This window comes from Peribacillus frigoritolerans, assembly GCF_030676415.1.
GTDB classification, from domain to species: domain Bacteria; phylum Bacillota; class Bacilli; order Bacillales; family DSM-1321; genus Peribacillus; species Peribacillus frigoritolerans_A.
Genome location: NZ_JAUUTW010000006.1, coordinates 1 through 57,671, shown reverse-complemented (window position 1 = coordinate 57,671; position 57,671 = coordinate 1). Strand labels below are relative to the sequence as shown.

The window sequence follows — 57,671 nt, the reverse complement described above, 5'->3', positions numbered from 1 at the left end:
GACCTGCTGTGCATATTTTTGTGTATCTGACAATATAGTTTCTAGAGAGTGGATCTTAGAAGCTGTCTTGAACGATTTCAAGGCTTTCTTCTTATCCACTTTCCTAGGATAGAGACTTAACCTTGTTTCACATCTTCTCACAGATTAGGAACAGGTATTATAAAAGGCCTATAAAGAAAATCAATAATTTCCTATAACAGAGGCTAATCAACAAAAAAAAGGACGATCAGCAATCATGGCTTTTCGTCCTTTTCATTGTGTAAATGTGGAGTATCTCCATAAGTGATTGGCCGTAGGATGCGCCATCATTTCGAGCCCTTTGTTTTCCGCTAGGTGCAGCGGTTCCCAGTTTTGGTCATCTGCCTCCTTTAGGTAGACTTCGTGATGGGGTGCCTGATCATGATAGCCGGCTATATTGATTTCGCCATTTCGGTAAAAGGTCCCGATCACTTTATAATCCACGGCAGGAGAAATGATGATGGGGTTGCCTACAGAGTGTGTCAGCTGAATTGTGGTTTTCTCATGATTGGATAATATGTGCTTCACTACAATGTCTTCATCCGAGGCCACTCCTTCCTCGAGGAAATCGCCATCATGGTTATAGGCTTCACTTTTCCCGACTGCTTTGGAAAATTCAATCTCAGCTTTTCTTTCCTTTTCGTGAATATACACATCTACCCTAGTCCGGTAACGGGGTGATTCAGGATCAAACCCGCGGTTGTCTCCTTTAAAATAGGGAACCTTTGATGCAAGATTTGGGTTTTTCAGCCACTCTTCCGGTAAAAAGGTGGTATAGCGCAGCTGCCAATTCCTTTTCCTTTTACCATCACAATCGTTTTCAACTGGCTGTAAAAGCTGTTTTACAGGTCCTATCTTTTTTGTATTCGTTATTTCCTCGATCGCTGCCTGTGCTTGGGATGAACCTTTTTTTACGGCTCCGACAATACTCGCTACAAGGGATTTCACGGCATAGGATTCCTGCTCTGAACGTGGAAGGGGCCGCTTAGCTTTAATGGTATATGTGTATTCCTGATCTTCACTGATACTCCGATCACTGAAGGAACACCCACCCACTTTCCCGATATCCACGCCGTTTCGGTAAACCGTATACTCTTTTATTCCTTTGATGGGCTCCCATTCCAGACTGGCTTGGCCTTTTGCGACAATCGTGGTGAATACCAAATCCAAAAGGATATTATCCTCTTTTTTATTCTCGGCGGTCGTCGATGTCTGTATCTTCATCCTGTTCACTGCCTGTTTTTTTTCATTCAAGCTATCTATCGTGTACGTGTAACTCGTACCTGGAGTCAGTCCGCGATCAGCAACACTTGGCACAGAGCCGCTATAAATCAGCTCTTGCCCCCTAAACACCCGATAGAAACCACCTTCATCAGGCCAAATAAGCTTAATGACATCTTCTTTCCGTTCAATCTTACACATCAATGAAGCCGTTTTGAATACCGCTTGATGCTTCCTCTTATTGGAAAGGAGATAAGCGATTCCCGCAAGTCCGAGAGCAAGCAATGAATGCCGTGCAGTGAATGTAACTCCGCCTACTTTTAAACGGGGGAATGAATAATGAGCGATCAACTTCTTCATCACCTCCTCCTTTTCTAGGTGTTATTTCTTTACCCATTTTAATCTCCAAGCACACTTAGGAATGTGCTGTGAAAGTTATTTCCATGGGACACTTGTTGATGGCAAAAAAAACCGAGGGAATGGTTACTCCCTCGGTCATTTATAAGTTTCACTGAATTATATTTTAACGGCGGCTTTTTTCCCCGCCCTTGCGTCCTGCTTCTTCCCGGCTCATTTTTCCATTACCGGAACCGTCAGAGCTGCCGTCGCCATCTCGTTGATTGGCCCGTGCCTCTCCGCCTTTTTCGCCGATTTCCTGATAGAATTCCTTGCCATGACTGTCGGATGTCGCTTCTCCGCCTTTTTTGCCAATCTCTTGATAGAATTCCTTATCATGATTTTCGGATGTCGCTTCTCCGCCCTTTTGGCCAATCTCTTGATAGAATTCCTTATCATGATTTTCGGATGTCGCTTCTCCGCCTTTTTGACCAATCTCTTGATAGAATTCCTTATCATGATTTTCGGATGTTGCTTCTCCGCCTTTTTGGCCAATCTCTTGATAGAATTCCTTATCATGATTTTTTGCTGTTGTTTCTCCACCTTTACGGCCTGCTTCTTCACGACTCATTTTATCATTGTTGTTAGTCATTAAAAATTCCTCCTTATTATTTGAATTTTCCATGAACTAGCTACATATATCATGTACCCGCTTGAACAGCTATAAAACTAGATTCAGCTAAATCTTCAGGTGCTTATTCTATTCGGCGACTTTTTTTGCGTCCTGCTTCTTCCCTGCTCATTTTTCAATCATCGGACCCATCACGCTGATTGGCTCGAGCTTCTCCGCCTTTTTTGCCAATTTCCTGATAGAATTCCTTATCATGATTTTCGGAAGTGGCCTCTCCGCCTTTTTGACCAATCTCTTGGAAAAATTCCTTATCATGATTTTTTGCTGTCGCTTCCCCGCCTTTGCGGCCAGCTTCTTCCCTGCTCATTTTTTCATTGTTGTTAGTCATTAAAACTCCTCCTTATTATTTGGATTTTTGATGAACTAGCTACAGTTTTATGTATACCCGATAGTTTTGATATAAAACTAGAATCTATTAAAACTTTTCCATTTCAAAAGGAAAAGCATCATGAATGATATCACTCATGATGCTCCCCGCCTATCCTTAACCTGACTTGGGAATCCCTTCTCGCAGGCGATCTGGCAGCTCCACAAGGGTTTCATTCAAAGTATCCAATTTCGTTTCAATCCTATGAAGCAAATAAAGGGTAACAATGATTGGGAACCCAATATCACTGACAAATGGCAGGATTTGATCCACTATTCATTCACCTCACTTCCAGGGTGTCCTACAAAGATGAACTTCCCATTCGTTAGATAAGTTCCACTTCCTCGACATTCCGCTCGACAAGGCGCGCCGCTTTCAAATCGACGAAATCCCCGGAAGATGTAACGAACACGTTCCCCGCAATCATTTGTTCCATTGCCAGTTTAACCGTATTTACTTCGACCGGCTCCTTCGGATTATCAACGGAAATCGTCGCTGACTTTCCTTCCTCCGTAACGAAAATCAGTTCCAGTACTTTTGCCATATCAAATCACCTCCCCCTCTTTCCGGCATCTTTCCAAAAACCGTTTAACCAATCAATGAATACGTATCCACTCGGGTCACTTCACCCATTGGATAATTCTGCACACTTGTAATTGCAACAGCTGTCGAAAACAACTGATCCGCCGTCGCCTCGACCTTGATGTTCGAAAATGACCTCCGCTTGAAAACGAGAGCCCCTTTTTCATTTAACCCAGTCTCAAAGTCAATCCGCAGCGTACTTGATACTGGAATCTGATTTGCCATATCACTCACCCCCTTTCACACTCTATATAAACTTTTACGGTATGAAAGTAGCATGGTCTTGAAATTTCTTCAGGGAAACAGAATAAAAAGCCGCCCATCATTTGGGCAGAAAATTCTTAAATGGGCAACTGGAATCTTGTGGTTTTTGTCTTATTAGAGCAATTTATTTGTCATTCTCTTCAAACATGCTACAAGAAGAAAAATGACGAACAAAGTCGAAGTACTAGACAGCGATAAATAAGATTTAATGAAATTTATATAAGCTTAGGTCCTTGTTGTATATAGTATGATTTTCACATGATTCCTCACCTCCTTAAAAAGGTTGAATAGTTTTAACCCGTTTTTTGAAAAATTTTTTATAAACAAGCTTTGGTTGCATATTTTTGATTTTTAAACAAATAAAAAAGACCACATATTATGGTCTCCATTCATTCTTCAAACAAATGCACCTGTTATAAAGAAGTCACTAGGCAAAGTTTTGATTTCGGAATCCATATCTAAATAAACCTAGAAAGAGAAGATACGCTAGAGTTATCGTAAAAACTGTAACAAGAATTATTTCTCCTACTCCAAGTTCTAGATCATTAAACACATCCCAAATTGTATATGCAGGCACCACAACTACAGTTGATAAATACGAACTTCCAGAATGACTTTGATAATATCTGGATATCACCTTCAATTTTTTGCAATAATCACTGACGCGGTTCTACACGTGTTTGATTGGTTTTGAGCCTTTGCCTTGACGTAATATTAAAACACTTTTTTCTAATTAGAATACCATTTTTGCTTTTCATCTTATTTTTCCTTTACATTACTTTTTTATAACTGACAATTTTCATTTTTTGTTAAGCATTTGGCTTTAAATGGCACGTCATGTTCTCCTTTTCTGGGAAATAATAATCACGAAAGGAAGTGGATGTTGATGTCATTAGAATGGTTTGACAGAGTAAGCGGGGAATTGCAGGATCATCTTCAATCAATTTGTGAGAAATACGACCGCAATGGCAGTATGATCGTGGAGCGCGGGTCGAAGCATCCACGCATCGAGTTTTATACAGAGCTGGATGACAATGAGAGGGATTATTTTTCCACGCTGTTTTTTGATCCATATAATGAAGAATTTTATATGGAATCATTCGATCCGGACCTAGGGCAGATCAGCAAGGTCATCCTTTCAGACATTGAGGATATCGTCGATGCTGTCCACGAGAACTTCCATGACTATCTGGAAGATGATGAGGATGATGCCGATTACGAATATGATATGGATATGGATGATGATAATGATGATTTGTATGATCCAGACGGCGAAGATTCCGATATATACGAAATCGATGTAGATTGGGAAACGCCTGAAGTGACCGCCTATATCCAGGATAATGAAGTGGAGGTCACCTATCAATTCGGTATCGTGCAGGAAACAGGTGATGGTGTGCTGAAACGGATCAATCGGATTCGGACAGCGGATGATGACTTGATAAAGGATGAAACGAATTTCATTTTCAGCAAGGAAGAAGCAAGCACGATCATCGCCATGATAGCCAGTCATATGGATTCACTTAGTGAAATGGAATAAAAAAACAATAAAACCTTGTCCATGATCATCATGGACAAGGTTTTATTATATAATAATCAGTTCATATACCTCTGATAATTGCTTGACCCGTTCCGTATCACTCGCTTCCTTTGCATGCTTAATTTCCTGAGGAAGAATATGGTTAAGGAGACTGGCTTCTTTACCGGATAACTTATTGACGAGTTCTTCTTCAGAATGAAAATGTCCGCTTTTGATTTTATTATAAATTTCCTGCGCTTCAGGATATTGGTCCGTATAGTTAGACAATATCTCACGTAAGTAACCAAGCGTACGATCCATCAAACCATCCCTCTCGAATGTTAGATTTTTGCTTACATGCTATACCTTCCCCCATTTTTTGATGATAAATTCCTAAAAAAAAGATATCCAAGTCAATGGATACCCTAATCAGTCTTCTTCCCAAAACAAATCATCCAATGTACGGGATAATGCTTTACAAATACCGACACACAAACTTAATGAGGGATTATACTTTCCGGATTCAATCAATCCTATCGTTTGCCTGGATACGCCGACAATCTTGGCCAGTTCATCTTGTGACAAGTCCTTTTCCACTCTCGCAAGCTTCAGTTTTATATTTTTCAAGGGAAGGCACCTACAATTTCTTATTATCTTCGCTATTTTTCATTCCGATTTTCTTCGCTAGCAAGTATATACCACCAAAAAACAGAAGTAAAATCGGCAAATAGATCATAACGGAAATAAATGATACCAATACAAAATACCATACGCCCTGGGAACTGCTATCCGCATAGGATACAGCACTATTCACCCCCATGAATATAGCGATGATCAGTGCTAAAGCAACCGTACCAAGAATCGTCTTCCTGCTCATCGGTGTTTTGCTGGTGCTGTCATGCATTTCCACTTCATCCCAGAATACACCTAAGAAAATGGAACGGGCTAAGTAATACAGCCCTCCAGCAACAAGGATTGCGAATTCCAGATATAACTCTCCGCTGCCTGCACCATATTTATATAGTTTGAAAAGTGCACTCACCAGGCAAATAGCCAAGATGACGTAATACATTTCTTTATAAATTTTATTTCTTACATTCTCAACCCGCTCATCCGTGATCTTTTTCGGACGTTTAAATACATTCATCATCGATCGACCTCCATTTAATTCCATCTCTCACCCTTATTATATGATTTATTTAACTTTTCGCAACATATATATTACATTTAATAAAATATATATTGCAATGCACATAATAAAAGGTACCCATACATCAAGTATGGATACCTCACTAGCCTTATTTAGGGTTTTACTCGTAAGTTTTGGGGATTTACTCGTGAATTCTAGGCTTTTACTCGTGAGTTTTGGCGTTTTACTCGTGAATTCTAGGCTTTTACTCGTGAATTCATGATTTTTAAAAAACTCCATTTTGAAAATCAAATGGAGTTACTCTTTTTATCTAAATGATCATTATTCCGCAAACTCCCCCATTAGTTGAAGAATAAATTTATTTTCACCTTTGATTAAGCATATCACTATGCTTATCGATTACTCTTCATTAAGGTGATAGCAAAGTTGAACAACGCCAGAGGAAAATCTTTTTGTATCAACCAGTCTTAGATTCAATCTCTCCTTTATGTCAATAAACAAAGGTTTTCCTTCCCCTAAAATAACAGGGTGAACAGATAACCTAAATTCATCAACCAGCCCAAATCTTATAAAAGATGTAATAAGACTTGACCCGCCATAAAGCCAGATGTCTTTACCAGGGTTTTTCTTTAATTCATTTACTTTTTCAACAATATTATCCTTTATGATTGTCACTTTATTATCCGTACTTTTTTTAGTTTTAGAAAACATACATTTTTCTTTGCCATGAATTAATTTCCAAATTTCTTTTTCAGTATCAGAAACCTCATTTTCCGGAGTATATTGTCCCCATAAATCATAGCTTTTTCTCCCAAAGAAAATAGTATCAATATCATTTAAGAAATCAATGAACCCCATTTCAGGGTCCATAATGCACCAGTCAACTTCTCCTTTCGGCCCTTCAATAAATCCATCTAAAGTAACTGCTAAATCTAAAATTATTCTTCTTGGTCTTTCGTTAATGGCCATACTTTTATCTCCTTTTGTCTTATTGAATTTCCCTTGTTGGAAAAAATCATAAGGCTTCGAACGCTCAACACTTGCGTCTGGCCTAAGCCGGACAAATCGTGTACCAGCAAAGCCGCAGCCTTCGCGGCATTATCCGAATTGAACGTACTCCTACTGCTTTTAAGCATTCATTCAAAAGTTTCTTCCGTTTCGCAAACATGTAGTTTTATATTACAGCTTCTATCATAGTATTAAAAGATTGTATCAAAAACAAAGGAGACTCGCGATGAAAGCAATGGTATGCACAAAATACGGTTCACCCGATGTACTGGAACTCAAAGAGGTAGCAAAACCAACGCCCAAGGACAACGAAGTTCTGGTAAAGGTTCATGCAGCAACAGTGGCTTCAGGGGACATAAGAGTCCGGAGTTTCAAGAGCCCTTTCTTGTTATGGCTGCCGATGCGGATCTTCTTGGGTCTAAGAAAACCGCGAAAACCGATACTCGGGGTGGAGTTGGCCGGGGAAATAGAGGAAACAGGGAAGAATGTGAAAAAATTCAAAAAAGGTGACCAGATTTTTGCCATGACTGGAATGAATTTTGGAGCCCATGCCGAATACACCTGTTTACCTGAAGACGGGCCCATGGCAATGAAGCCTGCCAATATGACCTATGAGGAAGCCGCCGCCGTTTCTTTTGGGGGAACGACAGCCCTGCATTTTTTCAGAAAAGGCAATATCAAGGAGGGACAAAAAGTCCTCATTTACGGTGCATCCGGTTCGGTAGGCACTTCAGCCGTACAGCTTGCCAAATACTTTGGAACAGAAGTTACCGCAGTATGCAGTGCCGCTAATTTTGAATTGGTGAAATCATTGGGAGCCGATAAGGTAATTGATTATACGGAAGAGGATTTCACGGAAAGACAAGAGCGATATGATATCATCTTTGATGCAGTCGGGAAAAGCTCGAAAGCCGCTTGCAAGAAAGCACTGACCCCAAATGGGCGATACGTGTCCGTTGAAGGACAAGGGATAGCAAAGGAACGTACGGAAGATTTACTACTCCTCAAAGAGCTAATCGAAACAGAAAAGTTAAAATCGGTCATTGATAAACGCTACCCGCTGGAACAGATTCCCGAGGCTCATAGATATGTAGAACTAGGACATAAAAAGGGAAATGTCGTCATAACTGTTCATCATGATAAACCCTGACAAAACCTTGCACATGTTTTAACTACCCTTTTGGACATGGAAATACCCCTTAGACAATCGGATCTGAAGGGGTATGACGTCATAATTCTTATATAATTGGGGTCCACTTTCATCACAGACATTCCTCCTTGCAAAATGTTAAGCTGAGGCTATTCAAAGTGTAAAGTCTAGCGGTAAAAATGAATAAATCGCTGTAGTTATTTTCTACGTACTCTTCAATGATGCCCATCCCTTTTCTGAATCTATCGACTAATAAATGCGTGTAGTTTTCATCCCAGGTAAACCGATTGATTCGTTTAAGTTCATCTGCCAAAACTTGAAACTTAAACTCCTCAACAAGAAGTTTCAATTGATACAATTTATCTCTATTTAAACAAAAGCAATTGTTTTCATTTTCATGATTTTCCCGGACGAATGTAATGAAACCATTTATATTATCAGCCAACATATTCGCCATTTGCATCTCGAAGTTCATTTCTAACATCTCCTCAATGTCCAAATCCAATATATGAAGAGTGTATGATTTGAAATGATATTTTAACACCAGCAATTCTTTTTAGAGATAGATTTCCCTATTTCGCAGCGCATTTCCTTCTATGATAGATTTATAAAATGCACCCGTGATTAACTATCCAAACAAAAAAATTGCCCCCTTTTCTTCCAAGGGGACAATCTCACTTTTCGTAATCACATTGAATCCAGGACCAAAGAGATAAGCAGGCCGGCTGCAGTGAATATCCCCGTGATCGGTCCTCCGTCTTCATATGCTTCTGGCATCATCGTTGAGGCAATCATGGCGATGATGCCACCGCCTGCAAAGGCTGCCATCGCTGCCAGGACATAGTCCGGGGCATGATCGAGGAATAGATAGCCCGACATCGAAGATAATGCTGAAATGAGCAGGACGGAAAACCACAGCAGCATGATTTTCTTCTTCGAATAATCGCTTTTGAGCAGACCGCTTGTACTTGAGAGCCCCTCCGGAATATTACTGATGAAGATGGCAATGACCAATAACCAGCTTACCGAGCCACCGCTTATTAAGCTTGCGCCAATCATGATCGACTCCGGTATGGCATCCATCACCGTCCCGATGAAAATGGCTAAGCCCGCTTCCTTCGAAGAGCTATTATTGGACAGTTTCCTCTTATCCGCCCCTTTTTTGGAAATAAGAAAATCCAAGGCGGTAAATACGGCGGCCCCTGCGATGAATCCGATCCCTGTCGCCCAAATTCCTCCATCACTCACCGAATCAGCAAGCAGCTCATATGCCGCGGCACCAATCAATACACCCGTACCAAAAGCCATAATATAGCCAATGATGTTTTTCTTTATCGGTATGAAGATGGCGGCAAGTGCACCAAGCAGGACGGCAGAACCCGAAACCCCTCCCCAAAAGACCGCATTCCACATAGAATCCCCCCATTTCCTTTTTATAGGATAGTGTACCCGGGTTGATGTTGGGGTAAACAAGGGGCCGCTTTTTGCTATTCCAGCAAAAAAAAGCAGTTCTATTCGCTGCCATGGTTTTTGTGTATAGAATAGTAGAGAGTTCTGAGTATCCTATTCTTCGCCGCCTTATATGACTGATATTTGCGGTTTTCCTTCTTCTCTTTCACTAACCTTTTCGATTTTATCGACAAACATTTGAAAAACCTTTCTCTTTTCTTCCAGCTCTTTTATCGATTCTTTCAATTCATTCAATTTTTGTTCAAAAGGTTTATGATAGAGCTCGCGGATGTTTCGAATAATTTCATCATTTATAGTGGATTGTACAACCTGTTTGGTAATATTGAATTTATAGGAATAAACCTGAAGTTCACGCTTTACTTCTTCATACTCTTTTTCTATCCCATTTAACACATCACTGATTTCTTCATTCCATTCTACTAAAGCCTTTTTCACATGTTCCTCCACCCTTATTTCCCCCTCTTTAACTAACAAAAATCCATCTCGATAAAAACTTATTGTATCAAAAGTTCATTTCGGTTTCTTTTCGGCTTAGTTACTTAACATATAAGTTTTATTAAAAACAGATAACAGCTTACAACAAGTTATGAAACACTTTTGAAAAATCACATAGAATGAAACATGACAACTATAACCTATGGAGGTGTTCAGACTGATTCATACAGTTAAACCAGGTGAAACACTGACACAGATATCCAGGGACTATCGTACACCGCTATCTGAAATCATCACTGCTAACCCGACCATAAACCCAAATGTCATTTTTATTGGTCAGCCCATTGTTATCCCTGGTTTTCCTCCTCCTGATACCATTCCGTTTCAGATCGATGTGTCCGTTAACAATCGCAGGCTTAGGCTGCTAAAAAATGGAGTACTGCAAAAGCAATATCCAATTGCCGTTGGAAGAATGCTGTCCGGTACACCAGTAGGACAGTTCATCATTATCAATAAAGCCCCCAACCCCGGAGGCCCATTCGGGACAATGTGGATGAGTTTATCCAAGGAGCACTACGGCATTCATGGAACGAATGACCCCAGCTCGATTGGTAAAGCTGTCTCAAAAGGCTGTATTCGCATGCATAATCGGGACGTGGAGGAATTATCAAGGACTGTTCCAATCGGGACATTGGTTACGATTCATCCTTAATTTTCTTAAGTGTGTAGGGAAACCTGTACACTTTTTTAACCTCTATTTTTTCATATTCATAAGAAAGACCAGTCCCTAAAATTTAGAGTACTGGTCTTTCTTACTTTGTTTTCTTTACATTATTAAGGTTTTACCAATAAACTGCCAAACATCAAATGATCATCCGTTTTTATATCAAATGATTTGATCAACTCAAAATTATTTATATTATATACATATACTTTATCATCACTGCTTAATACCATAGTATCTTTATCTATTACGACGTCTCGTATTGTATGTTTAAAAGTAACTACATCTTCTATTTGATGATCATCCATTCCCATTATGGCAATGGAATGATGATCGGATTCTAAATCTTGTTCTACAATATATAATTTATTATCCACTTCCTTTAAATATCTTGGATCGTTAAAGGGCAATTCAAGCAATTCCTTGCTCCCATTCAGTAAATCATTTACGATTACTTTATCTGTCGAAGAATCATTTTCATCGCTATTGGGGATCATATACAATTTATCACCCTTTAGTACAGCATCATATGAAACTGAGTAATCCTCTATCCTATATTCCTTTTCTATATTAAACGTATCGTCATCTAAAATTCGTATTTTCATACCTTGTTTTCCCGCCTTATCAGATATAAGTACGAGTTTTTCTCCATAAGGGATCAAATGGAGCAATACACTATCGTCTTCTATTACGATTTGTTTGATCTTTTTATGATCAGATAAACTTGATTTGATTATAGGTGATTCACCTGGTGCTGAATAAAATGTATATAGCCTATTTTTCTGAATTAAAAATCCAGTATAACTATACATTTCACCAATATTTGATGGGATCTTTTTCACTTCCAACGTTTCACTATCTATCTCTAAAATAAAATCTTGAGCTTTTAAATCTGAACAAGCGCCAATATACCATTTTCCATTAACATAGTAGGGTCCAGTTAAAGCTGAGGCACCATTTTCATCTATACCACTTGCCTTTAGTTTTTTACTGCCAAGAAACTTACCTTCCTCATCATATAATTGAAGTTTACCATTCAGTTGTTGGTTTGATAAAATGACCCCATACTTATAATTTTCAATCGAGGTATCACTCGCTTGAGAACTGCAGCTTGCCGTTAATAATAACCCTATCATGGTACATATAAGACACATGATTTTTTTCATAAATTAGCATCCTTTAAAATTTTTTTTGATGCTTACACCGTTTTTAAAATTAAATAGACATATTATGAAGCTGAACATTTTTGACAATTATATATACACATTGTTTATATATGACAATAAAACTATTTAGTAAACTTATAAATTGTATACGTTTTAGTGGTATTTACTATATCAGCAGGTGTTACAATTCCACCTAACCAGTTTACATTGACTCCCGTTTTCGTTTTATACGCTTTATATACTAATTGAGAGCAATAGAACTTATTTGTATTTTCAATATCAAAGAAGTTCATATTATATGGCTTTCCTTTTTTGGAAACAGCCCAATCGGCTGCCGCTGCATCCTGAGAAGCAGAGGTACCAGAAGTAGTAACTCCCCAAACTTTTTTGTATCTTGTAGTCCATTTAGCAGAGTTATATTGAACTCCACCATCCGGAAAGCTTTCGATCGCTTGCCCCTTCTTAGTAACTATTCCTGCATGACCAACAAGGCTATCCACTCTAAGACCATCGGTTACTAAAATAACTCCCTTTCTAGTCGGATAGGTTCCTGATGTAGCCAATGTTTCAGGAGCACTTTTCAAGCTTGCATCCACTTCTTTATCATTGTATATTTTGGTATCACCATTATTTATACTTTCCTCAAACTCCTGAAAATCATGAAGTTGTTCTTCTATGGATGGCATTTTTGTATTAGGTTCCTTCTCACTTGCAAATGTTGGTGTCGAAAATATTCCAAGAATAACAAGGGATGAAAATATGGATATGCTTCTTTTCAGTTTCATAAAAACAACTCCCTTAAGATATTTTGGTTAAGTTCAACTTCATAATATGGCTATTTGGCTTAATTTAAGTTTTCAAAGTATCTTCCCTCCTTATTAAATAACCATGATTTTCATCCTAGTTCCATAGTACCACTAAATACTTTCTATTATTTTCAAAATTATGATAATTCTGTGTATATGTGCTTTTTAGTGCGAACTAAAAGTAATGGGTTGATGGTAGGGTAAACGGAGATTAGGAAAAGGTAGCATGATGGGGGAAGTTTTTTTACTATCACAAATTCCCGCACAAAAAGGCAGGGATTTCCCCTGCCAGTACAATAGTTTCGTTCTATCACTCAATTCATATTGATGGGCCAATAATAAAACACTAGCGTAACCATGATGATCATGACGCCGCTGATCATTAAATAGGCTGGGTATCTGCGGGTGATGTTCATTTCTTTTTGCTCGTTTATTTCAATGGGGACTTGAAGGATATTTGCATGAAACTCCTTTTCTTCGATGGTGATCGTTCCATACTTGGAGCCAAGTATCAGTGCACCTATGCTTAGGATTAAACCGATGATTACAGGATTAAAGTAGACAGGAAGGCTTATTCCGAACATACCGAGGCTTTCTCCGAGTATCACACCAAAGAAGCCGAATACGATACTCCAAAAGGCTCCTTCTTTCGTTACCTTCTTTGAAAATACACTTGATATGGCAATCGGCCCCCATGATGCCGCAAATAATGTAGCCGCAAAGTAGCCAATCCACATGACGGCAGGCGGCTGGAATAATCCAATCAATAAGATGATCAAGCTGATCACAACCATGGAAATGCGGCTGGCCCTTAATAGATGGTGATCTGTATATTCTTTTTTTCGTGATTGTTCCATGATATCCCGTGTAATGCTGCTTCCTATTATCTGAAGGAAACTTGAACAGGAAGATAATGCCGCAGCCATGATGCCGCTAACGATTATGACTCCAAGCCATGTCGGGACAATATTCATCGCTGCCCAAATGAATACCTTTTCCGTCGGTGCGATGTCCGCTTTGATGGTGGTGATTGTCGATATGCTGATATGGAGGAACAAATAGACGGTCAAAATGGATATGGTGGCCCAAACGCCAGCCCTGATGGCTACGTGTTCATTTCTTGCCATTAAATATCGGCTGCTTTGCCATGGACTCACTGCTATAACAATGCCCCAGACTAAGCCCATGATGACGGCCCAGGCCAACGCTTCCCAAGGTGTGCCCATCGTTGCGGCAGGTCCGGTAATGCCATGCCAGCTTAATAAATCAGGCCGTTCAGCAAGATTTGCCGCTTTCGTAACGGCATCAGGAAACCCGCCTGCGGATTTGATGATATAAGGAAAACTAAGATACGTTGCGATTGAGAATAAAAAGAACATCACCGTATCATTGACCATGACCCCCTTCGCTCCTGAGAGAATGGTGAAGGATGAATACACGACCCACATGATCACCAGGGCCATTGGATAGGAAACACCAGAAACCTCGGCCAATAAAACGGCTGCCCCTTGAGTAACGGCAACCAAGTATGCAGCGATACCGAGAATCGTCGTGATCGCAGCCGCCAGCCTTACCTTCTTTGAATGAAAGCGGTTACCAAAAAATTCAGGAACGGTCAATGATTTGCTTCTTCTTAAATACCTGCCAAACAGAAACACTCCGAATATATAGCCGCTTGCATTAAAAATTACGAGGATAAGCAGCAGGATTGGATACCCTTCATAGGAAAATCCCGCTTCACCCATGAAGGATACGGTGCTTAGGAAAGAGGCAACAAGCGTACCGGTTATCATCAATGTGTTTCCGCTTCGACCAGAAACATAGTACTCCTCTGAGCTTTTCACTTTCCTGAATAAAAAGATGCCGATCGAGACATAAACACAAAAGGATACGATAATGCCAAGTAGAAAGGCCACTTACATCCCCACCTTTTCAATCGGATCTTTTGCTTTTATCTCTTCTTGATTCTTTTTCATTTTTACTAGGAAAACCTTCGTGATCCACCCCATGACAATTAAGGAACCCCCATAACTTAAAGAGAAAATTAACTCACCCATTTCTTGACCCCCTTATCAAAATAGAAATAATCAATAGTTCAATATGCAATAACCATACCAAGTTTTGAATATTCAGATTTTAATTGAAGATAATTTTTATTTATCATCATCATAAATAAATTGGTATTTACCAAGTTTGCGCATGATCGTCGTTTGGCTAACCTCCAGGGCTTTGGCCATTTTCCGGGTTGATTTATATGTAGAAAGGGCCTGGGACAATAATTGCTTTTCCGTTTCCTCTAACGCTTTTTTCAAGGGAATGATTCCTGTTAAATTGACTAGCGCCGTATCTTTGTAGGTTAAATCGGAAGGCAAATCCTCTATCGTTACGATAGGTTTCCTGGCCGTCACAACAATTTGTTCAATTACATTTTCCAATTCCCGAACATTACCCGGGTAATCCTGCAGCTGCAGAATTAACTTGGAATGATCATCTATAGTGATGGATTGACCGTATTTTTCATTGAATTTCTTCAGAAAATAATCGGTTAATAATAGAATATCTTCCTTTCGCTCACGCAGCTGCGGTATTTCCATTGGAACGACATGCAACCGATAATATAGATCTTCACGAAACTGATTATTCTTGATCATTTGCTTCAAGTCTTTATTCGTAGCGGAGATAATACGAATATTCACCTTTTTCTCCTTGGTTCCCCCCACCTTCATGAACGTTCTGTCCTGGACCAGATGCAGGATTTTCACTTGAATATCGAGTGGCATTTCCCCGATTTCATCAAGAAACAGCGTGCCGCCATCAGCACTCTCAACAAGACCTTGTTTCCCGTGCTTATTGGCTCCCGTAAAGGCACCGCTTTCGTAGCCAAACAGCTCGGACTCAATTAAAGCGGATGGAATCGCACCGCAATTCACTTGAATGAATTTCTTATCCTTTCTTTTGCTAAGATCATGAATGATCCTTGCTAAAACCCCTTTCCCGACCCCGGTTTCTCCATGAATGAAGATCGATGAATCCATCGGGGCCACTTTTTCAGCTAACTCCAAAACCTTTATCATCTTAGCGGAATTTGTAATGAAGTTATTGAACGAAACGGTTCTTGAATTTTCATGCTGGGCCCGCTGGCTCCTAAGGTTCACCCTGTTCAATTGACTCTTCATCTCAACCAATTCCGTAATATCCCTGGAATTCGAAACGATTCTATATAAGTTCCCCTCTTCATCAAAAATCGGCTTCGCTGTGCAGAATACAGTCAAGCCATGCGGATAGGTTTGCTCCGCTGAATGGATCGCTTTCGTTTTCATCGTTTTTAATGTAACCGAATTGACGATCAAACCCTTTTCAACTAACTCATTAATGTTCTTATTAATAAAGGCCTCCGGCGGTAGCCCTGTAAGCTTCTTACACGCTTCACTTACGAATAACGTGTTCCCGTTGGCATCCGTCACGAAAATCTCATCATAGCTGGAATGCAGGATTTGTGTGAGCTCCTTTACCTTCTTTCTTGTCACCTCCAGCTCTTTCTGCAGTGATTCATTTAGACTTATTAAGCTCTTCATCTGCTTTTTAAGCAGCATTTCCCTGACTTCAGAGATCGGATAGCATCTATATTGGTTATCGCCATGTTGAATCACAAAATCATAGATGCTCTTATCCTCTTCACTTAGCTTATCTAGATTCTCCACGATGACAAATGATGAATTAAGATAAGCCGTGATTTCCTGATTTTGACCCTCACTATCCAACTGCTTCAAAAAGAAACCTTCCTCCAATATGCCGAGGATTTCCAAGTGATTTTTCATGACAATAAAAGGAGAGGAATGTATTTTCAGTAATGCTTTTACATCCAAAATAGAAATATCGGAAAATACAATCAGTGATTCTTTTTTTAATACCGTATCCACCTAATCACCCCATATTTTGATTTCGAACCGTTTTTGTTACACTCTTTGATACGTTTAAAAATAAGTGATCCTCTCATAAGCAAAGAATGTCCATATATCAACCGATTCGAACCTGAACCTATAATGAATCACCAGTTTCCAAAAAAGGTTCAGTTATTATATATAAAATACTCGTTTCATGGGCCATACCCTCTTTATGAAAGTAAAAAAACTATTTTCATCACCATTCCCTGAACGGCATGGTTATTGCATATTGAACCTGTATAGGGATAGGTAGAGGGCGAATGGATGCCCTCTATACTCTCATTCTATCTAACATTAGGGAGTGGTCATGATCATGGCACAATTCAAGAATCTGTTTACCCATTTAACGATCGGTTCTACCGAATTAAAAAACCGGATCTTAAGTACAGCCCATCAAACAAACCATGTCACGGACGGCATCCCCACCTCGGATATGGTGGCCTATCATGAAGCCCGCGCGAAAGGGGGCGTCGGATTGATCATTCTTGAAGCAGCATCCGTACATCCATCCGGCATGCTTACGTCCAAAACGATCGCAGGATATGATCAAAGGATTGTCCCATCCTACAAAGAACTTTCCGAAACGCTCCATAAGTATGGAACGAAGGTTTTCTCCCAGCTATTTCATGGCGGAAGGGAAGTCGTTTCGAGCGACTACCGAAATGCAGCATGGGCGCCATCAGCCGTTCCCAGTCTGCGCTTCGGCGTCATGCCAAAACCAATGAGCTTAGAGGATATTGAAGGAGTGATTGAAGGGTTCGCCCATTCAGCACGGCTGGCAAAGGAAGGCGGACTTGATGGAGTGGAAATTTGCTGTTCACACGGATATCTTCCTGCCCAGTTTTGGTCACTAAATACAAATAAGCGCACCGATCTCTACGGCGGTTCATTCGAAAATCGGATGCGATTCATCATGGAAATATTGGAGAAAGTATGGGAAAGAGTCGGGGAAGACTTTACCGTCGGCATTCGCATGAGTTCAGACGAACTGACGATGGACGGGACAACGATGAAGGATTCCGTGCAAATCGTCGAGTATCTCGCAGAAAAGGTCCGATTGGATTTCATCAATGTCACAGCCGGAGATTCCAGCACCTTCGAGGGATCAACACATATCGTGCCGCCATCACCCATAAAGCACGCTTACCTATCACCACATGGATTCAAAATCAGGATGGCAGGAGCCGTACCAGTCTTTGTCGGCAATCGAATCGTCGACCCCGTTGAAGCTGAGCAGATCGTATCAACCGGAAAAGCCGATGTAGTGGGAATGACCAGGGCCTTAATCGTCGATCCTGACATGCCCAACAAAGCAAAAAACGGCGACCTGCAAGCAATCGATGCATGCATAGGCTGTTTACAAGCCTGTATCGGTCACTATCATAAAGGACTGCCGATTGGCTGTGTCCAAAACCCGACAACAGGTAAAGAAGCATGGATCTTACCAGAATTAAAGAAAAAGAGAAACAAACAGAATGTCCTGGTGATCGGCGCCGGACCCGGCGGATTACAGGCAGCGATAACAGCGGACTCACTCGGTCATTCCGTTACACTGATCGATCAAAGCAAATCAATCGGCGGCCTGCTCCGCACCATGCGCAAAGCTCCCATGAGGCATGAACTCGCAGAATCGATGCTCGATAACTACTCCCGGAAATTAATGAGAAGCAACATAAATGTGCAATTAGGTAAAACGGCAACCACCCAAGAAATATCCGAATCGAACCCGGACGCCATAATCTGTGCAACAGGATCACGTCCCTATACACCAGCCATCGAAGGAATCGATGACCCACGGATCATCATGAGTGATGACCTTTTCAGCTCAACTAAAAAAGTTGGGGACAACGTACTGGTATTCGATTTTGGCGGTGACTGGCCTGGCATGGAAGCAGCCATCTATCTAGCTGAAAAAGGCCACCAAGTAACACTCATATCATCACGACTGCACATCGGTGAAACCGTCCACCAATATCTCAGGAATGAATACCTAAAAAAACTATACAACCTAAACGTCACACTCCTACCCCATTACGATATCGGGGCAATCAAAGATGATCACGTCATCATCCGGAATCTATTCACCCAACAAAAAGAAGAACGAACCAATTGGGACTCCATCGTCCTCTCCCTTGGCCGCATTCCCAATACAGAACTATTCGAAGAAATGAAAGGCCATGCTCCCATCGTGAAACAAATAGGAGACTGCCTTGGCCCGCGTACGATAGAGGAAGCGACGCATGAAGGGATGATGAGTGTGATTAGTTTATAGAGGGTAGAGACATTCCTTGGTGGAATGTCTTTTTTTGAGGTTGAGTCTTTTCCTAAAAGAAAAATCCTACTGAAGTATGTATTTGACAAGTAATTTATGTATGAAATGGCAGTTATTTTTTGCATAAAAAGAAAGCCCTGATATACAAGTATTACTCATTCAGAGCCTTGGATATTAGGGCATTTTAAGTTTAATGAGTTACCCTTACTCAGTTCGCAGAACCTTGCTTGATCTCCATTTCCTTTTCTTGAGGAACGGACCGCTTTATAAATAATGAAGCTATCCATGCGATGGCTACTAGCCCGAATGCAAGCAAGAACGCACTTTTCATTCCAGCAATCATCGCTAGAATTTCTAATGTAGACTCATCTTTCGTAATCAACGTATTTTCCATAAAACGCTTAGAACTACTTGTCATAATTGATACAAGCAGTGCTGTCCCGACAGCGCCCGCCACCTGCTGAAGTGTGCTGATAATGGCCGTACCGTGCGGATATAACGGAGGTGGCAGTTCGTTCAAAGCGTTGGTCATGACGGGCATCATGACCATCGAAATACCCAACATCAATAGCGTATTGAAAATCATAATCGTACTGTAAGAGGTTGACAATGTGATAAAGGCAAATTGCCACAGCGTATTTGCCATCAACCCTAATCCGATTAGCGCAAGCCACTTGGGGCCGAATTTATCAAATAATCGGCCTGTAATCGGCGACATGATCCCCATGACGGCACCGCCTGGCAACATAACCAAACCTGCCTCCAATGGACTGTAACCTAACGCATTCTGGAGAAAAATCGGCAACAACATCATCGCAGAGAACATCGCCATCATGACGATCATCATAATCAGCGTCGATACCCTAAAAATGTTGTATTTAAATGTTCTTAGATCTAGCAACGGTTGTGACATCGTCAATTGCCTCCAGGTAAACAGTACTAAAGAAACTACGCCGATTGCAATTGGAATAAGGACTTCATTGCTCGACCAACCCCCATTGCCTTCACCAGAACTGCTGAATCCGTACACAATCCCCCCGAAACCAAAGGTTGAAAGAAGAATCGACATCGAATCAATCTTCGGATTAGTTGTCTCCGTCACATTTTTAAGCTTCAAATATGCAAAGATAATAACAAACAGCGCAATTGGCAGAACACCGAAAAAGAGAACCCGCCAACTGAAATGCTCAACAATGATTCCTGAAAGAGTGGGTCCAATCGCGGGAGCAAATGTAATTACAATTCCAATCGTCCCCATTGCCGAACCCCTTTTTTCAATAGAAACAATGGCGAATACCACATTGGTCAGTAAAGGAAAGAGCAGCCCGGTCCCCGCCGCTTGAAGCACCCTTCCGATTAAAAGCACCCCGAACCCTGGTGCGATTGCCGATACAAATGTCCCCACCGTAAACAAGCCCATAGCCACAAGGAACAATCTTCTTGTCGTGAACCGCTGAATTAAATAAGCGGTGACAGGTATAAGTACACCTATAACCAGCAGATATCCAGTTGTCAACCATTGCGCGGTACTTGGCGCGATTCCGATGTCATCCATAATTTTAGACAAGGCTACGTTAAGCAGCGTTTCATTCAAAATGGCTACAAACACACCTAGAATCATTATCATGACTAATAAAAAGTTGCCTTTGTTCCCAAATGTCCCTCCGCTTTGATTTGATTCGTTGTGATTTTTCAAATTCTTTCCCCTTTCATTGCCAAATGCCTACCAACTGTGTTGTTGCATCAATGGTTAGGAAGGTATCATCGATTCAATCGCCAGTACAGATCATTTGGTGTTATTGTGCATTTCTTTCTCGTGCAAATCCTTGGTAATGATGTTTATGATTATAGCAATTGCCTCATCTATTTAAATTATGCACAGTCAACATTCCTACACCTTCTTTCCATCCATGTTCCTTTATATACTTGCCAACTATACAGAACAAATATTCGCTTTAATGCTACCACATATTTCAATTGTATAAAATGACCTATTTCAACTATTCTACCCAATTCCGTATATCACGCGGAGTACTTTATGGGCCCGAAAACCTACATGGCTAAAAATTTGTCTGAAGATAATCGATAAATTCTTAATTACAGTTACGGGGTTATCCAATTAGAGTAAGTAACCAACTCTATAATTTATTACACCCCTTAATCATGATATTATTTAATCGTAGCAAACCTATAGGAGGACAACATGAAAAAGCAAGTTAAAGTAGTTGCAGCCATCATTGAAAATGAAAAAGATGAAATACTATGTGCGTTACGCTCTCCAGATATGAGCATCCCGAATATGTGGGAGTTTCCAGGTGGAAAAGTAGAAAAAGGCGAAGATATTTTTACTGCTTTAAAAAGAGAAATTAATGAAGAATTGCAATGTAAAGTTGAAACGGAAACTTCAACATTTAATGATAATACGCATGAGTATGAAACCTTTATCATTAATTTGTTGTCTATAAAATGTAAGATCATTGAAGGTACCCCAACTGCCAATGAGCATTCTAAACTGATATGGTTAAAGCGAGAGAATTTAAACTCTTTAAAATGGGCTCCTGCTGACATTCCAGCTGTGGAACAATTAATCAATGAAAAAAATAGTCTTCTCAAATGAGAAGACTATACTCTTTTAGTGAACTCCGTATATAAACTAGCTGGCACTTCATTCTCTAATTCCATTGTAACGGTAATTGGCTTTTCCCCTTCATATTCTACCGTGTTACCCTTCCCGATATAAATATAAGGTTCTGTCTTTCCATCTATTTCTTTAAACTTTCTAATAAATAAATGTAAATGTATCCCTCTATCCTGGTTGCAATATTCTTCCCTCTCTCAGAACTTGGGGCTGTACTATTTGGAGTCTGCCATTGAAAAATGCGTTCATTTATAAATTCATCGTGGTAATTAATGCTCTCTTTAATATCTTCTTCTCTGTGTAAATCAATAAATAGAAAATTCCAGAAACTACCACAGTTCCCTAATACATTTTATCTTCTCAATTAATTTATACATAAACCTAAAAGCCAAATCCCATTAGATGCATCGCCTACAGATACTTGGTGGACGAGTTTCTTCTATAATAACTAATTTCTATATTCTTTCTCTTATTCTACAAAAAACGTTCGTAAATGTTATCACTCACATAGTAGAAGAACGTTCATAAATGTTTTTTGAGCTTTTCCGAACGTAAATATCGCTTATTTAATGAAAGATTCTGTAATAGCGTGTCCTATCCCTTGTGCTGCCCCTGTTATGATGATTACTGTCTGTCTGTCTGTCCGTTCGTTTGTCATCATTCTTTCCACCAAAAGATAAAATTGCGCTGATTGCACAAATGGCCATTAATATGGAAAATGGTTTTTCTGTCCCAGTAATGGACTGTACGATAAGCGTTTATTTACTTTTATATAACTTTATTGATATTCCTCACAATTTTATTAGAATGAACAAACTTAATATAAACCATTACAACAACTCATTTTTAACAATTTAAAATTAGGTAACATAAATTAATTACCTAAATATATATTCAAAATGCTTTTTCTCCAATAATTCCTTTTTTCGCCTTAAATGTATTTTTTTCAATCCATTTTGTATATTATACTATACATAAGAGGTGAAAAATTTGAAAAGAGGAAAAGTAAAAAACAACGTGCGATATTTTCGAAGATTACATGATTTTACTCAAGAAGAACTTTCGGATCGAATAGGTGTACATAGACAAACCATTGTTGCTTTGGAAAAACAAAAATACGAACCCTCAATAGGAATTGTCTTGATGCTCTCAGCTGTATTAAATGAACCAATCGATAAATTATTCTTTTTAGAAGAAAAAACAGATTAAATTCAGGAGGGATCTTTATGCGATTGAAAAAATGGATGATTTTAGTTGGTTATATGTACTTATTCTTTTCCTTTGGATATTCATGTTATTTAAATTTTACAAATGATGGTAACTTATGGTTTTTGTGGGGCATAGCTTCTCTTGTTATCGGTTATCAAATAATTAATTTCTTAGTCGAGAAAAAAAATGATAAGTGGAACAGTAGTTACGTTGTTGCAGATCAACGTATTTTTCGTAAAATTCTAGTTTCTCTCTCTATATCATATGTTTTTATCCTGATTTTTTTATTGATTGGAACTATTGGGTTCTACAATGATTTCACATCAGGCTATAATATTTTGGTCGGAGCTATTATTCTAAGTTTGTTAGTTTTTATGATTTCCCAAATTGTGCAAGGTTTTGTAAACTAATCTAAATAAAACTTCAGATAGGTTGTAAAAAAGTTAGTAAATCCTCCCTTATAGAATTGTAAGGTAAAAAATTATAAGGAGGATTTTAAATGACAATCATTAAAATCATTATCTTTAAATGCGCTAGAAAAACAATCGTTTAAAGAGAAAATCCAGGAAAAAGTAACAGGGGTGGTTCTTTTACTTAGCCTTGCGCTCAAAGTGATAATGAAGTCTATATTCACAAATATCTTTGGTCATATCAAACAAAAACCTTTGGTCTTCTGGTCTTACATCAAAGTTTAGCTTGAAAATGTCATCTTCGTAAGAAATTAACCCTTTAGAGCTTCCACTCCACTTAGACATAGGCATAGTCGAAATCAACTTACTAACTCCTGCTTCATCGTAATGCCATAGCTTTCTAGAAGATTTATCTGCAAAGTCGATTTGTTTTCGATACTCTGTTTCTGTTAAGTAGCTATGAAAGAATGGTGCTGCATCCTCTGAGGTGATTGGCTTAAACCAACCATCCTCTCCACGCTCTAACATCGCCAGCAGAACGACCATTTTATAACTCTTCGCCATACCTGTTTTCTCTACTTCCACTAGCCATTGTTCATATCTATGATAGATTTCGGATTCCGTTTCTGAAAGCTCTTTAGCATATTCCAAGAAACCATAATATGAAGAGAATTCCTGACGATATTGCGGGGAATCAGAGGCACCTTTTAGATGTAACTCTAAATAAGAAGGCCTTCTACCTAATTCCTGTTTTAATATGAGATAATCATTTACTAATTTATCTCGTCTAGGTTGCTTCTTTTTCGCCATTTCCTTTAAGAGATTAATTACCTGAATATCTAATTCTATTTCACATAACACAGGAACAACCGGCTCAATAGTTTTCGTCTTCTGCTTGCTCAAATCCGTATCAAACAAACTTAATTTAACATCTGCATTTCGATAATTACCAATCAAATCTATAATAACGCAATGATTCTTGGAGTCATGTAGCCTCAGTCCTCTGCCAATCTGCTGGGTAAAGACCGTTAAAGATTCTGTTGGCCTAACAAATAAAAGCGTATCAACAGCGGGGATATCGACTCCCTCATTGAATAGATTTACCGTAAAGATAATATCGAGAGATCCATCTGCAAGCTGGCTTATTGCATCATCTCTATACATGTCTTTTTGCTTTGAATGCAGACTAATTGCTCTAAATCCGTTTCTATTAAAAAAGTCAGAAAGAAAATCTGCTTGCCTAATAGAAGAACAGAAACCTATTGTACGAGTTTGTCTTTTTTTCTTCCAGACATCCAATACCTTTTCAGCCATCTCATCCCGTAATTGTAGCTGTAGTAACTCCTTTTCATCATACCGATTTCCTAACCAAGTAATCTGACTATAATCTGTATCATCATACACACCAAAATATTTAAATGGCGCTAACCAGTTCCGTTGAATTGCCTCAAGGAAATCCATCCGGAATGCTACATTTCCACCGCAGATAGCATAAACATCCTTGTTATCATTTCGATCCGGTGTAGCCGTGATTCCAAGCAAAAATTTTGGTTTGAAGTAATCTAGTACTCGTTGATAAGAATCAGCCGCTGCATGATGAAACTCATCGACGATAATTAAATCAAATTCTTCAGGATCAAAAACTTGAAGATGCCGCTGCATGCTTAACGTGTAAATAGAAGCAAAAATGGTATGTCCATGCCGCTCCTTCACCTTGCCATTATAAATAGAAAAGCTCTCTTCCGGCATAACCGTTTGGAATGACTTCTTAGCCTGATATAAAATTTCTTCAAGATGGGCAATAAACAGCACCCGTTTAAAATTGCGGGCAAAGAACCCAGCTAAATATGTCTTTCCTAATCCGGTGGCCATCACAACTAACGCCTTATCATAATCTTCTTCCATTGTTTTATTTAATTCCTCTAATGCCTCAATTTGTGCAAAGCGAGGATAAATTTCCCCATACGGTGCAGATGATTCATGAATGACCTCCGCTGTTGGAATAGACTCATCAACTTCACTTGGAAGCATTAAATCCATTTCCTCTGTTTCTGTCCACTTTTGAGGAAGATTTGGATTAGCTATATGAAACTTCTCATAGCTTTCTTCATAATTCTTCAACGTTTCTTGATTTAAAGAAATCGTATGATCACTATAAAACGTTTCTAAAAATAGATGTAGCCCTTGAGAAAATACTTCTTCATCATCACTAATAGAAAGACTCCATTCCACTCCATTACTTAAAGCCGAACGTGAAAGATTGGACGAGCCAACAAACAGGCTATCTTGGCTTTCTTTTTGAAATAGATAAGCTTTAGGATGAAAGGACACCCCATTACTCTTCCATAACCTGACCTCAATTCTTGAATCAATCTCTAACAATATCCTTAATGCTTCTGGCTGGGTCACAAACAAATAATCGCCAGTACACACTTTAATTTCCGCTCCACGTTCAGCAGCTGCTTTTAATGCTTCTCTCAAATATTGAACACCAGATTTCATCACAAAAGAGGTCAAAATACAAATAGAAGAAGCAGAATCAATCTGCTTCAATAGGTGTGACCCTAATTGACTGGTAATTAATTGGACCTTACTCATCTTCAACCTCAATCAGATAAATCTTCTCCTTAAATCCCCCGCGTTTAGCCGCTTTGATCTTCCTTACTTTCTCAACTTCCTCGATTGAAGCCCCATGATACTCAGCCAGAGCATGAAGGATTTCTAACATATCGGCCAACTCTTCAATCGCATCCTCTTTACTTTCAGTCTCTACATATTCCTGTAACTCTTCAAAGCTCTTCTTTTTCAATTCTTCTAAGTATTCCTTCTCATCTAACACTCTCGTGGTAAACTTCTTACCTGTAGCTTCAATCACTTCAGGAATCCGATCACGGACTAATTTATTGTGGACTGGCATAAATGGGCCTCCTTCAAAGTTTATATTACAATTACAATTATATCACTTACCCAAATTTTGTATTTATAACAAACCTCTCTTAATCATGATATTATTTAATCATAGAAAACCTATAGGAGGATAACATGAAAAAGCAAGTTAAAGTAGTTGCAGCCATCATTGAAAATGAAAAAGATGAAATACTATGTGCGTTACGCTCTCCAGATATGAGCATTCCGAACATGTGGGAATTCCCAGGTGGAAAAGTAGAAATGGGTGAAGATATTTTTACTGCTTTAAAAAGAGAGATAGATGAAGAATTACAATGCAAGGTTGAAACAGAGACTTCAATCTTTAATGATAATACGCATGAATATGAAACCTTCATCATTAACCTACTGTCTATAAAATGTAGAATCATTGGAGGTACCCCAACAGCCAATGAGCATTCTAAACTTATATGGTTAAAGCGAGAAAATTTAAGTTCCCTAAAATGGGCTCCTGCTGACATTCCAGCTGTGGAACAATTGATAAATGAAAAAAATAGTCTTCTCAAATGAGAAGACTATACTCTTTTAGTGAACTCAGTATATAAACTAGCTGGGACTTCATTCTCTAATTCCATTGTAACAGTAATTGGCTTTTCCCCTTCATATTCCACTGTGTTGCCCTTCCCGATATAAATATACGGCTCTGTCTTTCCATCTATTTCTTTGTACTTTCTAATAAATAAATGTAAATGTATCCCTCTATCCTGGTTGAATACAATATTCTTTCCTCTCTCAGAACTTGGAGCTGTACTATTTGGAGTCTGCCATTGAAAAATGCGCTCGTTTATAAATTCATCGTGGTAATTAATACTCTCTTTAATATCTTCTTCCTTGTGCAAATCAATAAATAAGAAGTAGTCATTTCCATTTGAAAGTAGACCAGAACCCCTAAAAGCACTGTGGCTTTTACGATAATTTGATAGTAATGCAGCATCAGCCATTTGATATTGTTCATACAGCTTCAAATGTGGCACACCATAGTAGTCTTCTTTAAATTCCTTTTCATATCTAAAGATTCCATAAATGATCAGATCTTCGATATACGTTCTATACTCTTCATTGTGTAGAACCTTTTGATAAGAAGTTGTCTTAGTTAAATGACCATTTTCAAGTGCAAATAACTTAAAGTTCCTCTTTTTCTGACCAGGATCATAAAAATCCTGATTTAGACACTGCAAGGCATGTAATACGCTATCTTCATCTACCTCTTTAACCAACTTCAATATCTCATGTTTTGCGGTTTCTAAAGAAATATCATCATGGTCCAATAGATATTTAGCAATAGCAAATTCATACACTCGCTTTAAAGGTAGCTTACTCGATAATTCCCTTAATACTCCTTCAAAAGCTTCGTCTAGTAATAGCCTTTTCAAGGAATCTTCTTTTTCTACTTTTGCTACAAATTGCAAATATGTTTTTTCGCGATTAATAAACTTAATCGGATCTGGAGCTCCATCAAATTTCATATAATCCATTAATAATAAAGGAATTTTACCTTGATTCATTTTCTTAAATTCAAAGTACTCTTCCTTCAAATACTTCAAAGAATTAAAGTTTTCCCTATCAATCTGCGCCAATATCCGTTCTTCCGAGATTTTATCCATTTGAATATGCGTACAACCTGGAATATTTGCAAAGCCAGTCGCAATCGCAACCTTCAAGCTTTCTTTATCATAATAACGGCTTCCATTTAATGCGATAGCAATTAAGAACGTTTTACTATGATTCCCGATAAAATCAAGGACAGTTAAGAAACTCTTGTCTTTATGTTTACGGAGCCCTCGTCCTAGCTGTTGAATAAAAACAATCGGAGAATTAGTAGGTCTTAACATTAATACGGTATTTACAGAAGGAATATCGACACCCTCATTAAAAATATCAACGGTGAAAATAAATTCTAAGTCATCATGATCATCTTCTAATCTTTTTATATAATACGATCTCAGCTCGACTGAGTCATTTCCAGATAAACAGATACTTTGAATACCTCTACTATTAAATTCTTGTGCCATATATTGTGCATGTTCAACGGTTACACAAAACCCTAGACCTTTTCTTTTTTCACCGTCATGGCCATAGAAATTCATATTCTTAATAATAAAGTCGACTCTCTCGTTAACCTTTAGTCTCTTCGTTATCTCTGCTACATCGTCAATATCTACATCACTTAAATCAATTCCCTCAATGTCGGTAATACCAAAATAATGAAAGGGAATAACCAGTTCATCCTCTAAAGCCTCATGTAAACGAACTTCCAAAGCAACATTATTATCAAATAGGTCAAAAACATTTTGTTGATCGCTTCTCTCTGGAGTAGCTGTCATACCTAATTTGAATAGTGGGTCGAAATATTCTAGCACTGCTTGATAACTAGGGCTTGTTGCATGATGGGCCTCGTCAAAAATAATATAATCAAATTCGTCTCGTTTAAATTCCTGGTAACATTTAGACAAAGTTTGAATGGTAGAAAAAATATAATCAGCATTTTTTTGCTTTTGATTCCCAGTCAGTAAACCAAATGTCAGTTTTTCATTAGGAAGGAGCTTTTCAAACGTCTCTTTTGCTTTTTTTAATATTTCTTCTCTATGTACAATGAACAGTAATCTCTTAGGCTTGAATCCCTTTACGTCAAAAGCAGACATATATGTTTTACCCGTCCCTGTTGCTGCTATAACTAAGGCCTTCTTTTCCCCAAACGATCTAATTCTTTCAAGGTTTTCAACCGCACGTTTCTGCATGTTATTAGGAATGATATATTCAGAGCTTTCATAAATAAATTGCTGTGTATTCGTATAGCCCTTTAATTTACTCAAAAACTCTTCATACTTACTAATGAAATTGTCATCCGCTACGACACTACTATTCCATAAGCCATCATATTCCTTTAATACATCTTTAAGAAATTGAGCATCCCCTTTAGCAATAATCTCAATATTCCACTCAATATTACTCTTAAGGGCACTTTGAGTAATATTAGAAGAACCAATAATCACCTTATAACTATCCCTAAATTCAAAAATATATGCTTTCGTATGAAACCCAATCGCCTTATCTGTTTCAAAAATCTTCAAATGAATATTACTAAACTCATTTATTTTCTTTAAAGCCTTCGCTTCAGTAAAATTCAGATAAGTAGAAGTAATAATCTTCCCCTTTACTCCCCTTTTTTCCGCGTTCTTGAAAGTATCCAACAACAGCTGAAGACCACTATAATTAATAAATGCTACGCTGAAATAAAACTTTTCACACTCATTTATCGAAGAGATTAATTCATTTAATAAATTACCCTTGTCTGAATTGACTATTAGCTTTTTCTCGATGATCATGACTGGCCCCTGACTGTAAATTTTTAGATGTAATTTTCAATAACTCGTAGAATAATAATACATTACTCTGGCTTGTTACTAAAAGCGATGGTTTCTCTTCAACTTTTTTATCAGATAGGAAAACTTATTCTATTCTTACTTCATCAAGTAGTTCTGGTAAGTCTTTAACTTTTTCTATATTACATATTTCTGAAAATACCATTTTTTCTGTTATATTATTAAATATTTATTTTTATCGTAATTATCCTTAATTGTTACTATTCCATAACACCAAGAGACGTAAAAAACTCCTACAATAGACCATCTATTGTCTGTTTTAATTCTTCATATGTACTTGGGTGAGTTATTTTCTTTAGTGAATTTAAAGATATTGTTTTTTGATTGGGAAAATGTATATCTAAGTCTTTAGTTAATGCAACGTAAAATTCCCATTGTGTCATATTTAAAGGTTCAATTAATTCAAAATTTTTTTCTTTTAGTAAACAAAAGACATATATATCTGCATGCCGTTTTACGGTCGGGCTATATTTATTTGTTTCATAATTATATTCTTTTTTTGCCCCAATACTAAAACTGATGTTTGAATATTTTTCTTTATGCCATGCTTGGATATACGCAGAAGATTTCACCTCAATTTTCATGTCTTTATAAACTAAATCAAATGCGTCCCATTCAACTCGTAATTGATTTAAACAGCCAAGAGCAGTTCCAATTAAAAACTCAGCAAAAATTCCCCTTAGGTTGTTTGTTAATATTTTTGAAAATCCCCATTGCCAGAAATCTAAAATAGTATGGTCTGTTCCTAATATTGGGGTTTCTGATTTAAGCGGTATATCATTATTCATTTATAACCACATCCTTTTATTTCAGACGACTACCAACGTTTCCCAATATATTTTATCTTCCCAATTAAGTTTCACATAAACCTAAAAAACATATCCCATTGGATGACGAAATCATTTATAAATTGCTTCTATTTATCTATTTTAAAAATCTTCTTCCCATGCTTCTTTTGCATCCAATAGCCTTTGTGATAAAAACTCATAAAAGTTCTTGGCTGTATTGTAGTCATCAAGTCCACCTTGTCTATTCCACGCTATTACCGGGCACTCATTATTCTCCATTTTGCTTGTATATAAACAATAGACATATTCTCCAGCATTTTCAATAACCACTAAATCCTTATCCAATCCTAAATCTCTATAACTCTTCGTGTTAACAACAACAGGAGTTCTATTTGACTTAGCCACTCCTAAAATATCAACACCAAATGCCCCACCAGAACCATAGGTCGTTAAAAACCATTTATAACTTTCAGGTAATCCCACCCCTAGCTCTTTTTGGACAACATTGATTTGACTTTCATCTGCTCCACCGGTAAAGTCATCTGATTCCTTATGTTCATTAATAAAATTTGTTAATTCCTGTTTATTCATTCAAGATTCCTCCTTTTACCATTCGCTTTTATCTATTTGTTTAGCTCTCATATGACTCATGAAAACTGTTTGGAATTTCCACCATTGATCCTGGCTGATTAAATGATGAAGCTCTACAACAGTGCCCTCTTTCCAAAAGGGAGCTCTTCCTTTCTTATTCCACATTCTTATAGTTTTTATATTCTTTACTCGTACCCTATAACGTTTTTAAGCCACTTTCTTCCCTCTTACTATCGACAATTTATAAGCTGTTTTGTGCTTCATCATACCGTAGTGCATGATTTTTAATTTATTGTCTATAACACATTAGGTATCTGTATTTGAAATAAACACGTACACGAGGAGTAAATTCTTAGCTTGCGTTTTAATGTTTCACTTTCGATTTTAGGACGTTCTAATGTGTAAGGATTCGGTTATATAGGTCAAAAAGAAAACCTTGACTGAGTGACGAACACTCAATCAAGGTTTTTAGCTAATTGGTTTGGTCTTTTTATATTAATTATTTTCATTCTTGATTTGCTCAAACCATATCCTAGCAATAGAACTTGCAGTTTTATTAGAATCATTTGTATGTACAAGATCATATTTATAATCTGCCGCAAGTTTATTCGCTTGTACATCATAAACAATCTTAATTTCTGTTGGCATTTCACGATCATATTTTCTGCATAATTTAATCAATTCTTTAATATTTTCATTTATTATTTTCACAACTGCTTTTTGTCGATCTACTGATATATCATAAGAAAAGTTTGCATTACCCTCTTCATTGACTAATGCATCATTTCTCGCCTAAACTCGTATGTCTTTTTTTATCGTGTCAAGAGATGGTAGGACAAACAAGTGCTTATGATGGTAAACCATCATAAAGTCAATTCTTCAAAATGACCTTTTCTTTTTCTGTCCACTTCTCATATGCTTTGCTTTTCAATTATCTGCACATGCTTTACTTTACTATTGAACTGGTCCCATAAATTCAGTAATAATGAGGATATGTTCTTTTAATTTAACCTTTTTTAAGTTCTCAACTTTTTCTGCTCCACCCAGACCTAATAGCGGTGTATAACCAAAACATTCATCATACTCCAACTTATTATATTGTTTTATTGCTTCTGGATAAGGATGCCAAGATAAATCTTCATCTCTGAATTCTAAGTCAGCAATATTTTGGAAGAAAAACTCAAATGTAAACATAATAGTCTTTACCTTACCGTACCTGTAATTAAGTAATCTAACATATCCATCTGACCAAATAACCAAATCCCCCATGCCAGTAGCAAACAATACTATTGAATTTTTATACCTTTCACTACTATCTTCTAAAACTTCTTGAAATTCTTCTGGATTTACACTTTTAAAATATCCTTGCATAAACGTTCCAAACCCATAGTCTTTCCATAAATCCACCATTTCTTCTGGAACTACATGTTTATATTTTTCGATAATTTCATTCGGAACTTTATTATGTAACTTAAAATCCGTTAAATACTTATCCATTAAAACTCCTCCTCTAGTTTGTTAACTTTACATTTAAATACGTATTTTTCCGTTGTTCTTGTGTCATGTTCTTTGCTAATCCATTAATTTGTTCATCTACAATATCAATTCTATATCGCCATTGACTACCTATAGAAGAATTAATTTTCTTATCTCCCATTCCCCCAATTACCTCTGCTTTTCCACCCGCTATCTGGTCAGGATTATGCAGTGCAGCCTGAGTATCTAACCATCCCTTGGCTTCTTTCTTAGCCTGAGATAAAGTTAGTCCTTCTCTTTGTAGTTCATTTATCTTTTGTACATAAGCTTCTTCCCTAGCAGCTTGTTGAGCTGCATTACTCTCTATTGCTCTACCTTCATCAATAAACCGCTTTCGATTTTGTTGGTATTCATATACAGTTAGTTCGTTCATACCCTTTTCTTGGTCTTTTAACTGCCTTGCAAATTCCTCTGAATCAAATTTAGTTTTATAGTTAAAGTTTACCTCAATTTCACTAATTCTTGGTACAGTATCTATATCTTTAACTTCCTTACTATCCTTACCCGTACCCATACCCCTACCACTAACCTCAGACTCCACTCTCGCCATCGAAATTAACTGTTCTTTCAACCCCGCACCATTAACCACATTATAAGGTACTCCACCTGCCAACGACAGTTGGTTTTTTGGATTGTATGGCAATAGGTTAGGGATGGAGACTAGTTCTTTTGCCTTTGTTGCACCTTTTACTGCAGCCGCTTTTGTAGTCGCCACCCCAGTCTTCGTTATGGCTCCTGCGCCTTTTGTTCCCACTATTGATGTGACGACTGTTCCAAGGGCATAGGATACCCAGTGAGCCCGCGAGTAGGCATCTCCATTTACCATATCCCGTTCATATGAGTCGGAGATGGGTTTGGATATATATTTATAGGTTTGTATCGGGTGCATGATCGAATTGGCTACGCCTTCAACCGTTTCCCCTGGATCTGTGACAAAGTCCCAAACTCCTGTCACAAAGTCTTTACCTACATCATACAGGCCTACGCCTATTCCCTTTGCAATGTCTGCGGTTTGCTTGGATGCTTCTAGCTGCATGACATATTGCTGCTGGGTGGGCGCTAAGTTTTCATACCCGATCTGCTTGGCGATTTTGAGGAACTCATCTGGATCTGTTACATGATCGAGTTTTGCCTTCAATTCCTTGATCCTTCGATTCTCTGCTTCCTCTTGCTTAACCTTCAGATATTCTGCGGTCTCTTTTTTCCTTACTTCTAGGTTTTTATAGGCTTCACTATTTTTGTAAGCTGTTGCATTAAAATAGAGCGGGGATACTACTCCTCCCCTTGTACTGGATACTTTCAATTGCTCCATGAGTGCCGTCACTGCCGCTTGGTCCTCTTCGGATTTAGCATATTCAGTTGTCCACTTATGATCAATTTCGTTTACTTTGTCTATCGTTTCGGTCCGTTTTGTTTCAGCTTTCTCGATATTTTCAAAGAACGCATCGTCGGAAAAGGGCTCTAACTGAATGATATCATCAATTCCAGCAAATATTTTTTTCAGATCATTTTTCTGGGCTGTGACCATCTCCTTGGAATTTCGACTGGCATTTGTCAGCTCTTCCTCTAAAAATGGGACCGTAACCACCGTTTCACTCAGGTTAGCTTCGATTGTATCTCCTTGAATTCCACTTAAAAAGGCAATATGCCGATTGATCAGACGCAGCCAAGAATCCACGACATCGATTTGTGCTTTGTAAAACCCTTTGATTGCCTCTGCGCCTTGCCCCTGCAGCTCATCATCCAAATGAACGATACTCTCAAATCCTTTTTTTAATTCCGTGAGCTGTTCCTTTAGATCCTTATATTGTCCGACACGCATTTGCATGGCAGAAACTAGTGTTTGAGATTCGTAAATCATAGACATTATGGAAAGTCCTTTCAACTTCTTTTCTTATAAAATCTTAGAGATTCCCAGATTTCCTTTTTATGTACTATTTTTATGTACTGTAAAATTATGACTACATATATTTTAGAAGAGTTTCTATATTTATTCAAGAAATGAAGGGGTTTTTTTGAGACGCTGTAATGATGTCCAGCGATACTGACCTCAATGCGAGTTCTTCAGTTGTACAGATTTAGGAAGTGGCTTTACTCGTGATTAAAGTCGATGAAGATATCGAAGCAAAACATTTTAGAAATATGAGTTATGACGCAAGTTAACGGGCAAGCATTACGCTAGCCCGTCTTTTTTATGTGGTACCCAATCTTTAGTTTACATCCCTCCTAACACTTATTTCTTCAACTGTAATGTGGCTGCACCCTCTGAAGTTAAGAATACAGCTGTTCCACCACTTTTGTATGGTTCGAGTTTCACTAGGATGATGTGGTGGTTTGTTCCTTCTTCTACTGTTGTTCTATCTTATTCTGCTAGTACTGGAAGTTGTTTTCGATTAATTCTGTACGTACTGGTCCAAGTCAGATTTTAATGAATCTAGCGAAGCTATCTTCTACAAATTAAATACTATTCTCCAAGTAAGTTAATATGCCCCCCACCCTATTAATGAGTATATATAATTATTAATCGGAATACATATATAATTCTTTTTTCCTAATTAACAATATATTAAATGTGACTCTTGGAGTATAATCTATTAGTAATGATTGGGATAGGAGGAAATATTTTGTTAAAATTCAGAAAGTACATGGCATCAATTTTGATTTTGACTTTGTTATGCAGCATGTTGCCAACCTACACAGGTGCTTCAAGTGAAAATACAAGTCAGACTACAAAAATTGAAAAGGAATCAATCAACACGGACAATTTGGATGAAGTGGTGAAAGAAAGAACGAAAAGTTCAAAAACATTCACGGATGGAGAAGGAAACTTTGTTAAAGAGATTTATCCAGAAGAAATACATAACAAAGTAGACGGAAAATACAAGACCATTTCCGAAGAGTTAGTGGAAAAAGATAATAAGGGCTACATAGAGACAGAAACTACAAACTTAGCATCTATGTTTCCTGAAAAATTAGGGGAAGGTAAGCCTTTAATTTATCAATCTTGTGAACACAAGTTATCATTTGAGTTAACCTATGCCTCAAATGGAGAGAAGCAGACTGAACCAACTTATACATCGGGGTCAGTAAAGGAAGAAAATTCAATAACTCATAAATCTTTATACCCGAATATTGATTTACGGCATGTTGCCTTAAATAATGAGGTAAAAGAAGATTGGATCATGAATGAATATAATGGAATCAATGAATTTCACTATACCATTCAAACGGATTTATACGGTCAAGTTGAAAAGAACGGATCAATAGGGTTCTATGAAAGCGAATCTAAAGAGAAATCAATTTTCACCTTACCAAAGCCTGTAATGGTGGATTCAAAATATAACGACACGTTCGGTGATGGTGTTCGATCGACAGATATCCATTATGAGTTAAATAAAAAATCAGATAATGGATATGAGTTAGTTTTAAATGCCAGTAAAGAATGGCTATCTTCGCCTAAGCGAGTCTTCCCTATTTATATTGACCCTTCTGTATCAATAGATGCATTGGGAGATACATTTGTGATGAGCGCCTACCCAAACAACAATTACAATAAAGAATGGGATCCAACACAAGGGGAATAAGTATTAAAAACAGGATATTATGATAGCACAACAGGAACCAATTACCCGTTTATTAAATTTAGTGTTATTGGGGATTTAAAGGGTGCAACCATTGATTCTGCTGAATTAGCCGCCTATGTTACCCATTCTTATTATGTCGATACAAAAACGGATATATGGGTAGATGAGGTAAAAGCACAATGGTATGTAGATCAATTAACTTGGAACAATAAGCCATCATCCACCAAAATAACAAGTACGTCTGTTGCTAGGGATCAGTGGGCTTATTTTGATGTTAAGAATACCATCCAGGCTTGGGTTAACGGTACAAGAGAAAATTATGGATTTAAATTCCATACGAACGGAAATGGCAAAACACATTGGAAAAAAATCACGGCTGCAGAAAGTGCGAAAAAAGCTAAATTGGTCATTAGTTACCACTATGAAAAGATGAAGAATCCTACAGTCAGTTCTTACTCCTATGGTGAGGGGAAGGCTGATGGATATATTGATGTTAAGTGGGGTTCCGTTCATGGAGCAAAGTCTTATGATTTGCAAATGTATGATGGTAAGGGTTATCAGACTATTTATTCTGGTACATCTACAAGTTGGTCATCAAAGGGCAAAAAGATCTTCCCTAAAGCTCCTTATTCAACAAGTACCACGTATAAAACGGATAGCACGGGTGTTGAATTACCGGTAGACCCAAGTGCTTTTTATAGTGCGAAAAGTGGAGCGACAACTACGAAAAAAGATTACGGATTTCGTGTAGTAGCAAAATTTGCTAATGGAAATAGCCCGGCTTCAACAGTTATTTACAAAAGCATACCAGTTGTACAAGTGGGAATTCCGGATATTCCAACCGTAAAATCATATGCGTACCCGGAAACAGATACAGTAAATAAAGGGCGTGGTTGGCTTGATATTTCCTGGAAACCAGTAACTAATGCAACGGGTTATAAAGTTCTTATTTGGAATGGTACAAAATATAAAGAGTTTTCGGTAGGTAAAGTAACCAGTGTTAGTACAAAGGGGAAAAAGATCTGGCCTACGGATGCGGATTTGAAAATTGGGATTAAAGAACTTTATCCAGTTGAATTAGATAAATCGACAAGTATAGGTAAAGGAACAGAATTACCAATTGACCCTAGCATTACTTATGGAAATGGTTCAAATCGTTATAGTATTCGAGTCAAAGCAATTTCTGAAGCAGGAGATTCAGCTTCATCAGATGTTAACTATGGATACATACCACTATATGCACCTAAAAATGCAAAGCTAACTAGTAACTTAGAGGATATGGTGAATAACAAAAGTAGTTTGACAGTGAAGTGGGATGCGACTCCTTCAGCAAAATATTACGAGGTACAGATTTCAGATGATAAAACAACTAAAACATATCAAGTAAAAGGCAAAACGTCTTTCACAACAGAACCCATTTATGGTGTTTCATCAAATTATTCCGCAACGGTTAAAGCCTATTATGTGGACGACGACAATGCTCCAGAAACAGAGCAGGGTAAAATGACTGGAAATCGTGGCTTGAGCCCTGCTTCGAGTAAAGCTACTGTATCAATTGATCCGAGAGAAGATTTAAATGGGTTAGAAGATCATTTCACTTATGAAGACCACCATTCATTTGGAAATGCAACTGCTTCCGTCAATGTAACCACGGGAAATATGGTCATGGAGTTCACAGATCAATCCCTATTCACTCAAGGACTCTTGGGGTTTGATTTTACCCGTTACTATAATTCACGGTCCACTCGTACATCTGTGCTTGGGCAAGGTTGGACATTTGCAGGAAATGAAAATCTTGTAGAAGTAGATGCTACGAGCACAGAACCAGCAAAAGTCATTTATTATGATGAAGATGGAACCAAACATGAATTCAGCTATGATTCTAGCAATAAAAAATATATCTCTCCAAAAGGGAAATATTTAACCTTAACAAAGGAAACGGCTAATGGTGCACAAGGATTTACCCTGAAAGAAAAAGATGGATTTTCAAAAATCTTCGAGGGGAATTCAAGTAAAACTAAAGAGTTTCGCTTATATGCCTACAAGGATATCAATCAAAATACCATCCGTTTTTTTTACAATCAAGATAAGTTATCCGAAATCTCTGAAGTAAATCAACAAGGCGAAAAAATTCGGAGTAGTATTCAATTAACCTATAACAATGATGGATTAATCAATAAAGTAGGATACGGAAGCAATTGGAAGGAAATTGGATATCAGAATAAGCAGTTGGCATCCATTGTAACAAAAGATTCTCGCACAACAGATAGCATCATAGAAAAGCTTTCCTATAATGCACTTGGCCAACTAGCATCTTATATAGATGGCAAGGGAAATGAAACCAAATATCTTTATGATGAAAATGAATTGAAGATATTTGACAAACAAGAAATAGATGCATCCATATCCGTCTCTACTACGTACCGTTATGATCAGGCAAAAAATGAATTTACGGTGACAGATACAGACGACAATGAGACGGTTTATAAACGGGATACGAAAAATGGAACTTTTGCTGTTAGCGAGATCATGAACAGTGATGAGACAACTTCTACCCTCAAATATGATGAGCAATACAATGTATTACAATCTGTTGATGAAGAAGGAATAACCAGTTCTAACAGCTATGATTCTCACGGGAATTTGAAAACCAACACAGATTCTAACGGAACGACTTCGTATGAATATGATGATAAAAACCAGGTAACTAAAGTCACCGATCCAAAGGGCACTCTGACGATTAACACCTATGAAGGAGAGAGTCTGTCTAGCACGAAGATTGGTGAGGAAACAACAAAGTACGAGTATGATTCGTTTGGTAGGGAAACAAAAGTGATTTATCCGAATCAAACCTATTTGGAAACAATTTATGATGATCTAAAAGAAAGGATAACCATAAAAGATACTAAAGGGCAGTCCACAAGTACTTCTTATGATCAGTTTGGCAACATAAAGAGTAAAACAGATGCTGGAGAAAGAATTGTTTCTTACGAATATCATCCACTACAGCCTAACGTGGTTTCTGCTGTAACAGACGGGAAAGGAAAAACGACTCAATATAAATACGATGGAAATGGGAATTTAACGACTCTTACAGATGCTTTAGGGCGAAACAAAACTTACGAATATAATGATAATGATCAAAGCACAAAAGCAACTTTACCTGGAATGGTGTTTACTTATCATTATAATTTGAATGGAAATATGGATGAGGAAGTTAAACCGTCTGGAAATAAACTAACTTATTCCTATGATGATATGGATCAAGTAGAAAGTGTAACAGCTTCTACCCCATCGAATGTAGAAGTATTAAAGTGGATTCAAACGTATACTGATGGTGGACAAGTATCCAGTGTAACCTATAAAGACTTAGGATCTGATCAAACACTCCTTCAAAAGGATTTTGCCTATAATAATCAGGCTCAACTGGAGTCTTATACGCAAGGGAAATACAGAATTGGATATACGTATGATGAGAATGAATATCCACAAAGTTCAACTATTCATTACAATCAAGATACAGATGCATGGAAGATTGAACAAACGCTTAAGTATACAGCTGAAGGGAAAACCGATGTACAAACAGTTGGAGTAGGCGAACAAAAATGGCTGGTGTTTGATTACGATGATGATCTCGCTAATAATAAACGGAAAGTCACGGTCAATGAAAATCTATATCAAAAAACCAATACATTTAATCAAAGTAATCTTTTAGAAAGTATTGTATATACTCAAGAAAATGATACGAGTATAAAATATGCTTATAAGTATGATGGTTCAGATAATATTTTAGAAGAAGTGAGCCCACAAGGAGCAACAAGTTTTACCTATGATAAGAATAGCCAACTGATTCAAGAAGTATTACCAGATGGTACGATCAATAAATATGACTATGATGATGTTGGAAATCGCAAAGAGAGCACTCGTGATGGTAAAACCGATATCTTTTCGTATAATGAAGCTAATCAAATTGCTACTAAAAATGACATAGTATACAAATATGATAAGGACGGAAATTTAATTCAAGATGAACATTATAAATATGAGTACAATGCCCTTGGTTATCAAACAAGAGTCACCGCTTTACAAGGCAAAGAAGTAGCTCGTTATGAGTATGATGAAGCTGGATTACGCACCAAGAAAATCATTGGTTCCCAAACACATGAGTACTATTACGATGGAGATCAATTATCTCTTGAAGTCATACGGATTGGCGATTCTATCGAGCAATATCGAAATTACCAATGGGAAGGATACACTCCTCTAGGGATGGTCATTCGTGAAAAAGATGTAAGTGGTAACTGGAAGGAACAAGCGTATCACTATTGGACAAATCATCGTGGTGATGTGGTATCGATTCGAGATAATGAAGGTAAAGAAGTAGGTTCCTATACGTATGATGCCTATGGAAATGTTTTAACAAAAGTCGGCAAAGTAGCTCAAGCTAATCCAATTCGGTATGCAGGATACTTTTTTGATGAAGAAACAAAGAACTATTACTTGCAAGCCCGTTACTATAATCCAACAAATGGTGCGTTCTTAGCATTGGATCCTGATTCTGGAGATAATGATGATCCAAGTACGCAAAATGGATATGGATATACATCCAATAATCCACTAAAATATGTTGATTATAATGGCGAAAAATTTGGATTTTTACTAAAATTCGGGAAAACTGCTGGCAAATGGGTCGTGAAAAAAGGCAAAAAAGTATGGCAATCAGGAAAAAAAGTCGTTAGAAAAATTAAAACTAGCTATGTTATTCCTAAAGAGGCAAAAAATACTCTTAAATATGTGAAAAAGCACGGTCATCCTAAACAAGGATACAAAGGTGGCGGTGTATATAAAAATAGCAATGAGCTATTACCAACAAATACAAAGTATAAAGAATATGATATTTTCTCTAAGAAAAAAGGGAAAAATAGAGGGTCAGAAAGAATTGTAATAGGGGAAAATGGAAAAGCTTATTATACAAATAATCATTATAAAACTTTTAAAACAATGAATTAATACTTGTTTAAATTATTTGATATGGGGTGTAATATGAAAATAAGCAGTTTTAATAAATTGGAAAAGCCGTTTTTTCATTTGAGTTATAACCAAGATATTTTTAAAAAATTATATGAATCTACTTGTGAAAAATACGAAAATAACTCAAAAAAATTTGTAGCTATGATCGACGGACAAAAATGTCATAATAAAAAAAGTTTTTTTAGAGAATTTTCAAAAAAAATGAAATTCCCTGATTATTTTGGTGATAATTGGGATGCTTTCGATGAATGTCTCAATGATTTAGAATGGTTAGATGGCGAACAATATGTACTATTTATCAAAGATTTTAACTTGATATTTGAAAATGATGAAAAAAATTTAGAAATATTTTTAAATATAATTGTAGACACAGTAGAAGAATGGAAAATGGGGCGAGAATATGGTGCACTTCAAACTCCACCAACTCCATTTCATATCGTTATGTATAGCGACAAGGATATTATAAGTGACTTACAAATCAAAACACATAATGAACCAATAAACTTATTTTAAATAATTGTAATAAGAAGTCATTGATTCCAGTAAGGTATTAAAAGAACGCCCACTAAATAAACTGCACCCCAATTTTTAGACAAAAATCTAACGTTTGGGGTGCTATTTATTTTGTATGGCGAAATATATAAATGAATATAAATAAAAGTAGTTAATTTTTTTAAGAACATAATTTTACACAACCTGATTAAGTTGTAAACGAACAAGGGACTACGTAACTATTGTAGATTTAAAATTAAGTCTCGATGTTTTGAATAAAATTTAACTGTTTATTACATAGGTACGATGGAATGTTTTTTTTAGATTTATTAGATTGCAAATATAATAGGGTTTCTAGTCAATCTTGATCGAACCTATTTATAAAAATTACATCAATAAAAAAGTGAGAAGAACTCATTTTAATCAATCTTTTTCAAAACGATTTTAAGTTTCTGTATTAAATAAAATCATTACCTACTCGTTTTCGCTTCAGCTACCTTTTTGACACGTTCTAAAAATTCGACTACCACTTTATCGGTGGCAAATAATAAGAATAATTTCGCATACCACTTTAACGGGCGACTGGTGACTGTATATGTAAAGGAAGTCTTATTGTCATTGATTTTATTTAGTTCATAAAAAGCTGTAATTTCAAACATTTTAGCAAGTGTGAAACCACTTTTAGCTTTTTCTCATTAGTTTCATTCAAATATTCCAAGGTTTCTATATCATACTCTTCTGTTCGTTTTCCTTCTCTATATTTTTGGCGATATACACTTCCAACCACTTCTTCTGTTATTTTAACCGGCTTTTGTTCAACTACTTGAGGCATGATTTGTTGCATATTCTCTACAGAACCATCAAGAAACTTCCAAACCTGTTCAATTGGAGCGTTAATTTCTATGTCTCTTGTCCATTTTTTCAATGAAAATCACCTCTGCCTCTATTATATTTCCTTTATTATGTAAAACCAAATTTCCAACTGATAAATCGGTAAATCATTCAAGTTACATTTTTTACCCAGATGAGCATTAAATAACCAATTTTTGAATTTAAATGTCTTTCTGTCAATAAATTACTTTATTAAAATTCTCCTTTTTAGTGTTATTCTTGTATAATAGACCATACTGTTAATTTTTTAGGAGAATTCAATGAATTTTATTTATATTAATCAAAACATATTAGATAATCTCTTTTATATCTTAGTAAGTATTTTGATTTATTACATTTTATTAGAACATGGCAAAAGGTTAAGTCAGTATGGCAAGTCCCTTATCACTGCATGCATGAGCATTCCTATTCTATTATGTATGAAGTTTCCTATTTATATCGATGAATATTGTGTCCATGATCTCCGGCAAATTCCTTTTATAATAGGGACACTTTATGGTGGTTGGCCTGTAGGGGCTGCCCTGTTAGTCATCATATTAACTTTTAGGTTTGCTTTTTATGGTTTCAATTTACTTACGTTAATTGTTTATATCGTTATATTTATTATAACGGCTCTATTTTCTTCCAAATTCAAAAATTTTAATAGAAAAAATAAGCTAAATAGCTCCATACTATTAATTTTGTTTCTAGGAATACTAACCAGCTTTATTTCACTCGGTATGTCTGATCATTTTCGAATAACGGAGGCGTATGTATTTTACTTTATTATCCTCCCTCCTTTCATTATCGTTTTGGCTTTATATATCATAGAAATTTTAAAAGATGCCATTTTAATCCGAACCCAAATGGTAAGGCTAGAAAAAATGGAGGTAGTCAGTCAGCTTGCAGCAAGTATTTCCCATGAAGTTAGAAATCCTCTAACAGTTGTGAAAGGATTTGTTCAACTGCTAAAGGCTCCTGATCTTACTCAAGAAGTAAGAGAACAATATATACAACATGTTGTTAGAGAGCTTAATAGTGCAGAATCCATTATTAGTGAATACTTAGCATTTGCAAAACCTGCAATCGAAAAAGTGGAAAATATTTTAATTAACCGTGAAATAGGATATGTAATTGAAATGATAAAACCATTGGCTAACATGAATTTAGTTACTATATCAGAACAGTTGACTCCTGGCATTACCCGGGGGAATGTTCAACATTTCAAGCAATGCTTCCTAAACCTAATTAAAAATGGTATAGAGGCTATGCCAAACGGCGGGGAACTTAGTATTGTTTCCTATATAAATAATTTCGACATCATTATCGAAATAAGTGACAATGGAATAGGAATGAACAAAGAACAAATAAATCGTTTTGGCGAACCTTATTACAGTTCCAAAGAAAAAGGGACAGGGCTAGGATCGATGGTGGCTGTTAAGACCATCCAAACGATGAATGGCACACTTCATATAACTAGCCTTTTGAATAAGGGAACAACGATTTCAGTAACACTTCCCGTTTATCAAGAAGATTATTCTGTAAAATAACCTCATATAAAAAAGTCCGCCATTACGGAGGACTTCAGACTGTAGACAAACTCGAAGAAAAGCGAATTTGCCTGCAGTTTTTTTATTTTAAAAATGTACCGGAGAATTTCAGGAATCCACTCCCTTTCCGCCGACTGTCTGCCAAGCCTCCTCACCGCAAGCGGCTGTGGGGTCTTGGCTAGCCAGTTATTCGGCAGGAGTGTCGCAAATTTCTTCAATCCAATGAGGATTACAGGAAAAAAACATGAAGGATAATCTAGTCTTGTTTTAATAATTTAGATAGAACCCCATTTGTATACAAACAGAAGTCCGCCAGTATCGGCGGACTTTTTTTCAATAGCTGTTAAATTTATTTTTTCTGTTCGAGGCATTGATGAACCGCCATCATATCTCGTTTGTTCAATTCACGGATCCGGGCGAAAATGGGGATATCGGCAACGGCTTCGGTACGTTCACTTTCAGCCACGGCATCGCTTACTTTCCCTGTCAGCCAGGTCTGCACGTCGATGTCCTCGATGATTGCTTTACGACCTTCATCATCGATGCCACTGGCATGACAACTCACACAGGGTATCGTTAATTTATACACACCGTCATGGATGTTATCTTCTGAAATGACTTTCTTCCCATTACAGAATGGGCATTTATGACTTGCCTTAATTTTATTGATTTGGGTAACGATTTTTTTGTAGCCAAATGCTTCATAGACATAGGTCAGTTTTTTGTATTTGCCATTGGTAAAGTATTTATCAATAATGGTTTCTCTTGTTTCGTTAATATTGGCAAAGTCACAGATGGTGATCTGGTTTTTGCAGCTGATTGCTTCGATATTGCCTTTAATGCTGTCCCAGAATGGGAGGGTATTTTGTAAAACCACTTCATAGCCGATGAAGCTTGCCAGTTCCAGTTCGAGCATTTTCAACGCCGCTTTCGTTTCCCGAGGAAGGAATGAGACATCATCTGTAAGTGCGATATCGCCGCCCACAATCGCTTTTAGTTTTTCCAGTTCTGGCAGCTTCCCTGCAATTTTGATGACTTGATCAATTGGCTGTTGGATGAGCTCACGAATGTCTGTATCACCAAATGTCAGTTTTTTATGATGGTTCAGGATCGTTCCTTGACAGACTGGACAGGTGATCATTTCTTTTGATTCTTTCATCTGCTCTTTAATGATCGATTTCGATATGAAGATATAACGCCCAATGATGAAATTGAATCCTTCCCAAATTCGGGACGCCTTGCCTGCTTTATCGTAAAAGGACTTTTCCCAATACCCATATAAGAATGTCTGCTTTTCGGCATCTGTCATCTCATTATAGCTTTTACTAATATCGTGACCGAGTTCATTCTTGATCTCTTCAAACAGGAATTGCAGTTTTGAATGTTGATAATATTTTAATACTTCCATCACGTCTGGATGTAATAAGCCATCCCAAAATGGCACGTTTTTGTCTTGAATGACGACATCAAAGTCAAATTTTTCAATGACCCTGCGGCCCGAACAGCTTGGACAATGATTGTCTGCAGAATAGAAATCGAAGCTTCTTGTATCTTTATTGGTTGGATGTGCAGCCACTAGATGGTTGATCATTCCGCCCAACTCATAAAGAAACGTATATTGACTGTACAAGTGCCGTTCAAGATCGATGGCGATGACAGGCGCGATGGTGTCTGACTCGTACTCCCCATAAATCACGCGAGCGATTGGTGATAAGCCTTTTAAAATGCCGCCCTTATAGACGTTCTCTGCCTTTTTGAAATAGTCCAGATGATTTTCCTGTAAATAATTGATACCAGTTTTTGACCGAAGTGTGGAAGAGATATACAATGGCTCCACTTGATCTCCACTGTCTTTGTGACGATAATGATCATCATGGCTGACAACCTCAAGATGCTGGACAGGTGTTAGCTGTCTTTTACCAAAATCAACGATATAATCCGAGCTATCCAGCATATAACCATTATGTTCAATCATGATGATGGAGACGGATTCATCCTCCAGGATGACCCTGACACTATCGATGAATTGGTTTAAAATATTTTGCGATAACCCTTTTGAAGGCTCGTCAAAAATGAACAGCGTGTGCGGGTTTCTTGTCTTCGCGAACAGCTCGGAAACTAAGTGGACACATTGAAATTCACCAGTTGATAGTGTTTGGGTTTTTCTTTCTAACGTCAAATAACCAAGTCCAAGTTTGATCAATAAGCACAAGCGTTTATGAGCGATGTCTTCCTTTGGCAATTCTTCGATGATATCTTCAATCGAACGCAGAAAAATATCATCAATTTCATCACTGTATTTGGTGAGTTTCTTTTTAATATCAAGAAACGTCGCAACCGTTGACCGACTGGTAATCGATTTGTTTCGGTCCTGCCCAACCATGACCAGTTTATCCTTTGGATACCGCTTTTGAAAATCTTTGGCGATACATTCATTGACAAGTGTTGATTTACCGCAGCCTGACTCACCCGTAAAGGTAACGAGCCTATTCTTGGGAATCCGGATTTCCTCCATTTGAATATTTCGGCAGTAAAGATCCTGAAATTGATAGTATTCCGTTGGCGCTGCTTCATTTCGTTCCCAGCTGATTGGTTCGGGACGCGGTGATTCCTCAACAATTTTCCCGCCATATTTCCCGCTGCCAGGTCCAAAGAACAATGGTTCATTTGTGCTATCCAACACCGTGTCTGAGTGATCAATGAGCCAAATTTGATTCTTATATCCTAATTGCTTAATCTGTTCCAAAATTTTCAAAAGGGTTTGATGATCAAGACCGACGGAAATTTCATCGATGATGATTACGGTATTTTCACTTGTTGCCATGAATTCGGCCAAGTAAAGCCGGGTTAATTCTCCCCCTGACACTGTCCCCATAATACGATTCAAACTTAAATAACCAATATTCATATTGATTATATTTTGGAGAATATGCTGTTTAGCTTCACTAATATGTAAGGTTTCTGCGAGTGATAGGATCGTTTCGATGCTTAAGTTGTTGATATCGGAAATAGTATGCGGGCGATCTAATAATTCAATCGTATATTGTTCAACTTCTTGATTGTAGCGCTTCCCCTCACACTTTGGACATTCGACATTTTTCGTCGTACCGCGTCCTTTACAAGTGGGGCACCAGCCTAAGGCATTATTAAAGGAAAAAACTTCCGGAGAAAGATTGAATTTTTCTGCAAGACACACACGAATCTCTTTAAACACACCAGTATGTGTGCCAATGGTTGAACGGGGATTGGCTGAAATGGATGATTTGCCGAGAAAAAGGACCAGGGGCATTTCCTCCATCTTGATGGCGCTGAAGTTGGTTTCCATAATATTAGGAAATAAATACTGATATTCAGACTTCGGCAATAAGGAAACGAGACGCTTCTTGGATTCTTCCCCAATGGTTTGACAAAACGTCGTCTTCCCGGAACCGGATAACCCAGCAATTCCTAATGATTGGTCGTCTGGCAGTGCTGCATCTAAATGGTTGATATTGTTCGCCATTAATCGATTTATTTTCATATGTAACTCCTCTCCATTTTATTAAGCTCAGTCTTTCATATTAGCACAGCGACAAATGTATTTGCTATTTTTTTAACGGTAGCTCAACCCTTCTATTCTTTCACATTCCACTGCTCCAAAAACGTATGATTCATCGACAAAAATCGAGGAATGACATTATGTATGTACGGTTCACCGTTATAATCACTTGTTTTTCATTAAATAATCAGTTAAACTGATTATATTATTAACTGATTATCAGTGGAGGTGAATAACTAATTGAATAAATGGAATCAATCTTATGGTTTTTTACTTGGAAAGGCTCTGCAGCAAATGGAAAGTAAGTTTGCTGAAGGACTTATTCCATTTGATATTAACTCCAGACAATATGGAGTGCTTTTATTCATTCAGGAAAACCCTTACTCATCACAAAAAGATATTTCTGAAAACCTGCAAATCGATCGGACGACAATGGTGAGTCATATTGATCATTTGGAAACTTTGGGATTTGTTGAGAGGACAAGAAATCCTGATGACAGAAGGTCCTATAGCCTTCTGATTACTGAAAAAGGCAATGATGTATTGGATTCGCGTTGGGAATTTTTAACTAATGTCGAATCAGAAGTTTTAGCCCCTTTAAATCAGCAGGAAAGACTATTGCTTAAAGACTTTCTCGTTAAAATTTGGAGTTCCCTATAGAATACAGGAGGTTATCAAATATGAACGCACTTGATTATTTTAATGCACGTCTTCAAGGAACAATAAGCCCTATGGATTATTTGAGGTCCAAGCAAATGGAACCCGAGAAATACTTCTTAATCGATGTTAGAAACGGTCCGATTCATTTAAGAAGTTTAACCATTAAAGATGCTTATGTTATACCTGAACAAGAATTACAGAATCGTTTAAATGAAATACCAAAAGAAAAGGAAATTATTGTTTATTGCTGGGATGTCTGGTGCAATACTGCTGCCAAAGTGGCAAAGGTTTTATTGGAACAAGGGTATAACGTTAAAGAGTTGACCGGGGGTATTGCGGCGTGGCAGGAAATGAACTTTCCTGTTTCAAAATCCACCCAAGATGATAACATATCCGATAATTGCGGGTGTTGACTCAAATGCAAAAAGATAAAAGGTATTGGATTGGAGTTGCGTCTCGCGACCATGTAATGAAGGGCATCGATGGTGGATTCGCTCAACTTTGTCATGGTAAAGAGGCCCCTTTAAAAAAGATGAATTCTGGAGATTGGATCATTTATTATTCTTCAAAGGTAAGTTTTAAGGAAGGTACTCCGCATCAAAAATTTACAGCTTTAGGCAAGGTTATCGATGATGATGTTTATCAGTTTGATATGGGAAATGATTTCATGCCTTTCCGAAGAAATATAGATTTCATTAGTTGTACAGAAACATCCATTCATCCATTCATCCCACATCTCACTTTCATTAAAAATGAGAAGCTTTGGGGTTATCCTTTTCGATTTGGTCATTTTGAAATAAGTGAAAAGGACTTTAAACTAATTGCAGAAAAAATGGTGGAAGTTAAAAGTTCTAATCTAAACTAGCGCGGACTTTCCTAATCTGGAATCCCCCGTTTTTAAAGCCCCTCTCGATAAGAGAAGGGCATTCTTTGCGAAGTATGACCCTATCCTTTTGCCCAATACGCTTATTTTGTATTGGACTTTTTTGCCTTGTTTTCAAGCTCGCTTTTTGGCTCTGTGGAGAATTCGACATCTTTGCCATGTCCCTGCGGGTTAACACTTGGTGCGATGCGACCTCTTCCTGTCTTTTTACTCATTTCCTTCACCTCCAAGTATATTATGTCCGAACTGTTATAAATTAAAAACGAGGTCGTTTCCTTCTGTGAACGTCTGCCTGCAATCAGAAAATTATAAAGAGTACCCCAATAAAAAACCTGCATAAAACTATAGTCTACACAGGTTTCAAAAAAGCTGTTTTCGATATTTCGAATATGGAAATTGTATGATCATGAACCAATAATCCTATAATGTAATGTCCTTAAACACCATACATTGTTGGACGGATCTACTTTAAATTACGGGTGTAATTAAATGTGTCTTTGTTCTGAGGAACATCAGGATCTTTTTTCCCGGCAGGCTGTACTGCTCTTCCTGTATTTCCACTATACCCTTCTTCCATGGGCCCTGGATAATGATAATGACCATCATTAACTGATTGAGTTGTTGATTCACCGGTCGCCTGGCTTACTCCCGTTTCCACCTGATCGATTTTTACGGATCTGTTTTCTTTCTCGTTAGTCAATTCATCTCCTCCTTTTCTAAAGATTCCTTTATAGTATTCGATAAAAGATCAATAAAATTAAAGGAGAAAAAAGGAAGCACTAATAATTACTCCATTCCCAAAAACCTGATAAGTTCCCTTTTGTTATTCCAAGGTCAAAAGTAAACTCTCCGTTGTACCGATGAGCAAGAAAGGACTGGGTTCGCCAACCGTATAAATCTGCAAGTTATGCATAGCCCGGGTACATGCGGTGTAGAACAATCTGCGCAGGCTCTCATCACCGTATGTTTGCGCAGATGCATCATAAATGATGACAGCATCAAATTCGATGCCTTTAGCCAAATAAGCCGGTATAACAACAACACCCTGTTCATATTCATTTGTGCCTTTCTGTACAAGTTTAAATTCACCGTGGACACTAAGGGCATCGTATGCAGCGGCACTTTCCGCAGCAGATTTACATATTATTGCGATTGTATTATACTGACGGCTTTGAAAGTCTTTGACTTTAGACACGATTTTGTGATGCAATTCATCACGGCTGGACACTTGAGTCAGTACAGGCTTCTCGCCTTCACGGTCGAATGCCTTAATTCGATGGCCATCAGGAACCAGTTCACGTGTAAATTCTATAATCTGCTTTGTGGATCTGTAGCTTTGAGCCAAGTTTATACTCTCGGTCTCACCTATTCCGTATAAACTGGTAAGAGTCTGGAAATCCACTCGTTCGCTGGCATGAGCGAATATTGCCTGGTTAAAGTCACCGAGCACGGTCATCCTTGCTGAAGGAAACAACCGTTTCAAAAACTCGAATTGAAATGGAGAATAATCTTGTGCTTCGTCTACAAGCACGTATTTTATAGACGTATTCGTCTGAAATCCTAGAATTAGCTCCTTCAACAGCAAAAATGGAGTCGCGTCTTCGTAATACAGTTTACCTTCGTCCAGCATTTTTTGCGTGGATAAACATATTTCCCTTTCGGCAGGTGTATTACCCTCATTCCACAGGTCGATCCGTATTTGTTCGTCAAAAAGTTGCTTGTATATTCCCTTAATATTGATAAAATGAAGTGCTTTTATCCGTTTGCGCAACGTCTTCAATTTCTTACGAACAATCATACGCGCGAGCATTTTATTCTCTTCCTCATAATCGTCAAAGGAATCTTCAGCAAGGCCGCGTTTTTTCTCTAAGTGGGAGTATACCTTCTGATAGTCTTCTTTGCTAAGATACTCGATTTCCTCCTGGACCCAAGGTTTTTTCAACTCAACCTTTTCCGTTTTATCAAGTACGTCACATAACCACTCTTTCAACTTTTCAATCCTATTGTGAAATCTTAACGTGGTGTCTGTGTTATAAAATCTTTCTGAGATTTGTTTGGCGGAGACGAGCGTTTCCCCTCGAAACTTTAACCCTCTAAAGAGAATTCCAGATAATTCCAGTGATTGTCTGTATGTTTTGATTATCTCAAAGAAGCGAATGGATGCCTTAAATTGGATACTTGCTGTCCTGGTGCCATAGGAAGGATCATCCGCTGCAGTCAACAAAAATTCTAATTGCCCATAAGGATCCTCAACTTGAAACGAGTCAGTCAGACGATGGTCCAGGTATTCCTGGAATGTTACCTGCTGCATATTCTCTTCGCCAAGTTCGGGTAATACATTGGATACGTAGTTATTAAACATGGAGTTAGGAGAGAATAGAATGATTTGATCGGCTTTTAGCCTCTCCCGATTCTTGTAGAGCAAGTAAGCGATCCGTTGGAGGGCAGCTGATGTCTTGCCGCTGCCAGCGGCACCTTGAACAATGAGCAGACGTCCGCGATCGTTCCGGATGATCCTATTTTGCTCCCGTTGAATCGTGGACACAATACTGTGCATATGCTTATCCGTCCCTTTACCAAGCACCTGCTGCAGTATCTCATCTCCAATGGTGAGACTCGTATCGAACATTGATTCGATAACGCCTCCCTTGATGATATATTGCCACTTTTTCTCCAGCATCCCCCGAATTACGCCTCCGGGCGTAGAGTATTCTATGGGGCCTGGAGGAAAGTCATAATAAACGCTCGAAATCGGAGCCCTCCAATCGTAGACAATGAAGCTTTCTCCGGTTGTATCAGTAAGAGTGGAAGTCCCAATATAAATATGTTCCGTAAAGGATGACCCTTCTTCAGTGATATCAATCCGGCCGAAATAAGGTGCCTCCTGCATGCGGCGCAGTGTCGACAACCGCTTGAAGGTATATCTATGTGCGCCTTCGCTCTGTGACAAGGCTTGAGCCTGCTGCCTTAAGCCAATGATCGTCTCGAGGTAATCATCGAAAGTATCCATATTAACCTTGAGGTCATCCCAAAAGTGTTTACGGATATTAACAACTTCTTTTCTGCGCTGGGAATTTTCTCCTTCTATTTTGCTGATTTGTTTCGTAATTGTTTCTATCACCTCATCCAAACGTTCTTGCTCCTGCCGAATTTCATCGTTCATATCAGACACTCCTTCAAAAAATGAAAATAGGGGTTGACTAGAGGTGAGTTTTACCTTATACTTATAGTAAGGGGTAAACTGTTTTTATATATGGATAAATGTGTTTCTATACTAACTTATCACAATTCCTGAATTATATCAATGTATATTACATAACAGTTGCCATAATAAATCATCCTTTTAAACTCTCATTTAACATGTAAAGTCAGTAACCACACCAGCATATAGCTTGGCTGGTTATTTTTTTTGTCTACATATTTGATAGCCTAAATGCTTCACCAGTCCTGTTTTCATCATAGCTGCAACACTCACATCAACGGTTGATTCGCAGTAACGAAGACATGTGATTCATATTGTCCTACACCTGCAATCCAGATGGTGATTAGAACTTCCTTATAAGATTTATAATATTAAAAGAAGGGCATTCTTTACGAAGCATGACCATATTTTTGTTCAATACGCTTATTTTGCATTGGACTTTTTTGCCTTGTTTTTTAAGCTCGCTTTTTGGCTCAGTGGGGAATTCCACATCTTTTCCATGTCCCTGCGGGTTAACACTGGTGCGATTCGGCCTCTGTCTTTTTACTCATTTCCTTCACCTCCAAGTTATGTCCGTGCTGTTCAAAACGAGTGCCTTTCTTCTGTAATCAATAATTCTACTGCCTCCTTATCTGTCTTTTACTAATCTTCCCCTTTAGTTTCCACATGAAAAAGGTTGCCGCAGCAACCTCCCTTTTTGAAGTTGTAAAAAAAGTAGGTGGGGAATATTTGAGCTCATCCATATGTTATAATATGGTAATTGCGCACTTATCTTATTTACTGGATGGATAAGTTCAATTTATATGGTGATTTTATTGGGAGGGTTTGTATGGTTTCGTTTCTATTTATTTTGATTGTAGTTAGCATTACAGGCCTGATTTGCTACAGAATGATTTTCAAAAGGAAAACGCCTTCTAACATGTATACACCCTACGATGACATGGTTATGGGGAAAAAAGATGATGTTAAAAGAGACTTCCCTGCACATGATACAAAACACCCTATCGAGTACGAAGAAAAAAGCGATAAAGACAAATCCATATAAACGGATTTGTCTTTATGTTTCTTCATTGAAAATAAGAAAATGTTTTTGTGAATCTTCAATCTATTCCACTTGTGTTTCCGGTTTATTATTTCATCATCTGCCTTGCTTCCATAAACAGCACTTGGATAAACTTTTTCATGTTATTACGGCTCTGGCTGCTTACTGTTTTGCTCTTGTCTTCTAGCTCCAGCATTTTTTTGCGGACTTCCGAGAAATCAAAAAATGTGGATGAATAGGTTTCGAATTTTGGATTCATATAATCCGTCAAGCCTAATGAAGCGATATGGATGAGGGCCTGGTTAAGAGCGCGGCGGACACGCTGCTCGGAAGCTTTCATTTCTTTCTGGATTTCGGCCTCTTTCGCTTGATCTCCCAGCTTTTCAGCAGCAATCCCAGCAAAAATTTCCTTTAAATATGGAAACGTGTAGGCGGAACCGAGTCTTTGCTTTTCATTTTGGAGGAAACCTAAAATGTTTAATAAATCCTCGCTGCCCCCTTCGCCAATCATACCTAAATCGGAAATCAAGGAACGTCCGGCTTCCATAATATTTTTTGTATGAAAGGAGGACACTTTTACAGAATTCGGGCGGTCCGTAAACACGTTCAACGATTTTTGAATGCCCTGGATCGATTGATCCACCAGTATTCGCTCGTTCACTTTGTTTAATATGCATGAAATTTCAACTTGGTTCAGCGGTTTTGTAATGTAGTATTCCGCCCCTAATCTATATGCCTCTCCAATCAGTTCTTTCGATTCCACTTGCGAAATCATCACAAACTTTCCTTGAAATCCATCAGCAAGAGCCCTGATCGTTTCAATTCCGTCCCTTATTGGCATGAGCAAATCAATTAGGACAACGTCTGCTTTCTTTAAAAACAGCAAGCCATTATTCACTAACGACCCGTCTTCTGCTTCTCCCACCACTTTGCCTAAATCTTCGTCTTCAATCATCTCTGTCAGCATTCCTCGAATGGCAGGATCGTCATCTATAATGAAATAATTCATCTCGTTAATCCTTTCTCCATAATCGCATCAATCGGAAGTTCTACGATGAATACGGTTTCTTTATAGTTATCCATTAGCCTGATATGTCCTCCAAATTTTTCAACAGTTTGTTTCACATACGATAAACCAATTCCCGTCGAAGGGTTTCCCGCCGCATCGAATTTCTTTGTATATCCTGCTGTAAAAATGACTTCCTTCTGCTTCGGTGCAATGCCGGGGCCATTGTCACTGATGCAAAACTCCACGAATTGATCTTTCCTTTTCACATGCAGTGATACGTATCCCTCTTCTTTAATGGCTTCCACTGCATTGGCCAATAAATTATTTATTAATGATAATACCATATATACATGGTAGGGCGGATGGTCACCATCTATTTGCAAGGAAAATGAAATATCTTTGCGAAGGGACTCCGCATATCGTCTATTGGACACGATCATGATGTTACCAAGCTCTTCGATATTCATATATTCCAGCAGGTTTTCGGAAGACATGAGTTCCGACAGCCCCGCATAAATCCGCTGGTTATCTTTTTTGATCTCATGCACGAGACCGGCAATCTGCAACGCTGTTTGTGCATCGCTACCATTAGTCCCCTCTGATTTTAACCGACGGTAAAAGTCATAACAAGTGCGTGTGATTTCTTCCGCATTTTGCATCGTTTTCTTCAGCTGAACCGATTCTTCATACAAACTTGAAATGAAAAGCAGCATTTGTTCCTTTTGCATGCGCTGCTCCGCTTCTGCGAATTTTGCTTCTCTCAGCTTTAATATATTAAAAAAGCCGAGAACGAAAAAGCTTCGAATAAAGGCGATTAAAACGAGTTGGTCAATGGCTAGCAAGGGTGTGTCCTGATTCGCCAAGAAGGAACGGATCGCCATTTCCGATACACTTGCAAAAAGCTCGATCAATACCCCTAAAAGCCCGATCATAAACGGCTGATCGTGCCGTTCGTTCAATTTCGCTTTATGGAATGCGATCGAGTAGATGAAGTAATAGAAAAAGGCGGGAACATGAAGATACATCGCTTCCTCAACAGATATGTCCCGTATGCCGACAGCCAGTGAAAAACGAAACACAAACACACTCATTCCCGTTAATATGCCTGCAATAACCGGGTGGATCCCCCTCCCCCATAGTAAAAACAAGAAAAAGACGGGGGTTCCCAAACTGACTCTGAATGTATCGTCGAATGGATAAAACTTGAATTCACTCACAAGAGGCACCGCAATCATAATCAATAGTAATATCCTTATACTCTTTTTCAATACGGTCCCTCCCCAGTCACTATATTAAAAACATAACACATGAAATGGTAAAAAAGAGAGAAGGGTTTTGACTGAAATTATTATTTTTTCTGGCCCTTGTAAATATCAGTAGGTTTCAGTAGGTTCCAGTAGGATGATCATAGACTTGAAATAATCTAAAAATTGAAAGCGTTAACAATGAAACGACTATCATAAGAGGATGAAAAAGGTTGGCTAAGATTCAATTAAACAATCAGAAGTGGCATAACCTATAGAGGAGGAAACACGATGTCAACAATCCATATAAATCATGACGAACGTATTGAGAAAGATTTCTTAGGATCAAAACAAGTACCCATGCATGCATACTATGGTATCCAAACATTGCGTGCGGTCGAAAACTTTCCGATTACAGGCTATCGCATTCATGAAGATTTAATTAAAGCGTTGGCTATCGTGAAAAAAGCAGCGGCTTTAGCAAATATGGAGACTAAACGTTTGTACGATGGGCTTGGTAAAATGATCGTTCAGGCAGCAGACGAAGTAATCGAAGGCAAGTGGCATGATCATTTTATCGTGGATCCCATCCAGGGCGGTGCAGGTACATCCATGAATATGAACGCAAACGAAGTCATTGCTAACCGTGCACTCGAATTGCTTGGAAAAGAGAAAGGGGACTATGTTCAATTAAGTCCAAATAGCCATGTGAACATGTCACAATCAACAAACGATGTGTTCCCGAGTTCGATTCATATCGCCACTCTTATTTCACTCGAAAAATTGTTAAATACGATGGAATATATGCTTACTATCTTCAGGAAAAAGGCCCAACAATTTGACCATGTGATTAAAATGGGACGGACACACCTTCAAGATGCAGTACCCATCCGCCTTGGTCAAGAGTTTGAAGCATATAGCCGTGTAATAGACCGTGATATTAAACGCATTCAACAATCACGCCAGCATTTATATGAAGTAAATATGGGTGCAACAGCTGTGGGAACAGGATTAAATGCAGACCCTCGCTACATCGAAAGTGTGGTTGAACATTTGGCGGACATTAGCGGGCTTCCGCTTGTTGGGGCGGAGCATCTTGTTGATGCGACACAAAATACAGATGCTTATACAGAAGTCTCTGCTGCATTGAAAATATGTATGATGAATATGTCCAAAATCGCGAACGACCTACGGTTAATGGCCTCAGGTCCCCGTGCGGGCCTTGCGGAAATTAACTTGCCGGCCCGTCAGCCAGGTTCATCCATCATGCCGGGAAAAGTCAACCCGGTCATGCCTGAAATGATCAATCAAGTAGCGTTCCAGGTTATTGGCAATGACCATACCATTTGCCTGGCATCTGAAGCGGGTCAGCTTGAACTGAACGTGATGGAACCTGTGCTTGTGTTCAATTTGCTTCAATCCATCAGCATTATGAACAATGCATTCCGTGCCTTTACAGACTACTGTCTGGTAGATATTGAAGCAAACGAAGACCGTCTAAAAAAGAATGTGGAAAAAAGCGTAGGGATTATCACCGCTGTTAATCCGCATATTGGATACGAAGTGGCAGCGCGTATCGCACGGGAAGCCATTTTAAAAGGAAAATCAGTGCGTGAACTATGCCTGCAGTATGATGTGTTAACAGAGGAAGAGCTTGATCTTATTTTAAATCCTTACGAGATGACAAACCCAGGAATTTCTGGGGCTGAACTGTTTGATAGATCGTAATTTCCAATTTTGATGGAATGGCAGATGTGTTTGATAAATAACAAAAGTCTGGGGAATTGATATAAAAGCCCTCCTTTATAGAGAGGGCTCAGTTTGTAGACAAAAGGGGTTCGGAATTAAAAAATTCTGAACCCCTTTTGAAATTCCCTTTGAATTTTCGCCTAAAGTTAAGAGATTGGGGCTCTACGAGCCCACTATGTTAGGCCATTTTTGG

At 38.0% G+C, this 57,671-nt stretch carries 52 protein-coding genes and 2 pseudogenes (1 of these 54 running past the window's edge); 18 read left to right on the top strand and 36 right to left on the bottom strand.

Translation table 11 applies throughout. The features are described 5' to 3' along the window. From Q8G36_RS07935 to Q8G36_RS07905, 7 genes are all read right to left on the bottom strand, one after another. A protein-coding gene (locus Q8G36_RS07935) for a hypothetical protein (RefSeq protein ID WP_305159526.1) crosses the window boundary here: on the bottom strand, positions 1-81 show its beginning. Its footprint begins 138 nt before the window's first position; only the first 81 of its 219 coding nucleotides appear in the window; its start codon is at positions 79-81; its stop codon lies beyond the left edge, outside the window. Positions 82-252: 171 nt separating this feature from the next. Beyond that, positions 253-1,599, bottom strand: coding sequence for a DUF3238 domain-containing protein (locus tag Q8G36_RS07930; RefSeq protein WP_305159525.1), 1,347 nt, complete (start codon positions 1,597-1,599; stop codon positions 253-255). A 163-nt stretch (positions 1,600-1,762) separates the two neighbouring features. Further along, the gene (locus tag Q8G36_RS07925) at positions 1,763-2,227 is read right to left on the bottom strand and encodes a KGG domain-containing protein (RefSeq protein WP_305159524.1); all 465 of its coding nucleotides are present in this window, start codon (positions 2,225-2,227) and stop codon (positions 1,763-1,765) included. 154 nt (positions 2,228-2,381) lie between these two features. Next, a complete protein-coding gene (locus tag Q8G36_RS07920; RefSeq protein ID WP_133350180.1) occupies positions 2,382-2,594 on the bottom strand; it encodes a KGG domain-containing protein in 213 nt (70 codons plus the stop codon). Between the two features lie 156 nt (positions 2,595-2,750). After that, entirely contained in the window at positions 2,751-2,906 is a 156-nt protein-coding gene (locus Q8G36_RS07915; protein ID WP_057913045.1) for a YvrJ family protein, read from the bottom strand. A gap of 52 nt (positions 2,907-2,958) precedes the next feature. Continuing rightward, entirely contained in the window at positions 2,959-3,177 is a 219-nt protein-coding gene (locus tag Q8G36_RS07910; protein WP_305159523.1) for a DUF2922 domain-containing protein, read from the bottom strand. A 44-nt stretch (positions 3,178-3,221) separates the two neighbouring features. Beyond that, entirely contained in the window at positions 3,222-3,440 is a 219-nt protein-coding gene (locus Q8G36_RS07905) for a DUF1659 domain-containing protein (protein WP_305159522.1), read from the bottom strand. A gap of 925 nt (positions 3,441-4,365) precedes the next feature. Here Q8G36_RS07905 and Q8G36_RS07900 point away from each other — a divergent pair. Beyond that, positions 4,366-5,019 (top strand): hypothetical protein, encoded by a 654-nt coding sequence (locus Q8G36_RS07900; protein ID WP_305159521.1) that lies wholly within the window; start codon positions 4,366-4,368, stop codon positions 5,017-5,019. A gap of 45 nt (positions 5,020-5,064) precedes the next feature. Here the strand turns inward: Q8G36_RS07900 and Q8G36_RS07895 are convergent, their stop codons facing one another. The 4 genes from Q8G36_RS07895 to Q8G36_RS07880 form a co-directional block, all read right to left on the bottom strand. Then, positions 5,065-5,319, bottom strand: coding sequence for a sigma-G-dependent sporulation-specific acid-soluble spore protein CsgA (locus Q8G36_RS07895; protein ID WP_305159520.1), 255 nt, complete (start codon positions 5,317-5,319; stop codon positions 5,065-5,067). A 108-nt stretch (positions 5,320-5,427) separates the two neighbouring features. Then, entirely contained in the window at positions 5,428-5,625 is a 198-nt protein-coding gene (locus Q8G36_RS07890; RefSeq protein WP_063235187.1) for a helix-turn-helix transcriptional regulator, read from the bottom strand. A 10-nt stretch (positions 5,626-5,635) separates the two neighbouring features. Beyond that, on the bottom strand, positions 5,636-6,148 hold the full coding sequence (locus Q8G36_RS07885) for a DUF6773 family protein (protein WP_305159519.1): 513 nt from the start codon (positions 6,146-6,148) through the stop codon (positions 5,636-5,638). 399 nt (positions 6,149-6,547) lie between these two features. Beyond that, positions 6,548-7,117 carry a dihydrofolate reductase family protein gene (locus Q8G36_RS07880; protein WP_305159518.1) on the bottom strand — a complete coding sequence of 190 codons (570 nt, stop codon included), beginning with the start codon at positions 7,115-7,117 and terminating at the stop codon, positions 6,548-6,550. Positions 7,118-7,382: 265 nt separating this feature from the next. Here Q8G36_RS07880 and Q8G36_RS07875 point away from each other — a divergent pair, with 265 nt between their 5' ends. Next, positions 7,383-8,306 (top strand): NAD(P)-dependent alcohol dehydrogenase, encoded by a 924-nt coding sequence (locus Q8G36_RS07875; protein WP_305159517.1) that lies wholly within the window; start codon positions 7,383-7,385, stop codon positions 8,304-8,306. A gap of 112 nt (positions 8,307-8,418) precedes the next feature. Here the strand turns inward: Q8G36_RS07875 and Q8G36_RS07870 are convergent, their stop codons facing one another. The 3 genes from Q8G36_RS07870 to Q8G36_RS07860 all read right to left on the bottom strand — a co-directional run bounded on the left by Q8G36_RS07870 (position 8,419) and on the right by Q8G36_RS07860 (position 10,223). Continuing rightward, positions 8,419-8,781 carry a hypothetical protein gene (locus tag Q8G36_RS07870; RefSeq protein ID WP_305159516.1) on the bottom strand — a complete coding sequence of 121 codons (363 nt, stop codon included), beginning with the start codon at positions 8,779-8,781 and terminating at the stop codon, positions 8,419-8,421. A 212-nt stretch (positions 8,782-8,993) separates the two neighbouring features. Further along, positions 8,994-9,719, bottom strand: coding sequence for a ZIP family metal transporter (locus Q8G36_RS07865; RefSeq protein ID WP_305159515.1), 726 nt, complete (start codon positions 9,717-9,719; stop codon positions 8,994-8,996). 165 nt (positions 9,720-9,884) lie between these two features. Beyond that, entirely contained in the window at positions 9,885-10,223 is a 339-nt protein-coding gene (locus Q8G36_RS07860; RefSeq protein ID WP_048687716.1) for a hypothetical protein, read from the bottom strand. A 205-nt stretch (positions 10,224-10,428) separates the two neighbouring features. Between Q8G36_RS07860 and Q8G36_RS07855 the strand changes: the two genes are divergently transcribed. Continuing rightward, the gene (locus tag Q8G36_RS07855) at positions 10,429-10,923 is read left to right on the top strand and encodes a L,D-transpeptidase family protein (RefSeq protein WP_305159664.1); all 495 of its coding nucleotides are present in this window, start codon (positions 10,429-10,431) and stop codon (positions 10,921-10,923) included. Positions 10,924-11,045: 122 nt separating this feature from the next. On the opposite strand, the gene Q8G36_RS07850 is transcribed toward Q8G36_RS07855, so the two are convergent. The 5 genes from Q8G36_RS07850 to Q8G36_RS07830 all read right to left on the bottom strand — a co-directional run bounded on the left by Q8G36_RS07850 (position 11,046) and on the right by Q8G36_RS07830 (position 16,827). Further along, complete coding sequence (locus Q8G36_RS07850) at positions 11,046-12,101, bottom strand: hypothetical protein (RefSeq protein WP_305159514.1); 1,056 nt, start codon at positions 12,099-12,101, stop codon at positions 11,046-11,048. Positions 12,102-12,223: 122 nt separating this feature from the next. After that, positions 12,224-12,886 (bottom strand): YiiX/YebB-like N1pC/P60 family cysteine hydrolase, encoded by a 663-nt coding sequence (locus Q8G36_RS07845; RefSeq protein ID WP_305159513.1) that lies wholly within the window; start codon positions 12,884-12,886, stop codon positions 12,224-12,226. 335 nt (positions 12,887-13,221) lie between these two features. Continuing rightward, positions 13,222-14,823, bottom strand: coding sequence for a sodium:solute symporter family protein (locus Q8G36_RS07840; RefSeq protein ID WP_305159512.1), 1,602 nt, complete (start codon positions 14,821-14,823; stop codon positions 13,222-13,224). Continuing rightward, positions 14,824-14,964 carry a hypothetical protein gene (locus Q8G36_RS07835; protein WP_214793556.1) on the bottom strand — a complete coding sequence of 47 codons (141 nt, stop codon included), beginning with the start codon at positions 14,962-14,964 and terminating at the stop codon, positions 14,824-14,826. A 96-nt stretch (positions 14,965-15,060) separates the two neighbouring features. Then, positions 15,061-16,827: a sigma-54 interaction domain-containing protein gene (locus Q8G36_RS07830; RefSeq protein WP_305159511.1), complete on the bottom strand. Its 1,767-nt coding sequence runs from the start codon at positions 16,825-16,827 to the stop codon at positions 15,061-15,063. Positions 16,828-17,164: 337 nt separating this feature from the next. Between Q8G36_RS07830 and Q8G36_RS07825 the strand changes: the two genes are divergently transcribed. Beyond that, entirely contained in the window at positions 17,165-19,123 is a 1,959-nt protein-coding gene (locus tag Q8G36_RS07825; RefSeq protein WP_305159510.1) for an FAD-dependent oxidoreductase, read from the top strand. Between the two features lie 208 nt (positions 19,124-19,331). Here Q8G36_RS07825 and Q8G36_RS07820 read toward each other — a convergent pair whose 3' ends face one another. Continuing rightward, positions 19,332-20,750, bottom strand: a complete 1,419-nt coding sequence (locus Q8G36_RS07820; protein WP_370694024.1) for a DHA2 family efflux MFS transporter permease subunit — start codon at positions 20,748-20,750, stop codon at positions 19,332-19,334. Between the two features lie 576 nt (positions 20,751-21,326). Here Q8G36_RS07820 and Q8G36_RS07815 point away from each other — a divergent pair. After that, complete coding sequence (locus Q8G36_RS07815) at positions 21,327-21,740, top strand: (deoxy)nucleoside triphosphate pyrophosphohydrolase (protein ID WP_305159508.1); 414 nt, start codon at positions 21,327-21,329, stop codon at positions 21,738-21,740. A gap of 5 nt (positions 21,741-21,745) precedes the next feature. Here Q8G36_RS07815 and Q8G36_RS07810 read toward each other — a convergent pair. After that, a pseudogene (locus Q8G36_RS07810) lies at positions 21,746-22,071 on the bottom strand (DUF3427 domain-containing protein). Positions 22,072-22,751: 680 nt separating this feature from the next. Here Q8G36_RS07810 and Q8G36_RS07805 point away from each other — a divergent pair. Both Q8G36_RS07805 and Q8G36_RS07800 read left to right on the top strand, forming a co-directional pair. After that, positions 22,752-22,970 carry a helix-turn-helix transcriptional regulator gene (locus Q8G36_RS07805; protein ID WP_034309806.1) on the top strand — a complete coding sequence of 73 codons (219 nt, stop codon included), beginning with the start codon at positions 22,752-22,754 and terminating at the stop codon, positions 22,968-22,970. Positions 22,971-22,987: 17 nt separating this feature from the next. Beyond that, positions 22,988-23,380, top strand: coding sequence for a hypothetical protein (locus tag Q8G36_RS07800; protein ID WP_305159507.1), 393 nt, complete (start codon positions 22,988-22,990; stop codon positions 23,378-23,380). Between the two features lie 180 nt (positions 23,381-23,560). On the opposite strand, the gene Q8G36_RS07795 is transcribed toward Q8G36_RS07800, so the two are convergent. Then, positions 23,561-25,978 (bottom strand): DEAD/DEAH box helicase family protein, encoded by a 2,418-nt coding sequence (locus Q8G36_RS07795; RefSeq protein ID WP_305159506.1) that lies wholly within the window; start codon positions 25,976-25,978, stop codon positions 23,561-23,563. Next, positions 25,971-26,297, bottom strand: a complete 327-nt coding sequence (locus tag Q8G36_RS07790) for a nucleoside triphosphate pyrophosphohydrolase (RefSeq protein ID WP_305159505.1) — start codon at positions 26,295-26,297, stop codon at positions 25,971-25,973. Before Q8G36_RS07790 ends, Q8G36_RS07795 begins: the two co-directional genes overlap by 8 nt. Before the next feature lie 125 nt (positions 26,298-26,422). On the opposite strand from Q8G36_RS07790, the gene Q8G36_RS07785 reads away from it, so the two are divergent. Next, positions 26,423-26,836, top strand: coding sequence for a (deoxy)nucleoside triphosphate pyrophosphohydrolase (locus Q8G36_RS07785; protein WP_305159504.1), 414 nt, complete (start codon positions 26,423-26,425; stop codon positions 26,834-26,836). A 5-nt stretch (positions 26,837-26,841) separates the two neighbouring features. On the opposite strand, the gene Q8G36_RS07780 is transcribed toward Q8G36_RS07785, so the two are convergent. The 6 genes from Q8G36_RS07780 to Q8G36_RS07755 all read right to left on the bottom strand — a co-directional run bounded on the left by Q8G36_RS07780 (position 26,842) and on the right by Q8G36_RS07755 (position 34,491). After that, on the bottom strand, positions 26,842-29,652 hold the full coding sequence (locus tag Q8G36_RS07780; RefSeq protein WP_305159503.1) for a DEAD/DEAH box helicase: 2,811 nt from the start codon (positions 29,650-29,652) through the stop codon (positions 26,842-26,844). A gap of 290 nt (positions 29,653-29,942) precedes the next feature. Further along, entirely contained in the window at positions 29,943-30,497 is a 555-nt protein-coding gene (locus Q8G36_RS07775; protein ID WP_305159502.1) for a hypothetical protein, read from the bottom strand. Between the two features lie 141 nt (positions 30,498-30,638). Continuing rightward, positions 30,639-31,088 carry an SMI1/KNR4 family protein gene (locus Q8G36_RS07770; RefSeq protein ID WP_305159501.1) on the bottom strand — a complete coding sequence of 150 codons (450 nt, stop codon included), beginning with the start codon at positions 31,086-31,088 and terminating at the stop codon, positions 30,639-30,641. Between the two features lie 495 nt (positions 31,089-31,583). Continuing rightward, on the bottom strand, positions 31,584-31,799 hold the full coding sequence (locus Q8G36_RS07765) for a hypothetical protein (RefSeq protein ID WP_305159500.1): 216 nt from the start codon (positions 31,797-31,799) through the stop codon (positions 31,584-31,586). A 243-nt stretch (positions 31,800-32,042) separates the two neighbouring features. Continuing rightward, a complete protein-coding gene (locus tag Q8G36_RS07760; protein WP_305159499.1) occupies positions 32,043-32,585 on the bottom strand; it encodes a T6SS immunity protein Tdi1 domain-containing protein in 543 nt (180 codons plus the stop codon). Positions 32,586-32,598: 13 nt separating this feature from the next. Next, positions 32,599-34,491, bottom strand: a complete 1,893-nt coding sequence (locus Q8G36_RS07755; protein ID WP_305159498.1) for a polymorphic toxin type 15 domain-containing protein — start codon at positions 34,489-34,491, stop codon at positions 32,599-32,601. 757 nt (positions 34,492-35,248) lie between these two features. Between Q8G36_RS07755 and Q8G36_RS07750 the strand changes: the two genes are divergently transcribed. The 4 genes and pseudogenes from Q8G36_RS07750 to Q8G36_RS07740 all read left to right on the top strand — a co-directional run bounded on the left by Q8G36_RS07750 (position 35,249) and on the right by Q8G36_RS07740 (position 41,752). Then, entirely contained in the window at positions 35,249-36,208 is a 960-nt protein-coding gene (locus Q8G36_RS07750) for a hypothetical protein (protein WP_305159497.1), read from the top strand. A 15-nt stretch (positions 36,209-36,223) separates the two neighbouring features. Then, positions 36,224-36,607, top strand: a pseudogene (locus Q8G36_RS29145) (DNRLRE domain-containing protein); the annotation flags it as partial. Positions 36,608-36,610: 3 nt separating this feature from the next. Beyond that, positions 36,611-41,218, top strand: a complete 4,608-nt coding sequence (locus tag Q8G36_RS07745) for an RHS repeat-associated core domain-containing protein (RefSeq protein ID WP_305274986.1) — start codon at positions 36,611-36,613, stop codon at positions 41,216-41,218. Between the two features lie 33 nt (positions 41,219-41,251). After that, a complete protein-coding gene (locus Q8G36_RS07740; protein ID WP_305159495.1) occupies positions 41,252-41,752 on the top strand; it encodes a barstar family protein in 501 nt (166 codons plus the stop codon). Positions 41,753-42,359: 607 nt separating this feature from the next. On the opposite strand, the gene Q8G36_RS07735 is transcribed toward Q8G36_RS07740, so the two are convergent. Continuing rightward, positions 42,360-42,656: an SRPBCC family protein gene (locus Q8G36_RS07735; protein WP_336622956.1), complete on the bottom strand. Its 297-nt coding sequence runs from the start codon at positions 42,654-42,656 to the stop codon at positions 42,360-42,362. A gap of 226 nt (positions 42,657-42,882) precedes the next feature. Here Q8G36_RS07735 and Q8G36_RS07730 point away from each other — a divergent pair, with 226 nt between their 5' ends. Then, positions 42,883-44,151: an ATP-binding protein gene (locus tag Q8G36_RS07730; RefSeq protein WP_305159494.1), complete on the top strand. Its 1,269-nt coding sequence runs from the start codon at positions 42,883-42,885 to the stop codon at positions 44,149-44,151. A gap of 349 nt (positions 44,152-44,500) precedes the next feature. On the opposite strand, the gene Q8G36_RS07725 is transcribed toward Q8G36_RS07730, so the two are convergent. Continuing rightward, positions 44,501-47,671 (bottom strand): ATP-binding cassette domain-containing protein, encoded by a 3,171-nt coding sequence (locus Q8G36_RS07725; protein ID WP_305159493.1) that lies wholly within the window; start codon positions 47,669-47,671, stop codon positions 44,501-44,503. A gap of 258 nt (positions 47,672-47,929) precedes the next feature. Between Q8G36_RS07725 and Q8G36_RS07720 the strand changes: the two genes are divergently transcribed. Genes Q8G36_RS07720 through Q8G36_RS07710 form a run of 3 tightly spaced genes read left to right on the top strand, consistent with a single transcriptional unit; the run spans position 47,930 to position 49,214 of the window. Further along, positions 47,930-48,349, top strand: coding sequence for a MarR family winged helix-turn-helix transcriptional regulator (locus Q8G36_RS07720; RefSeq protein ID WP_305159492.1), 420 nt, complete (start codon positions 47,930-47,932; stop codon positions 48,347-48,349). A 20-nt stretch (positions 48,350-48,369) separates the two neighbouring features. Further along, complete coding sequence (locus Q8G36_RS07715) at positions 48,370-48,762, top strand: rhodanese-like domain-containing protein (RefSeq protein WP_305159491.1); 393 nt, start codon at positions 48,370-48,372, stop codon at positions 48,760-48,762. Between the two features lie 5 nt (positions 48,763-48,767). Beyond that, entirely contained in the window at positions 48,768-49,214 is a 447-nt protein-coding gene (locus Q8G36_RS07710; protein ID WP_305159490.1) for an EVE domain-containing protein, read from the top strand. Positions 49,215-49,315: 101 nt separating this feature from the next. On the opposite strand, the gene sspL is transcribed toward Q8G36_RS07710, so the two are convergent. The 3 genes from sspL to helD all read right to left on the bottom strand — a co-directional run bounded on the left by sspL (position 49,316) and on the right by helD (position 52,395). Continuing rightward, on the bottom strand, positions 49,316-49,447 hold the full coding sequence (gene sspL, locus Q8G36_RS07705; protein WP_061464729.1) for a small, acid-soluble spore protein L: 132 nt from the start codon (positions 49,445-49,447) through the stop codon (positions 49,316-49,318). Positions 49,448-49,695: 248 nt separating this feature from the next. Next, positions 49,696-49,932, bottom strand: a complete 237-nt coding sequence (locus Q8G36_RS07700; protein ID WP_305159489.1) for a hypothetical protein — start codon at positions 49,930-49,932, stop codon at positions 49,696-49,698. A gap of 123 nt (positions 49,933-50,055) precedes the next feature. Next, on the bottom strand, positions 50,056-52,395 hold the full coding sequence (gene helD / locus Q8G36_RS07695) for an RNA polymerase recycling motor HelD (RefSeq protein WP_305159488.1): 2,340 nt from the start codon (positions 52,393-52,395) through the stop codon (positions 50,056-50,058). 868 nt (positions 52,396-53,263) lie between these two features. Between helD and Q8G36_RS07690 the strand changes: the two genes are divergently transcribed. Further along, positions 53,264-53,479 (top strand): DUF3951 domain-containing protein, encoded by a 216-nt coding sequence (locus tag Q8G36_RS07690; RefSeq protein ID WP_305159487.1) that lies wholly within the window; start codon positions 53,264-53,266, stop codon positions 53,477-53,479. Between the two features lie 85 nt (positions 53,480-53,564). Here the strand turns inward: Q8G36_RS07690 and Q8G36_RS07685 are convergent, their stop codons facing one another. Beyond that, positions 53,565-54,485, bottom strand: a complete 921-nt coding sequence (locus Q8G36_RS07685) for a response regulator (protein ID WP_305159486.1) — start codon at positions 54,483-54,485, stop codon at positions 53,565-53,567. Beyond that, complete coding sequence (locus tag Q8G36_RS07680) at positions 54,482-55,753, bottom strand: sensor histidine kinase (RefSeq protein ID WP_305159485.1); 1,272 nt, start codon at positions 55,751-55,753, stop codon at positions 54,482-54,484. The genes Q8G36_RS07685 and Q8G36_RS07680 overlap by 4 nt, the downstream gene beginning before the upstream one ends. Before the next feature lie 267 nt (positions 55,754-56,020). On the opposite strand from Q8G36_RS07680, the gene aspA reads away from it, so the two are divergent. After that, the gene (gene aspA / locus Q8G36_RS07675; RefSeq protein WP_305159484.1) at positions 56,021-57,457 is read left to right on the top strand and encodes an aspartate ammonia-lyase; all 1,437 of its coding nucleotides are present in this window, start codon (positions 56,021-56,023) and stop codon (positions 57,455-57,457) included. The last annotated feature ends 214 nt before the right edge of the window (positions 57,458-57,671 follow it).

Coding starts and splice junctions, on each gene's coding strand:
- Q8G36_RS07730 (WP_305159494.1), top strand. CDS start 42,883: ATGAATTTTATTTATATTAATCAAAACATATTAGATAATCTCTTTTAT.
- Q8G36_RS07770 (WP_305159501.1), bottom strand. CDS start 31,088: ATGAATAAACAGGAATTAACAAATTTTATTAATGAACATAAGGAATCA.
- Q8G36_RS07845 (WP_305159513.1), bottom strand. CDS start 12,886: ATGAAACTGAAAAGAAGCATATCCATATTTTCATCCCTTGTTATTCTT.
- aspA (WP_305159484.1), top strand. CDS start 56,021: ATGTCAACAATCCATATAAATCATGACGAACGTATTGAGAAAGATTTC.
- Q8G36_RS07760 (WP_305159499.1), bottom strand. CDS start 32,585: ATGGATAAGTATTTAACGGATTTTAAGTTACATAATAAAGTTCCGAAT.
- Q8G36_RS07900 (WP_305159521.1), top strand. CDS start 4,366: ATGTCATTAGAATGGTTTGACAGAGTAAGCGGGGAATTGCAGGATCAT.
- Q8G36_RS07740 (WP_305159495.1), top strand. CDS start 41,252: ATGAAAATAAGCAGTTTTAATAAATTGGAAAAGCCGTTTTTTCATTTG.
- Q8G36_RS07725 (WP_305159493.1), bottom strand. CDS start 47,671: ATGAAAATAAATCGATTAATGGCGAACAATATCAACCATTTAGATGCA.
- Q8G36_RS07850 (WP_305159514.1), bottom strand. CDS start 12,101: ATGAAAAAAATCATGTGTCTTATATGTACCATGATAGGGTTATTATTA.
- Q8G36_RS07710 (WP_305159490.1), top strand. CDS start 48,768: ATGCAAAAAGATAAAAGGTATTGGATTGGAGTTGCGTCTCGCGACCAT.
- Q8G36_RS07925 (WP_305159524.1), bottom strand. CDS start 2,227: ATGACTAACAACAATGATAAAATGAGTCGTGAAGAAGCAGGCCGTAAA.
- Q8G36_RS07870 (WP_305159516.1), bottom strand. CDS start 8,781: ATGAACTTCGAGATGCAAATGGCGAATATGTTGGCTGATAATATAAAT.
- Q8G36_RS07755 (WP_305159498.1), bottom strand. CDS start 34,491: ATGTCTATGATTTACGAATCTCAAACACTAGTTTCTGCCATGCAAATG.
- Q8G36_RS07835 (WP_214793556.1), bottom strand. CDS start 14,964: ATGGGTGAGTTAATTTTCTCTTTAAGTTATGGGGGTTCCTTAATTGTC.
- Q8G36_RS07930 (WP_305159525.1), bottom strand. CDS start 1,599: ATGAAGAAGTTGATCGCTCATTATTCATTCCCCCGTTTAAAAGTAGGC.
- Q8G36_RS07775 (WP_305159502.1), bottom strand. CDS start 30,497: ATGAATAATGATATACCGCTTAAATCAGAAACCCCAATATTAGGAACA.
- Q8G36_RS07800 (WP_305159507.1), top strand. CDS start 22,988: ATGCGATTGAAAAAATGGATGATTTTAGTTGGTTATATGTACTTATTC.
- Q8G36_RS07920 (WP_133350180.1), bottom strand. CDS start 2,594: ATGACTAACAACAATGAAAAAATGAGCAGGGAAGAAGCTGGCCGCAAA.
- Q8G36_RS07795 (WP_305159506.1), bottom strand. CDS start 25,978: ATGAGTAAGGTCCAATTAATTACCAGTCAATTAGGGTCACACCTATTG.
- Q8G36_RS07790 (WP_305159505.1), bottom strand. CDS start 26,297: ATGCCAGTCCACAATAAATTAGTCCGTGATCGGATTCCTGAAGTGATT.
- Q8G36_RS07885 (WP_305159519.1), bottom strand. CDS start 6,148: ATGATGAATGTATTTAAACGTCCGAAAAAGATCACGGATGAGCGGGTT.
- helD (WP_305159488.1), bottom strand. CDS start 52,395: ATGAACGATGAAATTCGGCAGGAGCAAGAACGTTTGGATGAGGTGATA.
- Q8G36_RS07910 (WP_305159523.1), bottom strand. CDS start 3,177: ATGGCAAAAGTACTGGAACTGATTTTCGTTACGGAGGAAGGAAAGTCA.
- Q8G36_RS07875 (WP_305159517.1), top strand. CDS start 7,383: ATGAAAGCAATGGTATGCACAAAATACGGTTCACCCGATGTACTGGAA.
- Q8G36_RS07905 (WP_305159522.1), bottom strand. CDS start 3,440: ATGGCAAATCAGATTCCAGTATCAAGTACGCTGCGGATTGACTTTGAG.
- Q8G36_RS07815 (WP_305159508.1), top strand. CDS start 21,327: ATGAAAAAGCAAGTTAAAGTAGTTGCAGCCATCATTGAAAATGAAAAA.
- Q8G36_RS07715 (WP_305159491.1), top strand. CDS start 48,370: ATGAACGCACTTGATTATTTTAATGCACGTCTTCAAGGAACAATAAGC.
- Q8G36_RS07690 (WP_305159487.1), top strand. CDS start 53,264: ATGGTTTCGTTTCTATTTATTTTGATTGTAGTTAGCATTACAGGCCTG.
- Q8G36_RS07685 (WP_305159486.1), bottom strand. CDS start 54,485: ATGAATTATTTCATTATAGATGACGATCCTGCCATTCGAGGAATGCTG.
- sspL (WP_061464729.1), bottom strand. CDS start 49,447: ATGAGTAAAAAGACAGGAAGAGGTCGCATCGCACCAAGTGTTAACCCG.
- Q8G36_RS07785 (WP_305159504.1), top strand. CDS start 26,423: ATGAAAAAGCAAGTTAAAGTAGTTGCAGCCATCATTGAAAATGAAAAA.
- Q8G36_RS07825 (WP_305159510.1), top strand. CDS start 17,165: ATGGCACAATTCAAGAATCTGTTTACCCATTTAACGATCGGTTCTACC.
- Q8G36_RS07820 (WP_370694024.1), bottom strand. CDS start 20,750: ATGATAATGATTCTAGGTGTGTTTGTAGCCATTTTGAATGAAACGCTG.
- Q8G36_RS07865 (WP_305159515.1), bottom strand. CDS start 9,719: ATGTGGAATGCGGTCTTTTGGGGAGGGGTTTCGGGTTCTGCCGTCCTG.
- Q8G36_RS07880 (WP_305159518.1), bottom strand. CDS start 7,117: ATGGCCATTAACGAAAGACCAAGAAGAATAATTTTAGATTTAGCAGTT.
- Q8G36_RS07780 (WP_305159503.1), bottom strand. CDS start 29,652: ATGATCATCGAGAAAAAGCTAATAGTCAATTCAGACAAGGGTAATTTA.
- Q8G36_RS07895 (WP_305159520.1), bottom strand. CDS start 5,319: ATGGATCGTACGCTTGGTTACTTACGTGAGATATTGTCTAACTATACG.